The 57,671-nt window shown below is 67.1% G+C and carries 51 protein-coding genes and 2 tRNA genes (2 of these 53 running past the window's edge); 23 read left to right on the plus strand and 30 right to left on the minus strand.

What is annotated here, in order from left to right:
• Both C5O27_RS04475 and pknB read left to right on the plus strand, forming a co-directional pair.
• On the plus strand, positions 1 to 684 hold the 3' portion of the coding sequence (locus C5O27_RS04475; protein ID WP_127962025.1) for a protein kinase domain-containing protein. 681 nt of this gene lie to the left of the window's left edge; only the last 684 of its 1,365 coding nucleotides appear in the window; its start codon lies off the left edge, out of view; it ends in the stop codon at positions 682 to 684.
• A 69-nt stretch (positions 685 to 753) separates the two neighbouring features.
• Positions 754 to 2,703, plus strand: coding sequence for a Stk1 family PASTA domain-containing Ser/Thr kinase (pknB, locus tag C5O27_RS04480; RefSeq protein WP_006361195.1), 1,950 nt, complete (start codon positions 754 to 756; stop codon positions 2,701 to 2,703).
• Between the two features lie 73 nt (positions 2,704 to 2,776).
• Here the strand turns inward: pknB and C5O27_RS04485 are convergent, their stop codons facing one another.
• Positions 2,777 to 3,436, minus strand: coding sequence for an aminodeoxychorismate/anthranilate synthase component II (locus C5O27_RS04485; protein ID WP_006361194.1), 660 nt, complete (start codon positions 3,434 to 3,436; stop codon positions 2,777 to 2,779).
• A gap of 160 nt (positions 3,437 to 3,596) precedes the next feature.
• Between C5O27_RS04485 and crgA the strand changes: the two genes are divergently transcribed.
• Entirely contained in the window at positions 3,597 to 3,887 is a 291-nt protein-coding gene (gene crgA / locus C5O27_RS04490; protein WP_006361193.1) for a cell division protein CrgA, read from the plus strand.
• Between the two features lie 117 nt (positions 3,888 to 4,004).
• The gene (locus C5O27_RS04495; protein ID WP_035753877.1) at positions 4,005 to 4,511 is read left to right on the plus strand and encodes a PH domain-containing protein; all 507 of its coding nucleotides are present in this window, start codon (positions 4,005 to 4,007) and stop codon (positions 4,509 to 4,511) included.
• Positions 4,512 to 4,538: 27 nt separating this feature from the next.
• Here C5O27_RS04495 and C5O27_RS04500 read toward each other — a convergent pair whose 3' ends face one another.
• Together C5O27_RS04500 and C5O27_RS04505 are read right to left on the minus strand one after the other, a co-directional pair.
• Positions 4,539 to 5,255, minus strand: a complete 717-nt coding sequence (locus C5O27_RS04500; protein ID WP_035753878.1) for a rhomboid family intramembrane serine protease — start codon at positions 5,253 to 5,255, stop codon at positions 4,539 to 4,541.
• A gap of 215 nt (positions 5,256 to 5,470) precedes the next feature.
• Positions 5,471 to 5,992 (minus strand): peptidylprolyl isomerase, encoded by a 522-nt coding sequence (locus C5O27_RS04505; protein ID WP_005200422.1) that lies wholly within the window; start codon positions 5,990 to 5,992, stop codon positions 5,471 to 5,473.
• Positions 5,993 to 6,116: 124 nt separating this feature from the next.
• On the opposite strand from C5O27_RS04505, the gene C5O27_RS04510 reads away from it, so the two are divergent.
• The 3 genes from C5O27_RS04510 (at position 6,117) to C5O27_RS04520 (ending at position 13,150) form a co-directional block, all read left to right on the plus strand.
• Positions 6,117 to 6,296: a hypothetical protein gene (locus C5O27_RS04510; RefSeq protein WP_035754030.1), complete on the plus strand. Its 180-nt coding sequence runs from the start codon at positions 6,117 to 6,119 to the stop codon at positions 6,294 to 6,296.
• Positions 6,297 to 6,352: 56 nt separating this feature from the next.
• The gene (locus C5O27_RS22910; protein ID WP_244216588.1) at positions 6,353 to 7,357 is read left to right on the plus strand and encodes a DUF4190 domain-containing protein; all 1,005 of its coding nucleotides are present in this window, start codon (positions 6,353 to 6,355) and stop codon (positions 7,355 to 7,357) included.
• Between the two features lie 306 nt (positions 7,358 to 7,663).
• A complete protein-coding gene (locus C5O27_RS04520) occupies positions 7,664 to 13,150 on the plus strand; it encodes an ATP-binding protein (protein ID WP_127962026.1) in 5,487 nt (1,828 codons plus the stop codon).
• A 67-nt stretch (positions 13,151 to 13,217) separates the two neighbouring features.
• Here the strand turns inward: C5O27_RS04520 and rpsR are convergent, their stop codons facing one another.
• Genes rpsR through rpmB form a run of 4 tightly spaced genes read right to left on the minus strand, consistent with a single transcriptional unit; the run spans position 13,218 to position 14,200 of the window.
• Positions 13,218 to 13,472, minus strand: a complete 255-nt coding sequence (rpsR, locus tag C5O27_RS04525; protein WP_006361186.1) for a 30S ribosomal protein S18 — start codon at positions 13,470 to 13,472, stop codon at positions 13,218 to 13,220.
• Between the two features lie 22 nt (positions 13,473 to 13,494).
• The gene (rpsN, locus tag C5O27_RS04530; protein ID WP_127962027.1) at positions 13,495 to 13,800 is read right to left on the minus strand and encodes a 30S ribosomal protein S14; all 306 of its coding nucleotides are present in this window, start codon (positions 13,798 to 13,800) and stop codon (positions 13,495 to 13,497) included.
• Positions 13,800 to 13,964, minus strand: a complete 165-nt coding sequence (rpmG, locus tag C5O27_RS04535; protein WP_005200413.1) for a 50S ribosomal protein L33 — start codon at positions 13,962 to 13,964, stop codon at positions 13,800 to 13,802. The genes rpsN and rpmG overlap by 1 nt, the downstream gene beginning before the upstream one ends.
• Positions 13,964 to 14,200, minus strand: coding sequence for a 50S ribosomal protein L28 (gene rpmB, locus C5O27_RS04540; protein ID WP_035753882.1), 237 nt, complete (start codon positions 14,198 to 14,200; stop codon positions 13,964 to 13,966). The genes rpmG and rpmB overlap by 1 nt, the downstream gene beginning before the upstream one ends.
• A gap of 94 nt (positions 14,201 to 14,294) precedes the next feature.
• Here rpmB and mrf point away from each other — a divergent pair, with 94 nt between their 5' ends.
• Genes mrf through C5O27_RS04560 form a run of 4 tightly spaced genes read left to right on the plus strand, consistent with a single transcriptional unit; the run spans position 14,295 to position 17,532 of the window.
• Entirely contained in the window at positions 14,295 to 15,674 is a 1,380-nt protein-coding gene (mrf, locus tag C5O27_RS04545; RefSeq protein WP_127962028.1) for a ribosome hibernation factor-recruiting GTPase MRF, read from the plus strand.
• 31 nt (positions 15,675 to 15,705) lie between these two features.
• Entirely contained in the window at positions 15,706 to 15,954 is a 249-nt protein-coding gene (locus tag C5O27_RS04550) for a hypothetical protein (protein ID WP_006361183.1), read from the plus strand.
• A complete protein-coding gene (locus tag C5O27_RS04555; protein WP_127962029.1) occupies positions 15,944 to 16,777 on the plus strand; it encodes an SDR family NAD(P)-dependent oxidoreductase in 834 nt (277 codons plus the stop codon). Before C5O27_RS04550 ends, C5O27_RS04555 begins: the two co-directional genes overlap by 11 nt.
• Before the next feature lie 35 nt (positions 16,778 to 16,812).
• Positions 16,813 to 17,532, plus strand: a complete 720-nt coding sequence (locus C5O27_RS04560) for a type 1 glutamine amidotransferase domain-containing protein (RefSeq protein WP_035753885.1) — start codon at positions 16,813 to 16,815, stop codon at positions 17,530 to 17,532.
• A gap of 6 nt (positions 17,533 to 17,538) precedes the next feature.
• Here C5O27_RS04560 and C5O27_RS04565 read toward each other — a convergent pair whose 3' ends face one another.
• The gene (locus C5O27_RS04565) at positions 17,539 to 18,108 is read right to left on the minus strand and encodes a TetR/AcrR family transcriptional regulator (protein WP_127962030.1); all 570 of its coding nucleotides are present in this window, start codon (positions 18,106 to 18,108) and stop codon (positions 17,539 to 17,541) included.
• 76 nt (positions 18,109 to 18,184) lie between these two features.
• Between C5O27_RS04565 and C5O27_RS04570 the strand changes: the two genes are divergently transcribed.
• Positions 18,185 to 18,751, plus strand: coding sequence for a dihydrofolate reductase family protein (locus tag C5O27_RS04570; RefSeq protein WP_127962031.1), 567 nt, complete (start codon positions 18,185 to 18,187; stop codon positions 18,749 to 18,751).
• 68 nt (positions 18,752 to 18,819) lie between these two features.
• Here C5O27_RS04570 and C5O27_RS04575 read toward each other — a convergent pair.
• The 9 genes from C5O27_RS04575 to dnaA form a co-directional block, all read right to left on the minus strand.
• Positions 18,820 to 18,895: transfer RNA gene (locus tag C5O27_RS04575), tRNA-Ala, on the minus strand.
• Between the two features lie 59 nt (positions 18,896 to 18,954).
• Positions 18,955 to 19,028, minus strand: a tRNA-Ile gene (locus tag C5O27_RS04580).
• 67 nt (positions 19,029 to 19,095) lie between these two features.
• Entirely contained in the window at positions 19,096 to 20,013 is a 918-nt protein-coding gene (locus tag C5O27_RS04585) for a DUF3566 domain-containing protein (protein WP_127962032.1), read from the minus strand.
• Positions 20,014 to 20,116: 103 nt separating this feature from the next.
• A complete protein-coding gene (gene gyrA, locus C5O27_RS04590) occupies positions 20,117 to 22,606 on the minus strand; it encodes a DNA gyrase subunit A (RefSeq protein ID WP_127962033.1) in 2,490 nt (829 codons plus the stop codon).
• A 44-nt stretch (positions 22,607 to 22,650) separates the two neighbouring features.
• Positions 22,651 to 24,714 (minus strand): DNA topoisomerase (ATP-hydrolyzing) subunit B, encoded by a 2,064-nt coding sequence (gyrB, locus tag C5O27_RS04595; protein ID WP_035753888.1) that lies wholly within the window; start codon positions 24,712 to 24,714, stop codon positions 22,651 to 22,653.
• Positions 24,715 to 25,059: 345 nt separating this feature from the next.
• Positions 25,060 to 25,647 (minus strand): DUF721 family protein, encoded by a 588-nt coding sequence (locus C5O27_RS04600; RefSeq protein WP_006361174.1) that lies wholly within the window; start codon positions 25,645 to 25,647, stop codon positions 25,060 to 25,062.
• Entirely contained in the window at positions 25,640 to 26,854 is a 1,215-nt protein-coding gene (gene recF, locus C5O27_RS04605) for a DNA replication/repair protein RecF (RefSeq protein WP_127962034.1), read from the minus strand. Before recF ends, C5O27_RS04600 begins: the two co-directional genes overlap by 8 nt.
• A gap of 37 nt (positions 26,855 to 26,891) precedes the next feature.
• Positions 26,892 to 28,061 (minus strand): DNA polymerase III subunit beta, encoded by a 1,170-nt coding sequence (gene dnaN, locus C5O27_RS04610; protein ID WP_006361172.1) that lies wholly within the window; start codon positions 28,059 to 28,061, stop codon positions 26,892 to 26,894.
• A gap of 789 nt (positions 28,062 to 28,850) precedes the next feature.
• Complete coding sequence (gene dnaA / locus C5O27_RS04615; RefSeq protein WP_006361171.1) at positions 28,851 to 30,383, minus strand: chromosomal replication initiator protein DnaA; 1,533 nt, start codon at positions 30,381 to 30,383, stop codon at positions 28,851 to 28,853.
• A gap of 515 nt (positions 30,384 to 30,898) precedes the next feature.
• Between dnaA and rpmH the strand changes: the two genes are divergently transcribed.
• The 9 genes from rpmH (at position 30,899) to C5O27_RS04660 (ending at position 39,038) form a co-directional block, all read left to right on the plus strand.
• Positions 30,899 to 31,042 (plus strand): 50S ribosomal protein L34, encoded by a 144-nt coding sequence (gene rpmH, locus C5O27_RS04620; protein WP_005200386.1) that lies wholly within the window; start codon positions 30,899 to 30,901, stop codon positions 31,040 to 31,042.
• Positions 31,043 to 31,085: 43 nt separating this feature from the next.
• Positions 31,086 to 31,517, plus strand: a complete 432-nt coding sequence (rnpA, locus tag C5O27_RS04625; protein WP_035754031.1) for a ribonuclease P protein component — start codon at positions 31,086 to 31,088, stop codon at positions 31,515 to 31,517.
• Entirely contained in the window at positions 31,514 to 31,993 is a 480-nt protein-coding gene (yidD, locus tag C5O27_RS04630) for a membrane protein insertion efficiency factor YidD (protein WP_042378125.1), read from the plus strand. The genes rnpA and yidD overlap by 4 nt, the downstream gene beginning before the upstream one ends.
• 28 nt (positions 31,994 to 32,021) lie before the next feature.
• Complete coding sequence (gene yidC, locus C5O27_RS04635; RefSeq protein WP_006361168.1) at positions 32,022 to 33,212, plus strand: membrane protein insertase YidC; 1,191 nt, start codon at positions 32,022 to 32,024, stop codon at positions 33,210 to 33,212.
• Positions 33,213 to 33,253: 41 nt separating this feature from the next.
• Positions 33,254 to 33,889 carry a Jag family protein gene (locus C5O27_RS04640; protein WP_127962035.1) on the plus strand — a complete coding sequence of 212 codons (636 nt, stop codon included), beginning with the start codon at positions 33,254 to 33,256 and terminating at the stop codon, positions 33,887 to 33,889.
• A 1,186-nt stretch (positions 33,890 to 35,075) separates the two neighbouring features.
• Positions 35,076 to 35,777, plus strand: a complete 702-nt coding sequence (gene rsmG / locus C5O27_RS04645) for a 16S rRNA (guanine(527)-N(7))-methyltransferase RsmG (RefSeq protein WP_042378121.1) — start codon at positions 35,076 to 35,078, stop codon at positions 35,775 to 35,777.
• Between the two features lie 225 nt (positions 35,778 to 36,002).
• Complete coding sequence (locus C5O27_RS04650) at positions 36,003 to 36,959, plus strand: ParA family protein (RefSeq protein ID WP_127962036.1); 957 nt, start codon at positions 36,003 to 36,005, stop codon at positions 36,957 to 36,959.
• 34 nt (positions 36,960 to 36,993) lie between these two features.
• Complete coding sequence (locus C5O27_RS04655; protein ID WP_127962037.1) at positions 36,994 to 38,031, plus strand: ParB/RepB/Spo0J family partition protein; 1,038 nt, start codon at positions 36,994 to 36,996, stop codon at positions 38,029 to 38,031.
• Positions 38,032 to 38,177: 146 nt separating this feature from the next.
• Positions 38,178 to 39,038 carry a hypothetical protein gene (locus C5O27_RS04660; RefSeq protein ID WP_127962038.1) on the plus strand — a complete coding sequence of 287 codons (861 nt, stop codon included), beginning with the start codon at positions 38,178 to 38,180 and terminating at the stop codon, positions 39,036 to 39,038.
• On the opposite strand, the gene C5O27_RS04665 is transcribed toward C5O27_RS04660, so the two are convergent.
• The 9 genes from C5O27_RS04665 to C5O27_RS04705 all read right to left on the minus strand — a co-directional run bounded on the left by C5O27_RS04665 (position 38,983) and on the right by C5O27_RS04705 (position 46,577).
• A complete protein-coding gene (locus C5O27_RS04665) occupies positions 38,983 to 40,116 on the minus strand; it encodes an N-acetylmuramoyl-L-alanine amidase (RefSeq protein WP_127962039.1) in 1,134 nt (377 codons plus the stop codon). The genes C5O27_RS04660 and C5O27_RS04665 overlap by 56 nt on opposite strands.
• A gap of 271 nt (positions 40,117 to 40,387) precedes the next feature.
• On the minus strand, positions 40,388 to 40,726 hold the full coding sequence (trxA, locus tag C5O27_RS04670) for a thioredoxin (protein WP_006361161.1): 339 nt from the start codon (positions 40,724 to 40,726) through the stop codon (positions 40,388 to 40,390).
• Between the two features lie 56 nt (positions 40,727 to 40,782).
• Positions 40,783 to 41,790, minus strand: coding sequence for a thioredoxin-disulfide reductase (gene trxB / locus C5O27_RS04675; RefSeq protein ID WP_127962040.1), 1,008 nt, complete (start codon positions 41,788 to 41,790; stop codon positions 40,783 to 40,785).
• Positions 41,791 to 41,933: 143 nt separating this feature from the next.
• Positions 41,934 to 42,731, minus strand: coding sequence for a hypothetical protein (locus C5O27_RS04680; protein ID WP_127962041.1), 798 nt, complete (start codon positions 42,729 to 42,731; stop codon positions 41,934 to 41,936).
• A gap of 156 nt (positions 42,732 to 42,887) precedes the next feature.
• Positions 42,888 to 43,463: an RNA polymerase sigma factor SigM gene (gene sigM / locus C5O27_RS04685; RefSeq protein WP_127962042.1), complete on the minus strand. Its 576-nt coding sequence runs from the start codon at positions 43,461 to 43,463 to the stop codon at positions 42,888 to 42,890.
• A 96-nt stretch (positions 43,464 to 43,559) separates the two neighbouring features.
• The gene (locus C5O27_RS04690; RefSeq protein WP_127962043.1) at positions 43,560 to 43,916 is read right to left on the minus strand and encodes an SH3-like domain-containing protein; all 357 of its coding nucleotides are present in this window, start codon (positions 43,914 to 43,916) and stop codon (positions 43,560 to 43,562) included.
• Between the two features lie 5 nt (positions 43,917 to 43,921).
• On the minus strand, positions 43,922 to 44,632 hold the full coding sequence (gene scnC, locus C5O27_RS04695; protein WP_127962044.1) for a thiocyanate hydrolase subunit gamma: 711 nt from the start codon (positions 44,630 to 44,632) through the stop codon (positions 43,922 to 43,924).
• Positions 44,633 to 44,648: 16 nt separating this feature from the next.
• Positions 44,649 to 45,491, minus strand: coding sequence for an SH3-like domain-containing protein (locus tag C5O27_RS04700; RefSeq protein ID WP_075862905.1), 843 nt, complete (start codon positions 45,489 to 45,491; stop codon positions 44,649 to 44,651).
• 279 nt (positions 45,492 to 45,770) lie between these two features.
• Positions 45,771 to 46,577, minus strand: a complete 807-nt coding sequence (locus C5O27_RS04705; protein ID WP_035753900.1) for a TetR/AcrR family transcriptional regulator — start codon at positions 46,575 to 46,577, stop codon at positions 45,771 to 45,773.
• Between the two features lie 112 nt (positions 46,578 to 46,689).
• On the opposite strand from C5O27_RS04705, the gene C5O27_RS04710 reads away from it, so the two are divergent.
• Entirely contained in the window at positions 46,690 to 47,640 is a 951-nt protein-coding gene (locus C5O27_RS04710) for a sterol desaturase family protein (RefSeq protein ID WP_075862906.1), read from the plus strand.
• Here C5O27_RS04710 and C5O27_RS04715 read toward each other — a convergent pair.
• Genes C5O27_RS04715 through C5O27_RS04725 form a run of 3 tightly spaced genes read right to left on the minus strand, consistent with a single transcriptional unit; the run spans position 47,624 to position 55,528 of the window.
• Positions 47,624 to 51,583 carry a murein biosynthesis integral membrane protein MurJ gene (locus tag C5O27_RS04715; RefSeq protein ID WP_244216590.1) on the minus strand — a complete coding sequence of 1,320 codons (3,960 nt, stop codon included), beginning with the start codon at positions 51,581 to 51,583 and terminating at the stop codon, positions 47,624 to 47,626. The two genes, C5O27_RS04710 and C5O27_RS04715, sit on opposite strands and share 17 nt — an antisense overlap.
• A 17-nt stretch (positions 51,584 to 51,600) precedes the next feature.
• Positions 51,601 to 54,438, minus strand: a complete 2,838-nt coding sequence (locus C5O27_RS04720) for a DUF6049 family protein (RefSeq protein WP_425269597.1) — start codon at positions 54,436 to 54,438, stop codon at positions 51,601 to 51,603.
• Positions 54,329 to 55,528 carry an NUDIX hydrolase gene (locus C5O27_RS04725; RefSeq protein WP_127962046.1) on the minus strand — a complete coding sequence of 400 codons (1,200 nt, stop codon included), beginning with the start codon at positions 55,526 to 55,528 and terminating at the stop codon, positions 54,329 to 54,331. Before C5O27_RS04725 ends, C5O27_RS04720 begins: the two co-directional genes overlap by 110 nt.
• 227 nt (positions 55,529 to 55,755) lie before the next feature.
• Between C5O27_RS04725 and C5O27_RS04730 the strand changes: the two genes are divergently transcribed.
• Positions 55,756 to 57,198 (plus strand): CCA tRNA nucleotidyltransferase, encoded by a 1,443-nt coding sequence (locus tag C5O27_RS04730; RefSeq protein WP_006361147.1) that lies wholly within the window; start codon positions 55,756 to 55,758, stop codon positions 57,196 to 57,198.
• Positions 57,199 to 57,220: 22 nt separating this feature from the next.
• On the opposite strand, the gene C5O27_RS04735 is transcribed toward C5O27_RS04730, so the two are convergent.
• A protein-coding gene (locus C5O27_RS04735) for a diacylglycerol/lipid kinase family protein (RefSeq protein WP_127962047.1) crosses the window boundary here: on the minus strand, positions 57,221 to 57,671 show its 3' end. It continues 476 nt past the right edge of the window; 451 of the gene's 927 nt are visible here — the last part of the coding sequence; its start codon lies off the right edge, out of view — the gene reads right to left on this strand; its stop codon occupies positions 57,221 to 57,223.

Raw genomic sequence — 57,671 nt, forward strand, 5'->3', positions numbered from 1 at the left:
ATGAAGCACATCCGCGAGTCGCCGCCGCCGCTGCCGTCCAACCTGCCGTCGGGTGTCCGCGAGCTCATCGAGATCACGATGGCCAAGGACCCGCGTCAGCGGTACGCCAACGGAGGCGAGTTCGCCGACGCGGTGGCCGCTGTCCGCGCCGGTCACCGGCCCCCGCGCCCGGGAGCGATCGCCGGCGCCGCAGCAGGTGCTGCCGGTGCGGCGGCGCTGGGCAACACCGTCGCGACCCGCGCCACGACGGCGCCGGGAACCGCATCGCGTCCCGTGACCCCTCGTCCGACGTCCCGCACCCCGGTCGCGCCGCCGCCGGACAACAGTTGGACCACCGGACAGAAGGTTCTCGCCGGCGTGGCCGCCGCACTGCTGGTCGGTGCGATCGGCCTGATCGGTTTCTACCTGGTCAGCAGCGGTGGGAGCGATGCCACCCCGACTGCACCGTCGACCTCGTCGGCGGTCACCCGGACCACCACCGTGGTCCCGACCCAGGAACCCGACGAGACCACGACCACGCGACGTCCGACCCGCACGACCACGAGCGAGGAGACGACGACCACCAGCGAGCAGACGACGGAGACCACCGCGCCCGGTCCGCCGACGACCACCGACGACACGACGGACACCGGTGCCGCCACCGGCACCCCGTGCTTCCCCGGCGTGCCGTTCCCCCTGTGTTAGGTCACCGCGCCATGCTGATACCACCCCCGACGACCCGCTGAGCCGAGATCCCAGGCTGACCCGAGGCAGATGACGACACCACACCACCTCTCCGACCGCTACGAACTCGGCGAAACGCTGGGTTTCGGTGGCATGTCCGAGGTGCACTATGCCCGCGACCTGGTGTTGCACCGGGACGTGGCGATCAAGGTGTTGCGCGCCGACCTCGCGCGCGATCCGTCGTTCTACCTGCGCTTCCGGCGTGAGGCCCAGAACGCGGCGAAGCTGAACCACCCGACGATCGTCCAGGTCTTCGACACCGGCGAGGCCGAGACCGAGGACGGTCCGCTGCCGTTCATCGTCATGGAGTACGTCGACGGCGACACCCTGCGAGACGTGTTGCGCGCCAACGGTCCGATCGCGCCGCGGCAGGCGATGACGTGGATGGCCGATGTCGCCGCCGCGATGGACTTCTCGCACCGCAACGGCATCGTGCACCGAGACATGAAGCCGGCGAACGTGATGATCGACAAGTCCGGCGCGGTGAAGGTGATGGACTTCGGCATCGCGCGCGCGATGAGCGACTCCACGTCGACGATGACGCAGACCTCCGCCGTCATGGGCACCGCCCAGTACCTGTCGCCCGAGCAGGCCCGCGGCATCAAGGTCGACCCGCGCAGCGACATCTACTCGATGGGCTGCGTGCTGTTCGAGCTGCTCACCGGGGAGCCGCCGTTCACCGGTGATTCGCCGGTCGCGGTCGCCCACCAGCACGTGCACGAGGACCCGCCGTGGCCGTCGCATGTGCGTCCCGACATCCCGCGCGAGCTCGACTCGATCGTGCTCAAGGCGATGAGCAAGAACAAGGACAACCGGTACCAGTCGGCCGCCGATCTGCGCGCCGACCTGATCCGGGTGCTCGCCGGCGGCAAGCCGTCGGCACCGATGCTGCTCACCGACGAGGAACGCACCGAGTTCATCGACACCGGCCCCCGACGCCCCGTCCGGTCGGAAACGACCGGACCGCGGCGCGCCATCCCCGCCCGTGCCGGTGGGAGCCACCGACGCGACGCCGACTACCGGTCCGACTCCGACGACGATCCGCCGCGTCGGCGGTCCCGCCGGCTGATGGCCGGCGCGATCGCCGCGGTCGTGCTGCTGGTCGGAACGCTCTTCCTGTGGTCTCCGTGGAGTTCGGGCTCCGATCCCGACGTCAGCGTGCCCGCGGTCGCCGGACTGAGTTCCGAGGATGCGCAGTCGGCCCTCGAACGAGCCGGTTTCGAGGTGCGTGTCCTCGAGGAACCCAGCCTCGACGTCGGGCCGGGTCTCGCAACCCGCTCGACGCCCGGCGAGGGTGTGCTGGCGGCCGAGGGCTCCGAGGTCGCGCTGTACATCTCGACCGGTCCGCAACGGCACCGGATACCGTCCGACCTGGTCGGCAAGACTCCGGCCGAAGCCCTGGATGCCCTCAAGGTGCTCGGGTTCACCAACGTCAAGACCGAACGTGTGGATTCGACCGTCGACATGAAGGACAAGGTCGTGTCGACCGCGCCGAAGATCGGCACCGAGGTGCCCGTCAACGGACCGGTGGTCCTCAACGTGGGCAACGGCCCCAGGGAGATCACGGTCCGCGACGTCATCGGCATGCCGGCCGACCGCGCCCGCGCGGTCCTCGAAGAGCTCGGCATGACGGTCGACGAGGTGGCGGTCGACTCCGACCAGCGCGCAGGCGAGGTCCTCTCCACCTCTCCCGGTCCCGGTTCGACGGCCGAGCAGGGCAGCACGGTGCAGATCTCGGTGTCTCGGGGCAACCTGTTCACCGTCCCGAGCCTGCGCGGTAAGACACCCGCCGAGGCCCAGGCATCCCTGGAACAGGCCGGCTGGGAACGGTCGACGCTGACGCGTCAGACGCGGAACGTGCCGCTGAACAGTCCCGACAACGGACGGGTCGTCGGACAGGAACCGCCGGCGGGCTCGAAGGCGCGCAAGAGCGGCGCGGTCACGATCATCATCGGCCAGGCCAGCCTGCTGCCGAACTAGAGCGGCCGCCGGCTCCCCGGGGTGCGAGCGAAGCGCCGCGCTCCTCGCACCTCAGACACCAGTGGATCGGCGCTCAGCCGACCGCGCCGGCCATCTCCGCTTCGAGCGCCGCGACGCGCGCCTCGTCGATCTCGATGCCGCACGTCTTGAGCCAGTTGGCGAGCATCCGGTGCCCGCCCTGGGTCAGGACGCTCTCCGGGTGGAACTGGACGCCGTGGATCGGCAGCTCGCGGTGGGCCATCGCCATGACGATGCCCGACTCGGTGCGTCCGGTGACGACGAGTTCGTCCGGGATGGTCTCGGGCAGCACCGTCAGCGAGTGGTAGCGGGTCGCGGTGAACGGATCCGGCAGGCCCGCGAGCACACCCTTGTCGTCGTGGAAGACCAGCGACGTCTTGCCGTGCAGGAGTTCCGGTGCGCGGTCGACGGTTCCGCCGAACGCGGCACCGATCGCCTGATGACCCAGGCAGACACCCAGCAGCGGGAGTGCCTCGGCGGCGGCCACCTCGACCATCGGCATCGTCGCGCCCGCGCGCTGCGGGGTTCCGGGTCCGGGGCTGAGCAGCACCCCGTCGAATCCCGAGACCGCCTCACGCAGATGTTCGGCATCGAACGGGGTGAGCCGGGGGTCGTCGTTGCGCCACACGACGGCCTCGACGCCGAGCTGACCCAGGTATTGGACCAGGTTGTAGACGAAGCTGTCGTAGTTGTCGATGACCAGGATGCGACTCACGCAGAAAAGGCTACCGCCGAAAGCGGGTACCTCGGTCAGCGACCTGGTGAGATACCGTAGAAGTCGAGTGTTTCCGAACCCGGACCGATCGTCCACACGACGTTCGGACTCCCGGGCACGCGTACGACCGCTGCTGCGGTACAGCACAACAGAGGATGTCATGCCGAAGTCAAAAGTCCGGAAGAAGACCGACTACACGATCAACGCCGCGAGTAGGACTCCGGTCAAGGTCAAGGCCGGAGCTTCCAGCACCATCTACGTGAGCGTGATGCTCGGCCTGATGCTCCTCGGGCTCGCCTGGCTCGTCGTCTACTACCTCGCCGCCACCCCGACCGCGTACGGCGCCGAGGGTCAGGTCCTCCACTGGATGGCCGAGCTCAACTCCTGGAACTTCCTCATCGGGTTCTCCCTCATGGTGGCCGGCCTGTTGATGACCATGCGGTGGCGCTGATCCGATTCACGATCATTTTCGCGTGTCACGCTCTGAGCTGCGAAAACACATGTGTGTAAGTTATCCACACTGTGGAAATAACATGTGTGTAAGTAGTCCCCACTGTGAGTAACTCCTGTGGATAACTCTGCCGACCCATCCACGCACGCATGGTCGACGCCGGTCGGTGCGGGTATCGCGGGCTGCATCGGCGGCGTGATTCTGCTCGGCGGCGCGGTCGTGGTGTCCAACGACCCCGCCGGATCAGTGCTCATGGGGATCGCCGGCGTGCTGCTGGTCGCGCTGGGCGTCTACACGCTTCTGGTCCGGCCGCGGCTCGAACTCTCCGCGGGACGCCCGGCGACGCTGACCGTGCGCGGTCTGACCGGACGACGCAGCTACACACCCGACCGCGTCGAACGCATCCGCCTGCTGTCGATGCGCCGCGTCGGGCGCCGGGTGGGACAGCTCGAGATCGACGTCCTGGACGACGACGCCGACACCTTTCGTCGGGATGACGGATCCGCGGGACCGCGCGCCGACACCCGGCTGCTCGTCTTCAGCCGCTGGGATCTCGGTACCGACCTCATGTCGGTGGTCGACGCACTCCGCGCAGCGGGATTCCACGTCGACGATGACCGCTGACCGGGCCGGCTCTCGACGCCTGGCCCGTCAGCGGATGTAGGTCAGTCCGTCGTAGGTGATCCCGCCGGCGACCCCCAGGCCGAGCGCGACGACGGCCAGCGCGGCGAGCGCGATCCAGCCGACCCGGCTGGCCGCCTCCGGGGTCCGACGCCTCTCCGGCAGGACCATTCCCGGGAGATAGACGATGGCGGCGGTGGCCGCGGCGCCGAAGGCGAGTCCACCGAGGTGCCCGAGGACCGAGATCCCGGGCAGCGAGAACGACAGCACCACGTTGAACCCGATGATCAACAGGACGGGCACCGGCGAGACGCGGGCCTTGAGGATGACCACCAGCATCGCGCCCATCAGGCCGTAGATGGCGCCCGAGGCGCCTGCGGTGAGGGCGCGATCGTTCTCGAAGAGCATGACGGCGGCACTGCCGCCCAACAGTGCGATCAGATAGACCGCGAGGTAGCGGGACATTCCCAGCGCGAGCTCGAGGTCGCGGCCCAGGATGTAGAGCGAGAGCATGTTGACGGCCACGTGCATCACGCTGAAGTGCAGGAAGCCGGACGTCAGCAGGCGCCAGTACTCACCGGCGGCGACGTCGCTCTTGAGGAGATCTCCGGAGCTGAATATGGTGGCGGCCCCGGGGTCGCCGAAGCTGCCCGCCTGAACGGCGCACAGCAGGAAGATCAGGATGTTGATCCCGATCAGGGTGTAGGTGACGTACGGCTTGCCCGCGGACAGGCGAGTGGTCGCCATCCGTCGCACTCCGCGGTCACCGAAGGCCGGCGTCTGTTGGAAGCCCCTCTGAACGCCACTGTCCCGAAGACATTCGAGACAGTGCTGGCCGACCGACGCCGGTCGAAGGCAGTCCGGACACGCCGGCCGCCCGCACCGGCTGCAGGACAGGCCGGTGGGGCGGTCGGGATGCCGGTAACACACCGCCCGTTGCGGGACGGTGTGTTCCGGAGAAGTCAGTTGACCTCGATCTTCTCGATGACGACGGCGTCGAGCGGACGATCCTGACGATCGGTCGACGTGGTCGCGATGGCGTCGACGACCTGCTGCGACTCGGGGTCGGTGACCTCGCCGAAGATGCTGTGGCGACGGTTGAGGTGCGGGGTCGGGCCGACGGTGATGAAGAACTGCGAGCCGTTGGTGCCCGGGCCGGCGTTGGCCATGGCCAGCAGGTACGGACGGTCGAACTGAAGCTCGGGGTGGAACTCGTCACCGAACTGGTAGCCGGGACCGCCCATGCCGGTGCCGGTCGGGTCGCCGCCCTGGATCATGAAGCCGGCGATCACACGGTGGAAGACCGAGCCGTCGTAGAACGGGCCGGAGTTGCCGCCGGATGCGTTCGGCTTGCTGTAATCCTTGCTTCCGTCGGCCAGGCCGACGAAGTTCTCGACGGTCTTGGGCGCGTGGTTCGGGAACAGGTCGACCTTGATGGCGCCGCGGTTGGTGTGGATGACTGCGGAGGTTTTCTGAGTGGTCACCCCTCCATCCAACCACTTGTGCAGTTTTCAATGGTCAAGACGTGGCTCTCGACCGCACATGCGCGCGCAGGGTCACATCGCCGGAGGTGGCATCGGCGGGGGCCGGGCTGGCACTCTGGTCGACATGCCGAAGAACTACCTCGTCGCCGCGTTGGCTGTGCTCGCAGCGGCGCTCACCGCCGGTGTCGGCGCTGTCATCCTGCGTCGTGCACGCCAGGATCCGCCACCGGTCTCGCCGACCGTTCCCCGCGTCGAAGAGGTCCGTGAGGCCCTCGCGGAGAGCACAGAATCACAGGCCTCGTGACGACACCGCCGACGGTCGATCCGGGCGCCGGCGGCATCCACAGGTAATTTGAACACGTGACCTCAGACGACGAGCGCTCTCCGAACACGCCCACTTCCCTCGGTGGCGCGTCCGAGCGGGCACGCGAGCTGTGGTCGATGTCCGACGACGCGAAGCCCCGCGACCCCGAACCCGCCCGGCCCGGTCCGACCGGCCCCGGTTCTTCGGGCCCGGCTCCCACCGGTGGATCCCACGGCACCGCGCCCTGGGAGCGCGTACCGAGTGCGCCGATCAGCGCTCCCTCCCCGCCCGGCGGTCCCCGTCCGCCCGGTCCGGGCGGCCCCGGTCAGCCCGCCGGCCCCCGTCCGCAGCCTCCCCCGCGTCCGGCCGGCGCCTACACGACCGGCCCACGTCCGCGACCGGTTCCCGGCAGTTCGCCGGGCAACCCCGGACCGATGAATCCCGCCGGTCGCCCCCCGGCCGGACACCGCCCACCGCCGGGTACCAATCCTGTTGCGTCACAAGGGAATCTGCCACAGGGCAATCCGACGCAGAGGACCGGCGTTCCGGGACCCGACGCCGTCGGTGCCCGTCCGGGACCGGCACCGTCGCGGCCGGAACCTCCCCGGTCACGCCCTGCTGCGCTCGACGACGAGACCCGACGTTCCGACGCGGCCGACGCCACCATGTTCGTCAAGCCGCCGGCCGCTTCGGCAGCCCCCGCCAAGCAACACGACGACGAGACGCCCGGCTCCGACGACCACACGGTCTTCACACCCGTGTCCCAGGCCTACTCTGCAGACAACAACTCAGCATTCGAGGACGATCCGGAGGACAACGTGGCTCCCCAGTCCGGCCCACGCCTCAATCGCCTGGCCGTGTGGGCCCTGATTCTCTCGGGGCTCGGCATCACGTTCCCCATCGGACTCGTGCTCGGCTACCGCGCCCGTGGCCAGATCAGACGCACCCGGGGACAGTCCGGTCTGCCGTTCGCCGACGTCGCGATCTGGCTGGGCTGGGCCTACCTCGGCGTGTTGGTGTTCGGCCTGCTGATCTACAGCTGGATTCTCTTCGCCGCCTGACCCGCACCCGGCCGGTGCCGCAACCTTCATGACCCCGGTCACAGTCGGTACGGCACCGAATTCGCCGATCGGAGATCGCAGATCGGCACCGAATCGCAATCTGTTTCGGTAGGAAGATCTGATAGCCGAAAAGGGTCTCCACCCAGCACGTTCCCGGTCCAGGTGAGCCGCTGGGTCGCGACGACCCGATGCCGACGCGCGTGAACGTACTCGCGCGTAATGGCTTCGGTCCGCAACTATCGATCTGTTGAACCACCTCGCGTGTGCCGAACACATCCTCGGCACGACGAACCGAAGGAGTCGGTGATGTTCTCCCGAATCGCCATCGTCAACCGTGGCGAGGCCGCAATGCGCCTCATCCATGCCGTCCGTGGCCTGTCCGCCGAGACGGGGCAGCCGATCGAGGTCATTGCCCTGCACACCGATGTCGATGCCGCCGCCACGTTCGTGCGCGAGGCCGACATCGCGTACGACCTCGGTCCGGCGGCGTCGCGCCCGTACCTGAACATGAAGGTGCTCGAGCGCGCCCTCCTCGAGACCGGCGCCGACGCGGCGTGGGTCGGCTGGGGCTTCGTCGCCGAGGACCCGGTCTTCGCCGAACTCTGCGAGCGGATCGGCGTCACCTTCGTCGGCCCGTCGCCCGACGCGATGCGCAAGCTCGGCGACAAGATCGGCGCCAAGCTGATCGCCGAGGAGGTCGGCGTGCCGGTCGCTCCGTGGAGCCGCGGTGCCGTCGACACCATCGACGACGCGCTCGCCGCAGCCGCCGACATCAGCTACCCGCTGATGCTGAAGGCCACCGCCGGTGGTGGCGGACGCGGTATTCGCGTGGTCAACAACGACGAGGAACTGCGCGACGCCTACGAGCGCACCCGTGACGAGGCCGCCCGGGCCTTCGGCAGCGGCGTCGTCTTCCTGGAGCGCCTGGTCACCGGTGCGCGCCACGTCGAGGTGCAGGTCGTCGCCGACGGTCAGGGCACCGCATGGGCGCTCGGCGTCCGCGACTGCTCGGTCCAGCGTCGTAACCAGAAGGTCGTCGAGGAGTCGGCGTCGCCCGTTCTCGGTGAGGAGCAGGTCGCCGAGCTGAAGGCTTCCGCCGAGCGCCTCGCCGTCGCCGTCGGTTACCGCGGTGCCGCCACGGTCGAGTTCCTCTACCACCCGGGCGAGAAGCTCTTCGCGTTCCTCGAGGTCAACACCCGCCTCCAGGTCGAGCACCCGATCACCGAGATCACCAACGGCTTCGACCTCGTGCGTGCCCAGCTGCACGTCGCCTCGGGCGGCAAGCTCGAGGGCGAGCCGCCGACCGAGCGCGGCCACGCCATCGAGGCCCGTCTCAACGCCGAGGATCCCGACCGCGACTTCGCTCCGGCGCCGGGACGCATCAACCTCCTCGAACTACCGGCCGGCCCTGGTATCCGCGTCGACACCGGCGTCAGCGAGGGCGACACCATCCCCGCCGACTTCGACTCGATGATCGCCAAGATCATCGCCTACGGCCGCGACCGCGACGAGGCACTCGGACGCCTCCGCCGCGCTGTGCGCGAGACGCGCGTGATCATCGCCGGCGGCTCGACCAACAAGTCCTTCGTGCTCGAGTTGCTCGACCAGCCCGAGGTCATCGACGGCAGCGCCGACACCGGCTGGATCGACCGGGTCCGTGCCGAGGGCGGCCTGGTCGCCAACCAGCATTCGGCGATCGCGCTCACCGCGGCGGCCATCGACGCCTACGAGGAAGAGGAGAAGGTCGAGCAGCAGCGCCTGATGTCGACCGCCTCGGGCGGCCGCCCGCAGGTCCAGCACGAGAGCGGCCGTCCCCTCGACCTGAAGCTGCGCGGCGCCAATTACCGCGTCCGCGTCGCCCGCATCGGCGCACACCGCTTCCGTGTGAGCATCGAGGCCGGCACCGAGACCCGCACCGCCGACGTCGAGCTCGAGCGCTTCGACGAACATGCCGCCCAGCTGGTGGTCAACCGTGAACGGTTCCGTCTCGTCACCGACACCCACGGACCCGTCCACCTCGTCGACGTCGACGGCATCACCCACCGCGTCAGCCGGGACGAGGGCGGCGTCGTCCGCTCGCCGGCACCCGCACTCGTGGTCGCCACTCCGCTGCAGGTCGGCGACGAGGTCGAGGCGGGCGCACCCGTGCTGGTCCTCGAATCGATGAAGATGGAGACCGTGCTGCGCGCACCGGTCCGCTCACGGCTCAAGGAGAGCCTGGTGTCGGTCGGCACCCAGGTCGAGACCGGCGCGACGCTGCTGCGTCTCGAGCCGCTGACCGAGGACGACGGCGACGAGGCCCCGGAGGAGGTCGCGGGCGTCGATCTCGACCTGCCCACCGAACCCGAGGTCGAGGCGCACGAGCGCACCACCCGCACCCAGGAGGACCTGCGTGCGCAGCTCCTCGGCTTCGACGTCGACTCGAACGAGGCCACCCGTCTGCTCGACGACTACCTCGCCGTGCGCCGTGCGGTGATGGCCAGCGGTCGCCGGCCTCTCGCCGACGAGCTCGAACTCATCACCGTGTTCGCCGACCTCGCCGAGCTGAGCCAGAACCGCCCGTCGAGCGACGAGCTCGGCGTCGAGCACGTGCACAGTGCCCGCGAGAACTTCCACACCTACCTGCAGAGCCTCGACGTGGAGCGCGACGGGCTCCCCGCCGCCTTCCACGACCAGCTCAGCCGGGCGCTGCGTCACTACGGCGTCACCGAGCTCGACCGGACCCCGGAGCTGGAAGCCGCGGTCTTCCGCATCTTCCTGGCCCTGCAGAACCCGGCCGGATCGGTCACCGTCATCACCACCCTGCTGCGGGAATGGCTGCAGGAGCCGACGCCGCGCGACGAACTGCGCGACGACGTGGGCCCCGCCCTCGACCGACTGATCGCCGCCACCCAGATGCGCTACCCGGCCATCGCCGACCTCGCCCGCGGTGTCGTCTACGCCTGGTATGGCCAGCCGCTGCTGCTCCGCGACCGTGCCCGCGTGTACAGCAACGTCCGCAAGCAGCTGCGCTACCTCGACGAGAACCCGAACGCCGCGGACCGCGACGAGCGAGTCGACAACATGGTGCGCAGCACCGAGCCACTCGTCCGCCTCCTCGGTCAGCGCATCGAACGCGGCACCACCGACAACCAGGTGATGCTCGAGGTCCTGACCCGTCGCTACTACGGCAACAAGGGTCTCTCCGACATCCGCAACCACGAGGCCGGTGGCACCACCTTCGTCGTCGCCGACCGTGACAGCGGCAGTCTGATGTCCGCGGCCGTCGGTTTCGCGGGCCTGCCGGCAGCGCTGAACGGTCTCGGCGAACTCGCCCGTGGCGCCGCCGCGGTCGACGCCGACATCTACCTCAGCTGGGAGCAGCAGCCGAGCGGCTTCGACGCCCTCGCCGAGACCCTGCACGAGACCATCTCGAACGCCGCACTCCCACCGCAGGTCCACCGGGTCACCATCACAGTGGCCGGCCGCGGCGACGCGCGAATGCATCATCACGTCACCTTCCGTCAGTCCGCGACCGGCATGGCGGAGGAACGCCTCATCCGCGGTCTGCACCCGCACATCGCGCAGCGGATGCGGATGGAGCGGCTGCGGAAGTTCGACCTCACCCGACTCCCGTCGGCCGACGACGAAGAGGTGTACCTCTTCCGTTGTGTCGCACGGGAAAACCCGTCCGACGAGCGACTCATCGCCTTCGCCCAGGTCCGCGACCTCACCGCGGTCCGAGAGCCCGGCGGACGTCTGCTGACGCTTCCCACCGCCGAGGCGACACTCGCCTCGTGTGCCGACTCGATCCGCCGCGCCCAGCGCGGGGCGGCCCGGCCGTCGAGCACCAACCGGATCGTCCTCTACGTCTGGCCGCCGATCGACGACGACGCGTCGATCCTCGACACGATCGCCGATCACATCAGCGGAGTCACACGCGGAATCGGCCTGGAAGAGGTCCAGGTGATCGCCCGTCGCCGCAATCCCGACTCCGGCGAGCTGACCAAGGTCTCGGTGCACTTCTCGCTCACCGCGACCGGCGAGTTCGAGGTGAAGGTCACCGCACCGACCGACGCGCCCATCGAGCCCGTCGACGAGTACCGCCAGAAGGTCAAGCGCGCCGCGGCACGCAACACCGTCTACCCGTACGAGCTGGCCGAGATCCTCGGTGACTTCACCGAATACGACCTCGACGCCGAGCATCGCCTGGTCCCGGTCGACCGGCCCAAGGGTCGTAACACCGCGGCGATGGTCGCCGGTGTCGTGACCACCCCGACCGAGAAGTTCCCGGAGGGCGTCACCCGCGTGGTCCTGCTCGGTGATCCGACGAAATCGCTTGGCGCACTGTCGGAACCGGAGTGCAGCCGCGTCATCGCCGCGCTCGATCTCGCCGAGCAGATGCAGGTGCCGCTCGAGTGGTACGCACTGTCCTCGGGCGCCCGCATCTCGATGGACTCCGGTACCGAGAACATGGACTGGGTCGCGCGTGCACTGAAGCGCGTCGTCGAGTACACCCAGGACGGCGGCGAGATCAACATCGTCGTGGCGGGTATCAACGTCGGTGCGCAGCCGTATTGGAACGCCGAGGCAACGATGCTCATGCACACCAAGGGCATCCTGGTGATGACCCCCGATTCGGCGATGGTCCTCACCGGCAAGCAGTCGCTGGACTTCTCCGGCGGCGTCTCGGCCGAGGACAACTTCGGCATCGGCGGCTTCGACCGTGTCATGGGCCCGAACGGCCAGGCACAGTACTGGGCGCCGAATCTCGGTGCGGCCCGCGACGTCCTGATGTCCCACTACGAGCACACGTACGTGCTGCCGGGCGAGGGCACCCCGCGCCGGGCGGACACGGCCGATCCGTCGGACCGCGACGTCTCGGACTACCCGCACGTCCTCGCGGGCAGCGACTTCACCACGGTGGGTCAGATCTTCTCGCGCGAGCACAACCCGGATCGCAAGAAGCCCTTCGACATCCGCACCGTCATACGCGCCGTCGCCGACCAGGACCACGTCGTCCTGGAACGCTGGGCGGGCATGGCCGACGCCGAGACGGCCGTCGTGTGCGACGTCCACCTGGGCGGCATCCCGGTGTGCATGCTGGGCATCGAGTCGCGTGAGGTCGCGCGTCGTGGCTACAAGCCGACCGACGGTCCGGACACCTATACCGCGGGCACGCTGTTCCCGCAGTCGTCGAAGAAGGCCGCCCGGGCGATCAACGTGGCCAGCGGGAATCGTCCGCTCGTCGTGCTCGCGAACCTGTCCGGCTTCGACGGTTCGCCGGAGTCGATGCGCAAGCTGCAGCTCGAGTACGGCGCCGAGATCGGTCGCGCGATCGTCAACTTCCGCGGCCCGATCGTGTTCTGCGTGATCTCGCGCTACCACGGCGGTGCGTTCGTGGTGTTCTCGAAGGCTCTGAACCCGAACATGACCGTGCTGGCCATCGACGGTTCGTTTGCCTCCGTGCTCGGTGGCGCGCCCGCCGCCGCAGTGGTGTTCGCCGGTGAGGTCGCCAAGCGCGTCGCCGCCGATCCGCGCGTCCGCGAGCTGGAGACGAGCGTCGCCGAGTCCTTCGGCACCGATCGCTCGAGCCTGAACGCCGAGCTCGCCGACATCCGGCAGTCGGTCCGTGCGGAGAAGATCAGCGAGATCGCCGCCGAGTTCGACAAGGTGCACAGCATCCAGCGCGCCGTCGAGGTCGGTTCGGTCGACGCCGTCATCCGCGCCGAGGAGCTGCGCCCGCGGATCATCGGTGCGATCGAGAACTCCCCGGCCTGGGGCAAGAAGGACTCGCACGCCGTGAGTTCTTGACACACAACGCAATTCGCCGCCCCCGGTTCGAATCCGAACCGGGGGCGGCGTTGTGCTGTGTCGGCACCTAGCGCGAGTTGTACGGCAGTAACGCCATCTCCCGGGCGTTGCGGATCGCGGTGGCGACCTGGCGCTGTTGCTGTGGTGTGAGGCCGGTCAGCCGTCGACTCCGGATCCGTCCCTTGTCACTGAGGAACTGTCGGAGAAGTTGAACGTCTTTGTAGTCCACCGGGTTCCGGCCGTCGGTCCGGATGCCGAGCGCGGACAGCTGATTCTTCTTGCGGGCCGGACGTTCGTCGTCGCGGCGTGGTCTGCGTTTCATGAACGCCTCCTGTTCGGGTCTTTCACCAGCTGGATCTGTGGATGCCGGGCAGCTCACCGCGATGCGCGAGTTCGCGGAACCGCACCCGCGACAACCCGGCCTTGCCGATGTAGCCGCGGGGCCGGCCGTCGATGGCGTCCCGGTTGCGCAGGCGCGTCGGGCTGGCGTCGCGTGGCAGGGCGTGCAGGCGACGCTGGGCCTCCGCCCGTTCGGCGCCGGTGGAGTCGGGTGCGACGATGGTCCGCTTGAGTTCCGCGCGGAGGTCGGCGTATCGGGCCACCACCTCGCGACGCTGTTCGTTGCGGACGATCTTGGACTTCTTCGCCATCAGCGGTCCTCCTTGAAGTCGACGTGGGCGCGGATGACCGGGTCGTACTTGCGGAGCACCATGCGATCCGGATCGTTGCGGCGGTTCTTCCGGGTGACGTAGGTGTAACCGGTGCCGGCCGTGGACCGGAGCTTGACGATGGGTCGGATCTCATTGCGCGCCATCAGATCTTCTCCCCTCGTGCACGCATGGTGCGCAGCACGGATTCGATCCCGTACCGGTCGATGGTCGAGATCCCCTTCGCACTGACCCGAAGGGTGATGTACCGCCCCTCGCTGGGTACGAAGTACCGCTTGCGCTGGATGTTCGGGTCCCAGCGACGAGACGTGCGTCGATGGGAATGCGAGACCTGCTTACCGAAGCCCGGTTCGCGCCCGGTGACTTGGCATCGTCGTGACATGCCGTCCTCCTTATTGACAATTATTGGCATTAGCGTCGTCGACACGTTACCGTCGACCAGACCTAAATGGAAATGATTCTCAATAGTCTGGAGTGTGGACGTGGCCGACCTGAATCCCGAGGACGGGCAGATGCGATTCCTCCCTGCCGACAACCGAACGCCCGTCATCCTGGTGACCGGCCTGGACCGACCCACATCTCGCCGGATCGGAGACGCGTTGACGTCCGATCCCGGCACGGTGCAGGTCCACCACGACCTCAGCGGAGTCGGGGACGGGCGCGTGATCCGGACCCTGACCTGGCGCGAATCCGACGGCCGCCGCCGTGAGGGGGTCACGGTGATCGAACTCGCTCACGGTTGTGTGTCGTGCACGCTGCGCGAGGATCTGCTGCCCCTGCTCAGACGGCTTCACCGGCGATCGTCGGTTCGACGCATCGTCCTCACCCTCGACCCGATCCTGGAACCGGAACGGATCGCGTGGTCCATCGAGCATGTGGTCGTCGACGACGAGCCCGACACGCCCGCGGCACCGGCGGCCCACGACGTGCGGGTTGAATCGACGATTGTCTCTGTCGCAGAGGAACTCTGGCTGCACCATGCGACGGGCGATCTCGGGTTGTGCGAGGTGTTGCCCGTACCGCCCGACGACGAGCGCACCCTCGCACAGGTCGCGGTGGGTCAGGTGGCCTTCGCCGACGCCCTCGTCGTCGTCGGCAGCGATCCCGCGGCCCGGGACGCCTGGGAGTCCGCTCGCCTCATGGCGGTCCTCAAGCGGTTGTCACCGAGGGCGCCGATGATGTTCGAGTTGCCGGAGCGGCCGCTCACTCCCCTGCTCGTCGAGCAGCTGGTCGCCGCGATCCCGCCTTCGTCGCGGCGCGGGCGCATCGACGGGCCGCACGACCCGCTCCTGGTCGACCAGCCTTCCCTCGATCCCGACTGCGGTGTCACCTGGATGGAGTTCCACACCGACCGGCCCCTGCACCCGGGCCGCCTGCACGATGCGATCGACTCACTGTTCGACGGAGTGGTCTGCGCACGAGGACGCCTGTGGGTCGCGACCCAGCCGGACGAGGCGCTGTGGCTGGAGTCGGCCGGCGGCGGGCTACGCGTCGCGCCGGGTGGTCGGTGGCTCGCCGCGATGGACGACGACGAGCTCGCCCGGGTCTCACCCGAACGGAGAGCACTCGGGGCCTTGCGTTGGGACGACACGTTCGGGGATCGCCACTCTTCGCTGGTGGTGCTCGTCCACCGCGGCGACCCCGACGAGATCGACGAAGCGCTGCGTGCCGCCTGCCTGAACGAGGTGGAACTGGCCGCGGGACAGGATTTCTGGGACACCTTGGACGATCCGTTCGGCCGGTTTCACGCGGACCCGTGCGACGACGTCGACGTCGAGGCGCCGATGGTCGACGCCCCGGCCGCCGACCGCCGATCCGGCAACGGGCGAACCGAGGACCACCACGACGACCGGTGACGTTTCGCCGATCCTCAGGCATGGTGGAGGGATGGCCGACAACGAGCAGCCCGAGTGGACGACGACCGAGGACGACCTGAAGATCGACCCCGACATGCCCGAGCAGCCCGCGGAGCGTGATGGTCCGGACTCGGTGCTGCCCACGTCCGGCGACGCCCCCGTCGGTGAGACCAAGCGCATCGAGGAGGAGAGGGCTGCTTACGACGCGGCGCCGGCCGACACCGATGCTCCGAAGGATCACGCGGTCGGCGGATCGGAGGGCACGGCAGATGGCCAGTGAGAAGCGGACCATCGTCCTCACCGGTGCCAGCGACGGCATCGGTGCCATCGCGGCCCGCGCGCTGTCCGGACCGTCGACGAATCTGATCCTCGTCGGCCGGTCCCCGCAGAAACTCGCGCCCATCGCGGCCGAGACCGGCGCGACGTCGTTCACCGCCGACTTCGCCGACCTCGCCCAGGTGCGTGATCTGGCCGCGCAGATCTCCGGCAGCGTCGAGTCCATCGACGTCCTGATGAACAACGCGGGCGGCACCTTCGATCACAAGGACCGCACGGCGGACGGCCACGAGCCGAACTTCCAGATCAATCATCTCGCTCCGTTCCTGCTGACCCACCTGCTGCGCGACCGGCTGGCCGCGGCCGGCTCGTCACTGGTCCTGAACACGGCGAGCGTCGGCAATCTGGCCGGCAGCGTCGACTTCGACGATCTCGACTTCGAGAAGCGCCGAGCGCTGGCCCTCCGCCCCTACGGCACGGCGAAGTTGATGAACATCCAGTTCACCCGCGGCATCTCACAGCGGTGGTCCGACGACAAGATCTATTCCGCCGCAGTACATCCCGGTCCCGCCGCGACGAGCTTCGGACGCGACTCCCGGTTCGTCGGACTCGCCTATCGCTCACCGATCACCCGATTGGTGACCATCACTCCCGAGCAGGGCGCCGCACCGCTGATCGCCCTCGCCGAACGCGGTGCGGATCCGTCGGTCAACGGCGTGTACTTCAGCCGGCACAAGCCGAACGGGCTCGAGAACCGGCAGGCACACGACCAGAAGCTCATCGACGGACTGTGGGAGAAGTCAGCGGAACTCACCGGGCTCAACTGACCCGCCCCGGGTCACCCCAACCGAAGGAGCGCAAGATGACGCACAACATCCTCTTCGTCATGACCGGCGCCGACGCATGGACGCTGAACGACGGATCGAGTCACAAGACCGGCTTCTGGGCCGAGGAGGCGGTGGCACCACTCGAGGTGTTCCGGGAGGCCGGATACCCGGTGACCGTCGCGACCCCGGGCGGCGTGCGTCCCCCGGTCGACGAGGGCAGCCTCAGTCCGGATGCGGTCGGATCCGTGGAACGGGCCGAAGAGATCCGGAACGTGCTCGACACCGCCCCCGAACTGCAGAAACCGATCGCCCTGACCGACGTGAACGTCGCGGACTACGACGCGGTGTTCGTACCCGGCGGGCACGGGCCGATGGAGGACCTCGCGGTGGACGCTGACGCGGGTGCGCTCCTCATCGCCGCCGACCAGGCCAAGAAAACCATCGGCATCGTGTGCCACGGACCCGCGATCCTGTTGGCCGCCAAGGGCGAGGACGGCGTGAACGTGTTCTCCGGTCGTACGGTGACCTGCTTCGGCAACGCCGAGGAGCAGCAGGCCGGACTCGCCGACAAGGCGCCCTGGCTACTCGAGAACCGGCTCACCCATGAGGGTTTCAAGGTCACGCTCGGCCTGCCGTGGACGGTGCACACCCAGGCCGACGGCAACCTGCTGACCGGACAGAACCCGGCGTCGTCGGAGAAGCTGGCCCGCGAGGTCTTGCACCGCGTGAAGAAGGTCGCGGAGGAATCCGCGTAGCGGCCTCTAGGCCGGGAGCAGTCCGTCGACCAGCGCGTCGACGATGTCGTCGAGCGATTCCTCGGGCATCAGCGGTCCGGTCAGCCGGTCGAGGACCAGGCCGTCGACGGCGTAGTGGAAGAGCGCGATCTCGCGAGCGGACCCGGGCAGGCCCGCCTGCTCGTTGAACGCCACGTCGCCGGCGAAGCCCGTTCGACGCCATTCCCCGATGATCTCGGCGACCTCGGGTCGGCGGATGCCCTCGAGTCGAAATTCGATGAGGGCGATCGTCACCTCCCGGTTGGCGAGGAGTCGTTCGACGATGTTGCGAAGATACTCCGCGAACAGCTTCTGACTGGGCGACTGGCCTGCCCGTGCGGCGATGAACTCGTCGCTGGGCGCCAGTCGCTCACCGATGCGCTCCACGAGCCCCTGGAGCAACGCTGCGCGGTTGCGGAAGTAGTTCGTCGTCGTGCCCTGCGGAACGCCCGCCTCCCGGTCCACGGCGCGATGGGTGAGTCCGCGTGCGCCCGCTGTCGCGAGCACCGTCAGTCCTGCGTCGGCGAGGGCGCGGCGTCGTTCGTCGTTTCGGGCCATAGCGAAAACGATAGCGCCGACCACTACAGCTGCTGTACATTCCTAACCACTACATCTGAAGTGATTGGAGTGAGCATTGCGAGAACTCGTGTACTACGTGGCGGTGAGCCTCGACGGGTACATCGCGGGGCCGAACGGCGAGTTCGACGCCTTTCTCGTCGAGGGCGACCACATGGTCGGCATCAACGAGCGCTTCGCCGACACGATCCCGACCGACTACGCGGCGGCCCTCGGGATCGACCAGAGCGGCGGCGGCTTCGACACCGTCCTCATGGGCGCCGACACCTACGCGGTCGGCCTGCCGGTGGCGCCGAGTCCCTACCGGCATCTCGACCAGTACGTGTTCACCCACCGAAAGCCGGAACCGGTCGACGGCGTGACGTTCACCGACCGCGATCCCGTGGAACTCGTGCGGGAGCTGAAGTCCCGGAGCGGCAAGGACATCTGGCTCTGCGGGGGCGGGTCGCTGGCGACGCAGTTGATCGGCGAGATCGATCGCCTGGTGCTCAAACGGCAACCGCTGCTGTTCGGGGACGGGATCTCGCTGTTCGCGCCCGGAACGTACGCACCGGGACGGTTCGAACGGGTCAGCAACCGGGAGTTCGAGACCGGGGTGTCGTTCACCGAGTATGTCCGCGCCTGAGTGCGGAGAATATGCCCGAGAAGCAAAACGCACCACCGGGGTCCGGTGGTGCGTTGCGGTTCTTGCAGTGGTGGAGCCTAGGAGATTCGAACTCCTGACATCTGCCTTGCAAAGGCAGCGCTCTACCAACTGAGCTAAGGCCCCGTGCCGACCGGAATCGGTCGACGGGATGCGAATTGGGAGTCCGAAAACTTCCGTCGCAGTGGGCCTAGGAGGACTTGAACCTCCGACCTCTTCGTTATCAGCGAAGCGCTCTAACCGCCTGAGCTATAGGCCCTTGAACCGAGAAGTGAGGTTACCCGACGGATCCCCCACCAACCAAAACAGCTGGTGAGAGGCTCGATTCAGTCGAGATCCGCGAGCGTCACCTCGGCACCGCCGACGAGGTCGGCACAGATGTTGTAGATGTAGCTGCCGACCGTCGCGATCGCCGTCAACAGGATGGCGTTCACGGCCCCCAGAAGAGCCGCCACGCCGAAAACGGTACCCGCCCCGATGACATCCCCCGCGGTGCTCGATTCGTCCGCCACGAGCGTTCCGAAGCTGTTGTTCACCTGATCCCAGATGCCCATGCCGTCGAAGATCAGGTACAGCACCGCGACCGCGATCATCCAGATGAAGAATCCGACGAACGACAGCACCGCGGCGATCTTGAACGTCGCCCACGGATCGATCCGACGCAGCTGCACCGCGGCGCGCAGAGCCGAACCCGCCCCGACCTGACGCGGTGCCGACCGGGGCGCGACCTTCGACGGTGCCGCGGCCGGCGGCGCCTCCGGAGGACGCTTCAGATCGGCCGTGTGGTGGATCTGATCGAGATCCGGCAGATCGTGTCCGGGCAGGTTCTCCCGGTCGATGGTGCTAGTCGGCGACTCGACGAAACCGGGCTCCTCGGTCGCGACGGCGGAGCCCGGCCGACGCGGACTGTCGAGCTTGGTGACGGGAGCCTGCTGACCGCTCATGCTGGCCGCGGCCGTGCCGCTGTTGGTCACGATGCCCCGCGGCGGCGGGCCGCCCCGAGATTCCGGCGGCAGGCCGCCCCGAGACTCCGGCGGCAGGCCGCCGGGGTTGTCCTGCGCGTTCGGGCGCGAGTCGTCCTCACGCCCGAACGCCTCGGTCGGCGCGGAACCGGACGATTCCTCGACCGGTCCGCGCTGCCACGGCGGCACCAGCCCACCGGTCGGTGTCCCCGTTCCGGGACCGGACGGGTTCCCGGACGGGCGCCCGTTCTGCTCCTGGCTCGGCTCGTTCGGTGTGCTCACAGGCAATCCCTCACTCTGGCGTCACTGCCGATGGACATCGACGCGTCGGGTCACTTTCTACCGCCACCGACTGGTCGGCTGCACGTGTTCTCAACCCTAACGCCTACTCCGAGGCGTCCGTCTCCTCCGGCTCGTCGGCGTTGCGGGCGATCGCGATGACGGTGGTGCCCTCGTCGAGGTTCATCAGACGCACACCCTTGGTCTGGCGTCCCGCCTTGCGGACCTGCGTGGCCGCGGTGCGGATGACACCGCCGCCCGAGGTGATCGCGTACAGCTCCGAGTCGTCGTCGACGATGAGCGCGCCGATGAGTTCACCGCGCCGGCGATCGTGGGCGATGGTGAGCACGCCCTTGCCGCCGCGACCCTGGACCGGGTAGTCGTCCATGCCGGTGCGCTTGGCGTAGCCACCCGACGTCGCGACGAGCAGGTAGGTGTCCTCGCGAACCACGTTGAGCGACAACAGGGTGTCGTCGGCGTTGAACCGCATGCCCTGTACACCCGAGGTCTGCCGGCCCATGGGGCGCAGGGTCTCGTCGTCGGCGTGGAACCGGATCGACTGGCCCTTCTGCGACACCAGCAGCAGATCATCGTCTTTGCTGCACAGCTGGGCGCCGACGAGTTCGTCCTCGCCGCGCAGGTTGATCGCGGCGATACCGCCGGAGCGGTTGGAGTCGAAGTCGACGAGCTTGGACTTCTTCACCAGACCGTTGCGGGTGGCGAGTACCAGGTACGGGGCGTCCTCGTAGGTCTTGAGCTGGATGACCTGGGCGATGCGCTCCTCCGGCTGGAAGGCCAGGAGGTTGGCGACGTGCTGGCCACGCGCGGTGCGATTGGCCTCGGGCAGCTCGTAGGCCTTCGCCCGGTAGACCCGACCCTTGGTGGTGAAGAACAGGATCCAGTCGTGGGTCGAGCAGACGAAGAAGTGCTTGACGATGTCGTCCTGCTTGAGGCCCGCGCCCTGCACGCCCTTGCCGCCACGACGCTGACTGCGGTAGAGGTCGGTCTTGGTGCGCTTGGCGTAGCCGGTCTCGGTGATCGTGACCACGACGTCCTCGCGGGCGATCAGATCCTCGTCGCTGACGTCGCCGTCGGCCGCGATGATCTTGGTACGACGCGCGTCGCCGTACTTCTCCACGACCTCCTTGAGCTCGTCACGCACGATGGCGCGCTGACGCTCCGGCTTGTCGAGGATGTCCTTGTAATCGGCGATCTCGAGCTCGATCTCGGCCAGTTCGTCGACGATCTTCTGGCGTTCCAACGCCGACAGACGACGCAGCTGCATCGCCAGGATGGCGTCGGCCTGGATCTCGTCGATGTCGAGCAGCTCGATGAGGCCCGTGCGCGCGGTGTCGGTGTTGGCCGACCGGCGGATCAACGCGATCACTTCGTCAAGTGCGTCCAGGGCTTTCACCAGACCGCGCAGAATGTGCGCGCGTTCCTCGGCCTTGCGCAACCGGTACCGGGTGCGGCGCACGATGACGTCGATCTGATGCGCCACGTAGTAGCGGATCATCTGATCGAGACGCAGGGTGCGGGGCACGCCGTCGACGATGGACAGCATGTTGGCGCCGAAGCTGGTCTGGAGCTGGCTGTGCTTGTACAGGTTGTTCAGCACGACCTTGGCGACCGCGTCACGACGCAGCGTGACCACGATGCGCATGCCGACGCGGTCCGAGGACTGGTCCTCGATCCGGCTGATGCCCTTGAGCTTTCCTTCGTTGACCTGCTCGGCGATCGACTGGATCAAGTTGTCCGGGTTGACCTGGTAGGGCAACTCGGTGACCACCAGTGTGGTGGTTCCCTTGTTCTCCTCGATGTCGACGACGCTGCGCATGCGGATGCTGCCGCGGCCGGTGGTGTAGGCGTCCTTGATGCCCTGGCTACCGACGATCAGTGCAGCCGTGGGGAAGTCGGGTCCCTTGATGCATTCCATGCAGGCGGCGAGAGTCGTCTCGTCGTCGGCGTCGTGGTGCTCGAGCGCCCAGAACACCGCATCCGCAACCTCGTTGAGATTGTGCGGCGGCATGTTGGTGGCCATACCGACGGCGATACCGCCGGAGCCGTTGATCAGCAGGTTCGGGATCCGGGCCGGCAGTACCGTCGGTTCCTGGGTCTTGCCGTCGTAGTTCGGCGTGAAATCGACTGTCTCCTCGCCGATGTCACGGAGCATCTCCATCGCGAGCGGCGTGAGGCGGGCCTCCGTGTAACGCATGGCGGCCGCGCCGTCGTTACCGCGTGAACCGAAGTTGCCCTGTCCGTCGATGAGCGGGTAGCGCATCGACCACGGCTGTGCGAGGCGCACCAGGGCGTCGTAGATCGCGGTGTCGCCGTGGGGATGGTAGTTACCCATCGTTTCCGCAACGGGTTTCGCCGACTTGACGTAGCTGCGGTCGGGACGGAAACCGGCATCGAAGGATGCGTAGAGCAGGCGGCGGTGCACCGGCTTGAGACCGTCGCGCACCTCGGGGAGGGCGCGGCCCACGATCACGCTCATCGCGTAATCGATGTAGCTCTTCTGCATCTCCTGGCCGAGATCGACAGGTTCGATCCGGTCGCCTTCACCGTCGGCAGGCGGCAGGGTGGTGTCAGTCATTGTGTGTTCTTTCTCCGATCACTGCGAATCCATTCGATCCGTGATCAGACATCAAGGAAGCGAACGTCTTTCGCGTTACGGGCGATGAAGCTTCGACGTGCGGCGACGTCCTCACCCATGAGGATGGAGAACAGTTCGTCGGCGGCCGCGGCGTCGTCGAGCGTCACCTGACGCAGGACGCGCACCGCCGGGTCCATGGTGGTCTCCCACAGTTCCTTGGCGTTCATCTCGCCGAGACCCTTGTAGCGCTGGATACCGTCGTCGGTGTTGATCTTCTTGCCGGCGGCACGTCCCGCCTCGAGGAGACCGTCACGTTCGCGGTCGGAGTAGGCGAACTCCGGAGCCGACTTCTGCCACTTCAGCTTGTACAGCGGCGGCTGCGCCAGGAAGACGTGACCGTGCTCGATGAGCGGTCGCATGAAGCGGAACAGCAGCGTCAACAGCAGCGTCGAGATGTGCTGGCCGTCCACGTCGGCGTCGGCCATCAGCACGATCTTGTGATACCGCAATTTGGCGATGTCGAACTCGTCGTGGATGCCGGTACCGAAGGCCGTGATGATCGACTGGACCTCGGCGTTCTTGAGAACTCGGTCGATACGGGCCTTCTCGACGTTGATGATCTTGCCGCGCAGCGGAAGGATCGCCTGATACATCGAGTCGCGGCCGGACTTGGCGCTACCGCCGGCCGAGTCGCCCTCCACGATGTAGACCTCACACTTGGTGGGGTCGTTGCTGCGGCAGTCGGCGAGCTTGCCGGGGAGGCCGCCGATGTCGGTTGCGGTCTTGCGGCGCACCATCTCTCGCGCACGACGCGCGGCCATGCGGGCCTGGGCGGAGTCGGCGGCCTTCTTGATGATGATCTTGGCCTCGGCGGGGTTCGCCTCGAACCAGTGACCGAGGTGCTCGTTGCAGGTGCGCTGGACGAAGCCCTTGATCTCGGTGTTGCCGAGCTTGGTCTTGGTCTGGCCCTCGAACTGCGGGTCGGAGACCTTCGCCGAGATGACGGCGGCGAGACCCTCGCGGATGTCGTCGCCGGTGAGCTTGCCGTCCTTCTCCTTGATGAGCTTCTTCTCGAGGGCGTACTTGTTGACCGTGCTGGTCAGCGCCGCGCGGAAGCCCTCTTCGTGCGTGCCGCCCTCATGGGTGTTGATCGTGTTGGCGAAGGTGTGGACCGACTCCGAGTAACCCGCGTTCCACTGCATCGCGATCTCGACCTCGTGTCCCTCGCCCTTGGCGCTGAACCCGATGACCGTGTTGTGGATCGACTGCTTCGTGCGGTTGAGGTGCTTGATGTAGTCGACGAGCCCGTCCGGGTAGTGGTACGTCCGGGTCTTCGGCTTGGCTGCGGCCTGGGCCTTCTCGGTCTCCGACAGGACGACCTCGGCGACATCGGTCGTGGGTGCGTCCTCGTCGCCGTTGGGATCGCCGGGCGGCTCGACGGCCTGGGGGCGCTGATCGGTCAGCGTGATGGTCAGACCCTTGTTGAGGAAGGCCATCTCCTGCAGACGACGCGCCACGGTTTCGGCGTTGAATCTGGTGGTCTCGGTGAAGATGTCGGGATCCGGCCAGAACCGCACCGTCGTACCGGTCTTGCGAGTGGCATCGCCCTGCTCCAGGGCACCCGGCTTGGCGTAGGAATAGGTCTGTGTCCAGTTGTGACCGTCGCGCGCGATCTCCAGCTCGACCTTGGTCGAGAGGGCATTCACCACGGAGATGCCGACGCCGTGCAGACCACCGGACACCGCATAGGAATCCGAGTCGAACTTGCCACCGGCGTGCAGCTGGGTCATGACGACCTCGACGGTGGGCACACCGGTCCGATGCTTCTCCACCGGGATGCCACGACCGTCGTCGACGACCTGGACTCCGCCGTCCTCGAGGAGGGTCACGTCGACGCGGCTCGCGAAGCCGGCCATCGCCTCGTCGACCGAGTTGTCGACGACCTCCCAGATCAGGTGGTGCAGGCCGCGTTCACCGGTGGAACCGATGTACATGCCGGGCCGTTTGCGGACGGCTTCCAGACCTTCGAGGATGTTGATCGAGTCCGCGCCGTACTCCGACGGCTTCTTCTTGCTCTTCTTGGGTCCGGTGTCGTTGGTGTCGGCCACGAGGTGCGTCCGCTCCTGTTCTGCTCATCGGCGGATCCCAGGTACCCGAGATCCGTCGTCGATCTACTCGACCAGGGGGCGGGCAGGTCGATGCGCACACAGGTATGCCCGGGACTTCCCGGGTTGCCTGAAGGCGGCGGTCGTTCTGCCGTTTGGTGGTCCCCTGTCGGGACAACACCTCACAGTGTACTGCCTGACTTGCCCAGGAACGTGCATCCGGGGCCGCTAACAGGCCCTCAGATCGATTTTCTTGGGACTAGCCCGGTTCGATCGTGGCTTGGGGAGGAAAGTCGGCTCACGGGGCACATCGACTAGTAATGTGCGGACGAGTCTGCTAAGCCCGGCCTAGCCGTAGGTGTCCCGCGGGCCTCTCCCCCGCACATGACGTTCGCCTTTACGCCACGACGGACCCTTGGGGCCGCTGATGCGCAGGGACTTCACCACGCCGTCTCCGACGGCCGCCGCGATCTTCGCCAGGATCTGCGACTGCACGTACCGCAGCTGCGTGGCCCATGCCGTGGACTCGGCCTGGACGTGAAGTACGTTGTCCCGCAGCTCAATCGGCTTCGCGTGTGCGGCGATGTCGGCTCCCACGATCTGGTCCCACATGCCGAACAGGGTGCCTTCGCCGATCTTCTCCTGCCAGCCGCGGTCCTTCGCCAGGCCGCCGACGAGGCGACCGAAGGGCTGCGGGTCCCGCGCATCGGGACCCGACCCCGACCATCGCTTACGTGTCTGGGCGCCCCGCGGTGTGCGGCGCACGGGTGACGCGCGACCGCGTCCCACCGACTTCCCGGCCGCCCGCGCCGCGGCGCGGGCCTCCTCCAGAGCCTTCCGGGCACGTTCGTATCCGCCGAGTTCGCCCGGTTCGATCGGCCGGTTCGACGGCTCCCCGGCTGCGTCGGGACGCGACGAAGGTGCTTCGTCACTCATCGGAGACCCCGCTCACCGGTTCCCCGACGCGTTCGGGCGGTGAATCCGACTCGTCTCCGACGACCGTCGACCGGCGACCGTCTGCGTCCTCGACGACGTCGACGAGGATCCGACGGCCACCGATCTCGCCCGGGATGTCGTCGGCGACCGCTGCGGTGATCAGCAACTGCTCGGCGCCGGCGGTGAACTCCACCAGTTTCTCTCGACGCTTGGCGTCGAGTTCGGCGAAGACGTCGTCGAGCATGATGACCGGTTCGATCCCTTCGGCGCGCGTCAGTTCGACGGATCCCAGCCGCAGAGCGAGTGCGAGCGACCACGATTCACCGTGGGAGGCAAAGCCTTTCGCTACGTCGGTGCCGAGCACGATGTCGATGTCGTCACGGTGCGGACCGACCAGGCACATACCGCGATCGATCTCCTTGTCGCGCAAGTCGCTCAGACGAGCGGCGAGGATCTCGCTGATCGACTCGGCCGTGGCCGTCTCGACTTCGACGCCGCCGGCGGGCCGATAGCGCAGGGTCGCGGGCCGCGAATGCGGCGCGATCGACGCGTAGGAGCGGGTGAAATGTGGTTCCAGCTCGGCCAGGACCTGCAGCCGTGCCGCGGTCACCTGTCCGCCCAGATCGGCGAGCTGACCGTCCCATACATCGAGCGTGCTGATGACCGACTCGGCCTGGTCGCCGCCGCGCCGCAGCGCCGCGGCCGCCGTCTTGAGCAGCGCCGACCGCTGTCGCAGCACCCGGTCGTAGTCGGCGCGAGCGGCCACCCACCGTGGACCGCGCTGGGCGACGAGTTCGTCGATGAAACGTCGCCGGTCGCCGGGATCCCCCCGGACGAGCGAGAGATCCTCGGGAGCGAACAGCACGGTCCGCAGGATCCCGAGCAGATCGCGGGATCGTCGGGCGGGACTGCGGTTGATCGACGCCTTGTTGGCACCTTCGGCGTTGATGCGCAGTTCCGCGGTCAGCTCCCGGCCCTCGTTCTCGACGGTGGCGGTGACCAGGGCCGACGCGGATCCGGAATGGACCAGCGGAGCATCGGAACTCACCCGGTGCGACCGCAGGGTCGCCAGGTAGAACAGCGCCTCGAGCAGGTTGGTCTTGCCGAAGCCGTTCCGGCCGGTGAAGACCGTCGGGCCGGGCCGCAGATCGAGGTCGACGGCCTGCCACGAGCGGAAATCCCTCAGGTGCAGCTCACGTACGAACACGGTCGGTTGCGGTGATCGGCTGGGTGCGCGGCGCGGGTCAGCCCGGCAGGCGGACCGGCATCAGCAGGTAGCTGAACGCGCTCTCGGGGGCCACGTAGGCGCCGGACTCGTCGGCGACCGGATCCTCGCCGCTGGCCGGACGCAGGACCGCCGGACGGCTCGGGGTGGTGAAACCGAAGTCGACGCTGTCGGCGTTGATCGCCGACAGACCGTCCTGCAGGTAGCCAGGGTTGAAGGCGATGGTCAGCGGCTCGCCGTGGAACGACACGGGCAGCTCTTCCTCGGCCTTGCCCGCCTCGTCGCCACCGGCGGTGAGGAGCACGGATCCCTCGGTGAACTCCATCCGGACCTGCGCACCGCGCTCGGCGACCAGAGCGACGCGGCGGATCGCCTCGATCAGCGGAGCGCTGTCGATGGTCGCGACCGCGGTGTGGCTGGCCGGCAGCAGCTGGCGGAACTTCGGGAACTCCGCGTCGAGCAGGCGGGTGGTGGTCTTCTTGGTCTCGCCGAGGATGCCCAGGATGCCGTCGGATCCGATGGCCGCACCGCTGCCGAAGGCCAGCGAGACGACGCCGGTGCCCTCGGCGCCCGCGGTCTTGGCGCTTTCGGAGAGCGTCTTGGCCGGGACCAGAACCGCCCCCTTGGTGTCGGGGTCCGAAGGCTCCCACTGCAATTCGCGCACAGCAAGGCGGAAACGGTCGGTGGCCGCGAGGACCACGGAGTTGCCCTCGATCTCGACGCGCACGCCGGTCAGCATCGGCAGGGTGTCGTCCTTGCCGGCGGCGACGGCGACCTGGGAGATCGCCTCGGCGAACAGCTGTGAGGGGATCGTGCCGGTGATGGCCGGGACGTCGGGCAGCTGCGGGTAGTCCTCGACCGGCATCGTCGGCAGGGAGAATTTGGCGCTACCGCAGGTGATCGCAACGCGGGAGCCGTCAAGGGTCACGTCGACGGGCTTGTTGGGCAGGGCCTTGGTGATGTCGGCCAGCAGGCGACCGGAGACCAGCACCTGGCCGGGCTCGGCCACCTCGGCACCCAGGTTCTCCTGGGCCGAGACCTCGTAGTCGAATCCCGAGACGGTCAGACCGGTCTCGCCGACGTTGAGCACCACACAGCCCAGAACCGGTACCGGCGGACGAGAGGGCAGGCTTCGAGCAACCCAGGCGACGGAATCAGCGAACTCGTCACGTGCGACACGGAACTTCATGCTGGGAGATTGCCCTTCTCTCTCGTGCGGATCGTCGGCATGCCGGAGCCGAAACGACGGCATGGTCGATCACGTCCCACATCCGGGAATCCCACTGTAGAACGCGACCGCCGATGCCGGGATGGTTGGGGCCAACTCAGTCCATCCGGGAGGACGGGCCTGCAGGGCCCGCGGATGGGTGTTTGTGCACAGTCCTTCTTACAAAAGATTTCTCTTTAGAGAGGGATCCATCTCAGTAATAGGAACTGTGGAATCTGTGGACAACTGTTACATCGGGCCAGTCGGACGGGGTGCGCGGGTGTGCATGACCGGTGGAGCGTCGTTGAGTCGAATCCCAAGAGTTTGTGGACAAAACTTGTTGTTCGCGCGGCGTCCACCGTCGGTGCACAGGTCTTGCTTTGTTATCCCACGCCGGTCCACAGCCTCCGGAGACAAAAGTTGTCATTCGGAGATGGCCGAACCGAGTGTGCGAGAACACAGAAGATCGACGCGTCAGTCTCGACCCGGGGAACAGAGTTGTGGTTCGGGCGGGCCGGATCCGACGGGATACGACGCCACCCTCACTCTTCGTTCAGGGCGCTGCGCCGCCCCTCGTTCTCCGTTGCGGGCGCCGCGACGCCTTTCACCGCTGCCTGAGGTGCGAGGAGCGCAGCGACGAGCCACGAAGGCCTGGTGAGACGACGCCGCTGACGTTGGCCCCTCCGGGAGCACCCAGATCGACCCCTGACACACGAAACACGCCTCCCGTGCGGGGCACGAGAGGCGCGTGGAGGTAGAGGAGGAGGACTGTCAGCCCACCGCACGCTGCTTGATGCGGGCGGTCAGCTCCTGGACGTGGTCGTACACCTTGCGGCGCTCGGCCATCTCCTTGCGGATCTTGCGTTCGGCGTACATGACCGTGGTGTGGTCGCGGTCGAATGTCTCGCCGATCTTCGGCAGCGACAGGTCGGTCAGCTCGCGGCACAGGTACATCGAGATCTGACGTGCCTGGGCGATGGACCGGGTTTTACCGGGTCCGCGCAGCTCCTCGACCGAGATGTCGAAGTACTCGGCGGTGATCGCGAGGATGCTGGCGGCGCTGACCTCGAGGGTGCCCGAGTTGGGCAGCAGCGCCTGCAGCACGACGTCGGCAAGCGACTTGTCGAGGGCGGCGTCGTTGAGTGAGGCGAACGCCGTCACGCGGATCAGCGCACCTTCGAGCTCCCGGATGTTGCGCTCGATCTTCGACGCGATCAGCTCGAGGACGTCGTCGGGCACGGCGATGTTGTCCATCTGCGCCTTCTTGCGCAGGATGGCGATGCGGGTCTCCAGATCCGGCGGCTGGACGTCGGTGATCAGTCCCCACTCGAATCGCGTACGGAGCCGATCTTCAAGTGTTGCAAGCTGTTTCGGCGGGCGATCGGACGAGATGACGATCTGCTTGCTCGCGTTGTGAAGCGTGTTGAAAGTGTGGAAGAACTCTTCCTGGATACCCTCTTTACCCACGAGGAACTGGATGTCGTCGACCAGCAGCACGTCGACGTCGCGGTAGCGACGCTTGAACGCCACGCGCCGGTCGTCGCGCAACGAGTTGATGAAGTCGTTGGTGAATTCCTCGGTCGAGACGTACTTGACGCGCATCCCGGGGAACAGGCGCTGGGCGTAGTGCCCGGCCGCGTGGAGCAGATGGGTCTTGCCCAGTCCCGACTCTCCCCAGATGAACAGCGGGTTGTATGCCCGTGCCGGAGCCTCGGACACCGCGACCGCCGACGCGTGCGCGAAGCGGTTCGACGCACCGATGACGAAAGTGTCAAAGGTGTACTTGGGGTTCAGGTTTGCGCCCGACGGCGACGGCGTACTGGTCGGCCGCTCGGCGAAATACGAGGCCCAGTCGCCCGACGGCCGGCCGGTGTCGCCACCCGGCGCGGGTCCGGCGCCCGGGGTCGCCGGGAAGCCGGCACCGATCGCCGCGCCCGGGACCGCGGAGTAGTCGACCGGCGCCGCGCCGTTGACCACGCGGGGTTCGGGCGCGGCCGGCTCGGGCATCGGCTCGTCGTTGCGGGGTGTCTGGATTCGGACGCCGAGATCGACCGGCTCGTTCAGGTGACGGCTCAGCACGGAACGGATCGTCTCGCGCAGATTCCGCTCGATCTGTTCCTGGACCAGAGCGGTCGGCACGGTGAGGAGGGCGAAACCCTCGGTCAGGGTGAGGGGTCGGACCAGTGACAGCCACGCCTTCTGCTGGCGGGTCAGTGGTTCGTGGTCACGTGCGGCTTCGTCGTCGTTGAGTTCGGCGACGACCTGTTGCCACACCTCACCGAATGTGTCGCGGTCTGAAGTCACGGGGCTGGCCTCCTGACCCGGAAAACTACCAGCGTTGACGCGGGCCGGGGCACCCCACGTCATCGACCGCATCGCTCCACAGAGTTATCCACACCTGTGTACAACGGTGATGACGAACTTGGGACTTTGGTCGGTAACCTCGGATCCCGGCGACACTTCATTGGTGTCCGGCGGGGGTTCGTGGCCGACGCTCTGACAGAACCTAACAGAGGTGTCGGCGGGCTACAAAGCGATCGGGACAATTGACTCGTTCAGACTGATTGTCGCGATCCGCGTGCTCCAGAACACACCTGGTGAGAGACTGTTCTGCTGCCCCGACGACCGCGTTTGATTTGAGCGCGCGCTGTCAGTAGTCTCGACTGGTCATCCAGGTTGCGGATTTGCGCGGCGTTTTGTCATGTTCGCCGAGTTCATCACCGACAAGAGTTCGGCACCGTCCTGGATCAACGACCAACGACAACATGTGGGTCACGTGCGGGTAACCGGCGTGCTCACAGGGAGCACAAGGAGTCACCGTGGCCAAGGGCAAGCGTACTTTCCAGCCGAACAACCGTCGTCGTTCGCGCGTGCACGGCTTCCGTCTGCGTATGCGGACCCGCGCCGGCCGTGCGATCGTCAGCAGCCGCCGTAACAAGGGCCGCGCGAAGCTCACCGCCTGATCGTCGGCTACCCACCGGATCCTCCGGGTCCGGTCAGCTGATGATGACTGCGTCTTCTCATCGGATCTCTCGTGGATCCGACTTCTCACGCACCCTGAAGTCCGGTGCGCGGGTGAATGCTCGTGACTTCGTCGTACACCTGGCACCGGTCGGCCCACAGTGGCCGGATCCGACCGGGTTACGCCGCGACGTCGCCATGACAGGTGGACCCTGGCTCGGCCTTGTCGTGAGTAAGTCGGTGGGCAACGCCGTGGTCCGCCATGCCGTCGCACGACGGCTGCGGGCCGCGTTCGCGGCTACGCGGCATCTCTGTCCGGCCGTCGAGACATACGTGGTGATCCGCGCTCGACGCGGCGCCGCGGACAGGACCAGTGAAGAACTGGCGGATCAACTGCGATCGGCTTTGACCAGCCGGCGGGTCATCGAGATGACGCCCACCGCAGGCACACCGACCGGGGCGGGTGTCGGACGATGATCGACGCCGAGCTGAATGACCGTGGATCGGCCCCCTCCCCCACCCCGTCATCGTCGACTCCGAACACTCGGACCGACTCGCCCGCGGACGCGGACGATCAGCTCACCGTCATCGCCCGGATGCGCCGGGTAGCCCATCTGCTCCCCCGCCGCACGGTCATCTTTCTCATCGAGCTCTACCGGACCTGGGTATCGCCGCTGCGGCTGCCCACGTGCCGGTTCGAACCGACCTGCTCGGGTTATGCAGTGGAGGCCCTCGAACGTCACGGCTTCCTGTACGGCTCTCTGCTGGCGACGGTCCGGCTCCTCAAGTGCGGTCCGTGGCACAAGCCCGGATACGACCCGGTTCCCGACAAAGGTCCCCGCGAACTGTGGAGCGATCTCTGCGGCCGGATCCGTGAACTCTCCGGCGGGCCGCAGTCGGCCCACGATGGCCGGACCCATCAGCCACCGTCCCGGCGGAACGATTCCACCTAGAGAACAACAAGTAAGGGGTACCTGACCCGTGCTCGACTTCATCTACTACCCGGTGTCCGGGATCATGTGGGTGTGGCATTGGCTCTTCAGCTACGTCACGCCCGCCAGTCCCGGTGGCGACGGCATCGCCTGGGCATTGTCCGTGGTGTTCCTCGTCTTCACCCTGCGTGCAATTCTCTACAAGCCCTTCGTGAAGCAGATTCGCACCACGAAGAAGATGCAGGAAATCAACCCGCAGCTCCAGGCGATTCGGAAGAAGTACGCCAAGGACCGGGTCAAGATGACCGAAGAGATGCAGAAGCTCCAAAAGGAGCACGGGTTCAACCCCATGCTCGGCTGTCTGCCGATGCTGCTGCAGATCCCGGTGTTCATCGGTCTGTTCCACGTGCTGCGTTCGTTCAACCGTATGGGCACCGGCATGGGGCAGCTCGGCATGAGCGCCGCCGAGACCCGGTCGCAGGGCAACTACGTATTCAGCGCGGAGCAGGTGCAGAACTTCCTCGACGCGCGCCTGTTCGGCGTCCCGTTGTCGTCGTATCTCGTCGAACCGTCGACCGAGTTCCAGGCCTTCGTCGAGCCGGGTGCCCCGATCGACTTCACCCGCCCGCAGATTGCTTACGTCGTGGTGCCGATGATGATCGTCGCTTCGATCGCCACCCACATGAACTCGCGCGCCTCGGTGCAGCGTCAGCCCGAGGCTGCACTGGAGAATCCGCAGACGCGGATGATGAACAACCTCGCGCTCTACATCTTCCCCATCGGCATCCTGGTCACCGGTCCGTTCTTCCCCGTCGCGATCCTCCTCTACTGGATGAGCAACAACATCTGGACCTACGGCCAGCAGCACCTGGTCTTCGGCAAGATCGCCAAGGAAGAGGAAGAGGCCAAGCTCCTCAAGCAGGAGAAGCTGAAGGCGAATGCCCCCAAGCCGGGTGTGCGTCCGGACCGCCAGAAGAAACGCAATGCAGCCGCAGACGAATCCGGCAACTCGGAGACGACAGCGGTGTCCATGACCAAGGCGGGTGCGACCGACGACGCGGATGCGACGAGCGACTCCTCCCCCAGCGGCGCCACGGACTCCGGGCCGGGCGCGAAGCCGAAGCCGGGACAGAAACCGACGCGCTCGAACGCCGGCGCCGGTCCGGGTTCCAAGAAGCAACCCCCCAACCGGGGCGGGAAGTCCACCGCCAAGAGCGGTAAGAAACGCGGCAAGCGATGACCGCACAAGACTTGTTCGAAGCACACAGTTAGGTGAACGAGATGACAGCAGAGACTGCAACTCAAACCGGAACCGAGACCGAGGCGCAGGACGACGCCAAGGCCACGACCGAAGACCAGACCGAGTCCACCGGTGCGGACACCGCTGCCGACACCGACGTCACCGACGAGTTCGCCGAGGACTTCGACGATGACGAGGACGATGACGAGGACGACGAAGATCGCCTCGTCGAAGAGGGCGAGATCGCGGGCGACTACCTCGAGCAGCTGCTCGACGTCCTCGACTTCGACGGAGACATCGACCTCGATGTCGACGGTGATCGTGCCGTCGTCAGCATCGACGGCGGTGACGACCTGACGAAGCTCGTCGGCCGTAAGGGTGAGGTTCTCGACGCCCTGCAGGAACTGACCCGTCTCGCGGTCCAGCAGGCGACCGGTGAGCGCAGCCGGCTGATGCTCGACATCGCCCGGTGGCGTGCCGACCGTCGTGACCGTCTGGCCCGTCTCGGCCGCGAGGTCGCCGAGCGCGTCCTCAAGTCGGGCGAGCGCGAGGCGCTGGATCCGATGACTCCGTTCGAGCGCAAGATCGTCCACGATGCGGTCGCCGCCGTCGACGGTGTCGTGAGCGAGAGCGAGGGCGCCGAGCCCAAGCGTCGCGTGGTGGTCCTCCCCGAGTAGTAGTCGCCCGGACTACCAAGTTGCACTCAGGCCCCGACCGTCGGTCGGGGCCTGAGTCGTTTCCGGGCTCCCCTCCCCTTCAAGGTTCCCGACGCTCGAATGGCTGCGAGAAGTTACAGGGGTGTTGTTTCACGTGAAACGTCGGTCTTTGGGGCCTTCGTCAGTTCTCGCGTGAGGGGACGTTGTGGGTTCTCGTGCGCGGCGAGGAGCCGTCGATTCGACGCCCTCCGGCCAACTATGCAACGGATCTCCGCGACCTCAGTCATCGGGGTTGATTTGTCACGTGTCGTTTCGTTTGGATTGGCTCATTGCGGCCCGATGGGCCTCCGCGAATCCGTCTGCATCCCTTGGCGGCCATCCGTTCGCGGGTCGATGCAATCGAAGTGCGATGCTGATTGTGGAGTGTCCCCCACAGAGACTCTCACCGGTCCCCTTCATAGGAGGCTGAGGTTCTAGTGAGTGCGCCGGTCTGGTTGCGGGCCGGTGAGTGCTGGCAGGCTTGCATGACGGTAGATGTCGCCCTTCGTGGCGGGCAGCGACATGACTCGCGTCATCTGTCGCCGATCTGGTTTCACGTGAAACGGGGCGCTGCTGAGGTCCGCGTGAACCAGTGCGGTGTACGCGGCGTCGCTCGGCCCGAAGTCGAGAAGCGTGCCTGGGTCCCCGCCACCGAAATGAAAGCCTCGTTCTGCCGGCACCGATGCATCCAACCCTTTCGCGACCGATTGAGATCTCGTCGGCGTCCGAGCTGCGAAGCGTCGTCCATCGTGAGGGGCACTTGAGAGGTACGAAGCACACAGGGTTGAGTTGGTGCGCAGGCCCGCGTTGCGAGTTGACTGCTCCCCTCCCCCCCAGAAGCCGCCGTGCCGTGATGACGCGTAGCGGTGAGCATCCGACAGTGCTTCCCCGGGCGCCTCTCTCGTCGACCGGATCCGGCTGTGGCACGACAAGCAATTGAGCTAGAACTGGGCGTTTGGATTCGGCGTCGTGACCAAAGACTCGCCCGCTGAGCCTTGGATCGGTCGGTCCTCACCGGCCAGACGACTATGAGTTCAGCGGTCCGTCGAATAACACCAATGTGGTTTCACGTGAAACATGTGCCTCCGGGCTCCATGTGCACCGACCGTGAGTCCCGCCAGGTTCCACGTGAAACACTGTCATAGGACCAACTAGAAACGGAGGCGCAGTGTCGTCAGACGCTCAACCCGATGACCATCCCGACCTTGATGCACTGCAGACCCCGCCGGCGTCGGCGGACGCGGTGTTCGGTGAACGTAAGGAACTGGCGGAGGGTTACTGGCGAATACTGGCCACCGATGGCATCGACCACGGCCTGATGGGACCCCGAGAGGTTCCTCGTCTGTGGGATCGGCACATCCTCAACTGTGCAGTCATCGGCGAACTGATCGAGAAGAACGAGATCGTGTTCGACGTCGGGAGCGGTGCGGGCCTACCCGGTTTACCGCTCGCCATCGCACGGCCGGATGTGTCCATCACTCTGATCGAGCCGCTGCTTCGTCGTAGTACCTTCCTTGAGCGAGCAGTCCAGACCCTCGGCCTCGAGAACGTGGCAGTCGTCCGCGGCCGTGCGGAGGAGAAGGCGGTCCGCGCGGGCGTAGGTCTTGCGGACGTGGTGACGTCCAGGGCTGTCGCACCGCTTGAGCGGCTCGCCAAATGGTCCGCTCCCCTTGTTCGTGGGGGCGGACGGATGATCGCGATCAAGGGATCGTCTGCGGCCGAGGAGATCGAGCGGGATCGCGCGGTCGTCGGGAGGACCGGAATCAGTGACCTCCGGGTAATCACGTGCGGGGCCATACTCGAGACCCCGACGACTGTCGTGGTGGGGACGAAGGCAGAGCGGGCCGCGAGAAAGCAGCGACGGCGATGAGCATCGCCTGGATCATCCGCGGTAGTGCGGCCGATTGTGCCGACGGTGTCACACAGAGGGAGTTCTGAATTGGTATGGAGTCCGCGTAAGGCGCAGAATAGAAAGCGTCCTGGCAGTGCGACTCAGCGCGCTGCCGTTGACGATTCTGCATCAGTTGGAACCGGGGCGACGTCCCCTGGACCCGACAACTCGAACGCCTACCAAGTAGGTCAAAGGAGTGCCCGCGTGGTCGAGCAAGACCCGAACGTTTCACGTGAAACGCCACCCGCTGGAGCCCCGCACGTCGCGGGCGAACCATACGCCGACACCCCGATCGCCATGGCTGCGGAGCGCGCGAGTCAGGTCCTGACACCTGGCGGTGCCGGCCAACTCCCCCGCCCGCAGCGCACCCGCATCATGACGGTCGCGAACCAGAAGGGTGGCGTCGGCAAGACGACCACTGCGGTGAACCTGGCTGCCGGTCTGGCTCTGCGTGGACTTCGCGTGCTCGTCGTTGATCTCGACCCGCAGGGCAACGCGAGCACGGCCCTGGGTATCGACCATCGCGCCGAGGACATCGCCTCCGTCTATGAACTCCTCCTCGGAGAGGTGACGCTCAAGGAGGCCATCCAGGAATCGCCGAGCCAGCAGGGTCTCTTCTGCGTCCCCGCGACACTCGATCTGGCCGGTGCCGAGATTGAACTCGTGTCCCTGGTCGCGCGCGAGAACAGGCTCCGCAACGCCCTCTCCGACGAGGTGCTTGCCGAGTATCAGCTCGACTACGTCTTCATTGACTGCCCGCCGTCACTCGGCCTGCTGACCGTCAACGCGATGGTCGCCGCCCGTGAGGTCCTCATCCCGATCCAATGCGAGTACTACGCACTCGAGGGCGTGGGACAGCTTCTCCGGAACATCGAGCTCGTTCAGGCGCACCTCAACCGCGAACTGCACGTGTCGACGATCGTCCTCACGATGTACGACGGTCGGACCAAGCTGGCGGACCAAGTGGCCGAAGAAGTCCGTCGCCACTTCGGCGACAAGGTGCTCGGCACGATCATCCCCCGCAGTGTGAAGGTGTCCGAGGCACCCGGTTACGGGATGACGATCATCGAATACGATCCCGGTTCACGCGGCGCGATGAGTTACTTGGATGCGGCGCGCGAACTGGCTCTCCGCGGCGCAGCGGAAAGCGCTCAGGCATGACGACACAGATCCGGTTCCGAGTGGAGGTAGAGGCATGAGTCAACGGGACACCGCGCAGCGACGAGGCGGACTGGGTCGTGGACTGGCCGCACTCATTCCGACCGGTCCCACCGAGGACCAGTCGAGCGCTCCCAGACTGGGCAACGCCGCTGCCGACGTCGTCATCGGGAAGGGCCCGTCGCCTGCCGTCGACGGCCATTCCTCCCCTGCCGGCGCCTCAGCGGTCGATGTATTGAGCCGCGAAGAGGCCGGCGCCGTCTACCGGGAGATCCCGCCCAAGGAGATTCAGCCGAACCCGAACCAGCCCCGGACGGTCTTCGACGACGAGCAGATGTCCGAGCTGGTCCACTCGATCCGCGAGTTCGGTTTGATGCAGCCGATCGTCGTACGGCGCCTGAAGGAGCCGACGGCTGACGGTGTCGCTTACCAGATCGTCATGGGTGAGCGCCGGTGGCGGGCGAGCCAAGAGGTCGGTCTCGAGGCCATTCCGGCCATCGTCCGCGAGACCGCTGATGGCGACATGCTGCGCGATGCACTGCTCGAGAACATCCACCGCGCTCAGCTGAATCCGTTGGAAGAGGCGGCCGCCTACCAACAGCTTCTCGAAGAGTTCGGTGTCACCCACGAGCAACTCGCAGCCAAGCTCGGCCGCTCACGCCCGCTCATCAGCAATATGATCCGCTTGCTGAAGCTGCCCATCCCGGTCCAGCGTCGCGTCGCGGCGGGCGTCCTGTCCGCTGGGCATGCGCGCGCCCTCCTCTCCCTCGAAACAGGAAGCGACGCACAGGAGGCTCTCGCCGCGCGAATAGTCGCCGAGGGCCTGTCGGTTCGCGCGACCGAGGAAGCTGTCACTCTCGCCAACCGCGGGGACGGACCTGAGGCGAAGCCGGTCGCGCCCAAGCGCAAGCCGATGCAGATGCCTGGACTCCAGGACCTCGCCGAGAGATTGTCCGACAGCCTGGACACCAGGGTTACAGTCAGTCTAGGGAAGCGGAAAGGGAAGATTGTCGTGGAGTTCGGATCGGTTGATGACTTGGAACGCATCGTTCAGTTCATCGACCCGAAGAAGTGAACTCCACCGCGATTTTCTCGGTACCAGCGGATGCGGAAGTAATGTCACAGTGACGATTGACGGATCAGGCGACGACTTGGATTTCGAAATGGGCTGCAGCCCAATACTTTTCGTAGATTCACGTCTTCGGTTCGGAGCTAGGTGACATGAGTGTGTCGATTGTGCGGCTGGAACTCGGATCTTTCGAGTCGCTCCCCCATCACACCCGGCGATGTGTCTTCTGGGAAGTCGAACCGACTACCAACGGTGAGTCCTACGAGAGCGAGTTTGACAAGGAGGCCTGGATCTCCGGGCTGTTGCTCGAGTGGGGCGCGTGCGGACAGGTCGCGATCGAATCAACGACCAACTCCGTCATCGGTACGGCGTTCTACGCACCGCCGAACAGGGTGCCTCGCTCGCAACACTTCCCCACTTCCCCGGTCAGTCACGATGCCGTACTACTCACCAGCATCCGAACCGAGCCGGGCCACGAGGAAGTCGCGACGATTCTGCTCGACGCAGTCCTCGGTGATCTGATTCGCCGCGGTGTCCGCGCGGTCGAATCCTTCGGACTGGTTCGCAACGGTGCCGGCGGCGCCGAGTTCGGCTCGGCGCTCGGTGCCACACCGTCCGGATCTTCGGAGACGGGTGGGGCCGTCGCCGGTGGAGGTGTCGCCGATCTCGATTTCTGGACGGATGAAGCGATCATCGAAGTCGCGCGGGAGATTCTCGAGGACTCACAGGCGGACTTGTGCACCACGTGCATGATCGATGCGTCGTTCCTCAAGAACTCCGGATTCGACGTCGTCTCATCGCACCAGCGCTTTCCGCGGTTCCGTCTGGAGCTCGACCAAGGACTCGGCTGGAAGTTCGAGGTGGAGAGTGCCCTGGAGAAGCTCGTGGTGATGGCCGAGATCGATCTCATCGGACGGCAGCGCACAGCTGTCCCGGTGGGATCCGGTCGGGGGCGCGTCAGCGCGAAGCGTTCTCCGCAGCCAGGAGGTCCGCGAAAGTGTAAGTGCCCGTAGGACGATCGTCCTGATCGAGCAGGTACAACCGTTTCACGGCCACCAGGATGGCATCGGCGATGACATTGCGCCAATCCGAATTGGCAAGGACGGCGGCATCATCCGGATTGGTGATGTAACCGACGTCGATGAGGGCGACCGGCATCCGGGTGAGCCGCAGGACATCCCATGTGCGCTCGTGCGTCCGACAATCGGCAAGCGGTGTGCGAGCGGCGATCTCGCGCTGGATGAACCCGGCGAGATTGCGACCGATCGTCGAGAAAGAGTTCTGGTTGTTGCCGAAGTAGAACGACGCGACGCCGTTGGCCTGCACGTTGCGGTAATGACCGCAACGAAGCGAGATCATCAGGTCGGCGTCCATGAGGTTCGCGACTCGGGCGCGTTCGTTGTCACCCGGCCGGCCCCGACCATCGTGAGACAGGAAGGTCTGCATCCCGGCGGCGGCCATGCGGCCCTCGAGACGCGCTCCCAGATCCCAGAGCAGATCGGATTCGCGTTCGGCGAGGTCACCGGTTGACAGCGGATGAAGCCCGCCGGAACCTGGATCGATGAGGATCCGCTTGCCCGACAGCTGCGGACCGGAGCGTCGAACCTGCTCCTCCTGGCGGATCGCATACGGCGAACCGCCGGTCACACGAGTGCCGAGACGCTCGAGAGATCGTAGAGTCGCCGGACCGCAGATCCCGTCAGACGCCAGACCGTATTCACTCTGGTACAGGCAGACAGCGTTGTGGGTATTGAGCCCGAAGATTCCGTCGACGAGCGAGGTGTAGTAGCCGAGGTTCTGGAGTCGATGCTGCAGGGTCGCGACGTCGTCGCCGACCATGGGTGCCGACAGCTGGTACGAGAGCACACGGGCACCGAGACGATACGAGGCCTCGCGAAGAACCCGGTAGGTCGCGGGTCCGACGATTCCGTCGACGATCAGACCGCGCTGCTGCTGGAACGCCCGAAGTGCCCGGTCACAGGCTTCGTCGAAAACAGGTTCCCCACCCTCGGGCAACAGACCGAGCCCGACCAGGATGGCGCGGATCTCGGCCACCGCCGAGCCGTGATCCCCAAGTCGGAACAATGGCATGTCGTCACCCCTCGTACGAATCGCGGCAGGGTGACGCCCTGCCGGCGAGATCTGGCGGACCACATCACTGCGGCACCGGTCAGCATCAGCCTGCATTCTCTCAGCTGAAGTTCACTACACCAAACTGGAACAGGTCCAGCGGCGTCGTTGTCGGCTCGTGTCCCTCATGGTCGGGGACCCGGGCCGAGACTACCAACGACGAGAGCCCGCGGGCCCACGACAACGTCGTTCACCCGTCGGAGTCTCGCCGCGGATCAGAAGAAAATGCAGGTCAGGCCGACTGGCCGACCACCGAATCGAGCTCGCGGAGCAGTGCCGCCTTGCCCTTGGCCCCCACGATTGTCTTCACCGGCTGACCCTTGTCGAACAGGATCATGGTCGGGATCGACATGATCTGGAAGTCGCGCGCGGTGGCCGGGCTCTCATCGACGTCCAGCTTGGCGATGGTGAGCTTGTCGCCGTGGTCGCGCGCGATCTCCTCGAGAACCGGGGCGACCATGCGGCACGGGCCGCACCAGGTCGCCCAGAAGTCGACCAGAACCGGCTTGTCGGCACCGAGAACGGTGTCCTTGAAAGTGGTGTCGTTGACGACGACCGTGTTTGCACCCATGGTGATGTCCTCCTCAGATGGACTCAGAGAATGAAGTTGGAAAGGAAAAGTTCAGGTCAGGCGGGTGCCTGAACAGCTTCGACGTCGGCAACGGACTCGGCGTCGACGGTGTGCGCGGGCGCTTCACCCTGTTCGGCGAGCCAGCGCTCTGCGTCGATGGCAGCCGAACAGCCACTACCGGCTGCCGTGATGGCCTGACGGTAGGTGTGGTCGACCAGGTCGCCACAGGCGAAGACACCGGGCAACGAGGTGTAGGTGGTGCGACCCTGAACGAGGACGTAGCCCTCGTCGTCGAGGTCGACCTGTCCGCGGACCAGTTCGCTGCGCGGGTCGTGGCCGATCGCGACGAACATGCCGGTGACGTCGAGGTTGCTCACCTCTCCGTTGCGGGTGTCCTCGATCTCGAGGCCACTCACCGAGCCGTCGCCGATGACCGACCGAACGGCGGCGTTGGTGACGAACCGGATCTTGTCGTTGTCGCGGGCGCGCTCGAGCATGATCTTCGAGGCGCGGAACTCGTCGCGGCGATGGACCAGCGTGACGGTGCGGGCGAACTTCGTGAGGAAGGTCGCTTCCTCCATCGCGGAGTCGCCGCCGCCGATGACGGCGATGTCCTGGTCCTTGAAGAAGAAGCCGTCGCAGGTCGCGCATGCGGAGACACCGCGACCGAGGAGCTCCTGCTCTCCCTTGATACCGAGGTACCGAGCTGCTGCGCCCATCGCGAGGATGACCGCGCGTGCGCGGAACACCTCACCGCCGACCTCGACCTCCTTGATGTCGCCCGCGAGGCGAACCGTGTCGACGTCCTCCATGCGCAGGTCGGCGCCGAATCGGATCGCCTGCTCGCGCATCTCGTCCATCAGGGCAGGGCCCTGGATGCCGGTCTGGAAGCCGGGGAAGTTCTCGACCTCGGTGGTCGTCATCAGCGCGCCACCGAACTGGGTGCCCTCGAAGACGATCGGCGCTAGCTCGGCGCGCGCGGCGTAGATCGCCGCGGTGTACCCGGCAGGACCAGATCCGATGATGATCACGTCGTGGATCTGCTGGGTCTCTGGCTGGCTCATCCGTCCTCCGTGCTGTGGGGTATGCGAGATCCCGGAGTTCTCGTCGGGATCACGGCTGCTTCAACACAAGGGTAAGCGCAGATGTTCCCGGTCAAGTCCATGCGTCCGGCGTGGTGACGCAGGTCTCGGCTCTGTAGAGGGGATCAGGCGCCGATGGTCCCCCTGGCCAGGAGCGCGGGATTGCCGGTGTCGCACTCGAGACCGACGATCAGGGCGTCGAACCGGCCGGCGATCCCCGTCGACAGCAGGATGGCGGCAGCGGGGTCGCCGTGGAAGATGATCCGCCCGGAGCCCACGATGACGACCGTCGCGGGGACGAGATGAGCCGCGGTACAGCGCCGGAGCGCCGCGACCGAACCGAACGGTGCACCGTCGGTACGGCCGAGGACTGCGATGGCCGACGCGGAACCCGCCGGGTCCAGGGTCTGGGTCGGTCCGGGTTGAGCCTGCATCGGCGACCGGGCGTCGTCGGATGACGAGGACATCAGGCTCAGCACGCCGATCGAGCCGAGAGCGACCACCACGATCGCCGCCGCCGCGGCCAGCACGACCGGGAGGGTCCTCCACCGGCGGGATCGTTCGCGCCGTGCGGCGAGATCCACCGGGGCGTCTTGGCCGGGACCGGGCCGCACAGGACCGGGAGTTGCCGCACCATCGATCGCGGACGATCCGGCGAGAGCGGCCAGTGTGGCCTGGACGTCGGCGCGGACATGATCCGGAACCGTATGCGGGGTGGGGGCCGACGTGCGCAGCTGACTCGTCGTCCGGGCCAGGGCTGCCAGGATCTCCTGCGCGGCAGCGTCATCGGCGATCCGTGCGCGGACGTGGGCGGCAGCGCGTTCGGACAGAACCCCGGCGTGGAGATCGGCCAGCGTCTCCGCCGAATACGGCGGCTCGGGCAGATCGCCGGACTCGGTGTCGTCAGGTCCCCGCGGGGTCATGGTGTCAGTCTTCCATTCCGAAGGTCGGGCGTCGGTGTCTTGGTGGCTGCATTTCGCTGGTCGTTGTCCGTTGGTCGTCGAATACTTGGACGCACGACGCGCGGTTCCGGTTCCGCCCCGACCGAATCCGACGGAAACCCGTTGGCAGGCATTGGCTTACGCATCTTCGGCAGTCCGGAGATGGCCGAGGACCTGAGCGAGTTTGAGGCGCCCCCGCGCGCATCGGCTCTTGATCGTCCCCTCGGCGACGCCGAGCAACGACGCCGCTTCGGCGACCGAATAGCCCTCTAGGTCGACCGCGACGATGGCCTGTCGTTGCCCTTCGGGCAGCGTGTGCAGCGCCCGACCGATGGAGACGGACAGATCGACCGCGGCGATGTCGTCTGTCGTGTCCGCAATCGACATCACGTCCCATTCGGGCAGGGGGACGGTCCGGCGGGCGTTGTTGCGTCGAATCCGGTCCAGGCACGCATTGACGACGATCCGGTGCAGCCAGCTGGTGACCCTCGCGGCGGAGCGGAAATCCGCCGCGGTTCGATGCGCGGCAAGCAGTGCGTCCTGCAACCCGTCGGCAGCATCCTCGGGGTTCTGGCTGGTCCGAATGGCGACCGACCACAGGTAGTCGAGGTGACGGTTGACGAGAACGGAGAACGCGCCCGGGTCGCCGGCGACGTGAGCGCCCAGCAACTGCTCATCGGTGCGCAGGTCAACTGCGTCGTTCCCCCCGGCCATGCGCTGAGAGTAATGGAGAAGTCATCGCACGACGCTGCGATGAGGCGGTTGTCTACAGGGTTGCTTCGACTGTGGACAACTGCGTTGCCCCCGCCCTCAGGCCTCCAGCCGTGACCGGACCGCGGCCATCCGTTCGGCGAGTTCGCGCTCGTCGATCACCCCGCGGTCGAGCAGTGTGTGGGCGAGGGCGACGAGCTGATTCTCCGGATAGGGAAGGTCGGCATACGTGGTCGCCGCCAGCCGGTCCTCTTCATCGCGTCGTTCGACCGGGCCAGGGGCACAGGTGGTGCCGGAGGCCTGATCGAGTGCGTCACAGAGCCCGTCCAGGCTGGACTTCCACGGCGGAATCGCGTTCTCCACACCGTATTTCGACGCCATTCGGGGCCATACCTGGCCGCGTCCGACGATGTCGACGAGAGGCGGATAGACGCGGGGACGATGCGGAGTCGACATTCGTGTCAGCCCTCCATCGGGTGAATTGCGGGACGGATCGACGTGACACGGTTGGTTGTCACTCCGGGTTTGGGCAGGGCGACCCCGATGACACAGTCGCGGGTGATGATCTCGGCGAGCTGGTCGTGGTTCCAGTCCTCGGTCCCGGCCGGACGCTGCGGCATCACCATGAAGCGGTGCTTCTGGTTGGAGTCCTGCACGTTGACGCTGACGCCCTCGGGCAGTTCGAGGCCGAACTCGGCGAGGACCTGGCGCGGCCAGCGGACCATCCGACGGCGGTAGTTCGGTGTCCGGTACCACTCGGGTGAATTGCCCAGGATCGGACGGGGGTAACACGAACACAGCGCGCACACGATCACGTTGTGCACGGTAGGGGTATCCGCCAAGATCTCGAATGCCGTGAAGTCACTGGGTGTTCCGAAACCCGTGGGTTCCAGCCAGTCCACCCCGACCTCCTTGCTCGCGGTCATCGGCTCCTTCATCGCAAGCTCTTTGAAGTCCGGTTCGAGCCAGGCCCGTGCGACGAGCGCCGCCGCGGGTGTGGGGCCGATCTGTTCGGCGAACTCGGTGAAACGTCGATGTTCGTCCGCGGTGAAGATCCCCTTCTCGATGCACAGTTCGCGCAGGGCGATCTCGAGGACCTCGAAGTCGGTGATCTCGTCGACCATCGGCGCGACGGTCCGCTCGTGGTCGTGGTCGTGGGCGTCGTTGCTCATGATTGCGTGTCCTGTCCTAGCCGCCGGCTGGTGCCAGCCAACGTTCCGGGATCTCGGTCTGCAAGGTGTCGCCTGTCGGCCCGCCGTAGCCGTGCCACAGGTCGGCCATCGGGAACTGCACGACGTAGAACCATTCGGTCTTGGCGTCGTCCATCGCGAAGGTCTCGTCTTCTGCCGCCGGGCTCTCATAGGCGATCTTGACGATCTTTCCGGTGGCGCCACGGCAGTATTCGGGTGTGCGCGTGTAGAAGATGACCGGCATCTCCCGGACGAGGACTTCGTCACCCAACGCGAATCGCGGCTCGCCCGCCTGACCGGCATATACCTGGGGGTCACCTTTGCCGACGGCCCGCTTGTGATGTTCGTTGCGGACGACCCCGGAACCGTCGCCTTCACCGCGTGGCTTGGCCTCGGGGGCCTTGCCACCTGTTCCGTTCGCGTAGCGCTCCTGGATCTCGACCATCCGCTCGGTGAGCTCGCCCAGCTTGATGTGGTGCTTCTCGATGAGGACCCGCGCAACGGCGATTATCCACCGACCGTAATACGGCAGTCCGAGATACTGGGCGCGCCCGACATCGACATTGCCGATACGTCGACGTTCCTCCGACAACCAGATTCCTCGCCAGGCGAGGACCTCACACATGACGTAGGTCATATGCTCCCATGTCTCGTACTCTTTGCCCTCGAGGAACATCGGTGAGTCTGGCTCACCACCGACGTCGTGAACGGGTTTCCAATATGCGGCGATCCGGGCGTGGTCGAGCATGTCCGGGTACGGGGCATCAATCAATTCTGGATACGAAGAGTGAAGTCGCGCAACAAGATGCAGTTGTTCCGCACGTTCCTTGGCAGTGCTCACTCGGCACCTCCGGGGGGCCTGATCGGCAACAGCGAACATTGCTGAATGTACTCTTCGACACTCTGGATCGGGCTCGATTCGTGCCCGATCAGAAAGTCGATTCCCTGTAATTCTTGAAATACATTGATGTAATGAATACCGGGAACCGGAGAATTCGACGATCAACGTCTAGAATGCCAGATATCGGCATTCCCGCGAATTGTCCGAAAAGTGCTTTTTGGGGCTGGGTGCGGACTCTGCCGGAGTGGCCGTCGCGGTAGGCAACGCAGCGGTCGGGGGTCAGGTCACCAGCCGGGCATGCGACGCGATGAGCAGGTCGACGGAGACGTCGAGGATGTCGTCGATGTCGTTGCCGCTGTTGAGGTCACCGCTGTTGAGGTCACGGTCGGGCGGGTCGTGGGACGGCGGCGTCGGTTCATCCCCGGGCGCCTCCCCCGCGATGTACCAGTCGACGAGCAGCTGCGTGACGGCACCAACCAGGGCGACGGAGGTCAAACGCTGCCCGCGTGAAGGCGTCATGGTCCCGCGGGCCAAGTTCAATATCAGCTCAGCCCATCCGTGGATGGCGTGCATGCGGACGCGCTCGAGCTTGCCGGAGACCCCGACCACTTCGACGAGCATCACGCGGGCACGCCGACGGTCCTGCGCCAAGCACGACATGAAGGCACCCAGGGTGGCCCGCGCCGCCGACGGAACATGCTCGGCGGCAATGCCTTTCATCTCCGGAGAAGATGTCCCGTGCTCGCTGTCGGAACGATTGGGGTCCGATCGGATGGCGGTGGTTCGGTCTTCCGGTCCCGAGGTGAGAAACTCCGCCGCGGCGGCTACGGTCGCAGAGCGGACGAAGTCGACGCAGTCGAGGTAGACCGCTTCGAGCAGCTCGGCGCGGTCGCCGAAGGACTCGTAGAAGTAGCGCTGGGTCAGGCCGGCAAGAGCACAGATGTTCTTGACCGATGCCGTTGCGTAGCCGTCGGTTCCGAAGATCTCCAGGCCGGCCTCGATCAGTGCGGCGCGGCGTCGGGCGCGGCGCTCCTCGGGATCGGCCCCGCCGTAGCGGCGACCGGCCGTCGATGACGAGACCGACACCGCTCTCCTCCTTCTTCACCACCAGGCCCTTTACAGCCTCGCTTCTGACACGTTACCTTGTCAGAAGCAACTGACATGCTGACGTGTCAGATGGTGGGCGAAGGGGTACACCGTGTTGGAGTTCTTACCGGAACCGATGCGCGAGCCGACGGTTCTCGCGATCCCGTTCTTCGTGACGATGCTGGCGATCGAATGGTTCGCCGCCGCCAAGCTCGAACACGACCCCGAGAACGGCCTCGATGGCGAGGGCGGACCGCTGCCGGGCGCGTATGAGACGCGGGACGCGCGCGCGAGTGTCCTCATGGGGCTCGTCTCCATCGGCACCAGCGCCTTCTGGAAACTTCTCGGGCTGCTGGCCTACACCGCCCTGTTCACGTATGTCGCTCCGTGGCATCTGCCGATGGACCAGTGGTACTCGTGGGTCATCGCCTTCGTGGCGGTGGACTTCATCTACTACTGGGTGCATCGGGTGTCGCACCGCGTGCGCATCGTGTGGGCGACGCACCAGGCCCATCACTCCAGCGAGTACTTCAACTTCGCGACCGCGCTGCGCCAGAAGTGGAACATCAGTGCGGCGATCGTGATGTGGCTACCGCTCCCCCTGCTCGGCGTGCCGCCGGCTCTCGTCTTCTTCGCGTACTCGCTGAACCTCATCTACCAGTTCTGGATTCACACCGAGCACATCGACAGGATGTGGCGACCGTTCGAGTACGTGTTCAACACCCCGTCGCACCATCGCGTCCATCACGGGCGCGATCCCGAGTATCTCGATCGGAACTACGGTGGCGTCTTCATCATCTGGGACCGGATGTTCGGATCGTTCACGCCGGAGGTACGACGCCCGCGCTACGGTCTCACCAAACCGGTTGACACGTACAACATCTGGCGACTCGAGACGCACGAGTACGTGGCGATCGCCCGCGATGTGAGATCGACGTCGAGCTGGCGGGCTCGTCTGGGCTACATCTTCGGACCGCCCGGGTGGACGCCGAAGACGGGCGAGCCCGCTGCCGAACCGGTGGCGTCAGGCGTCGAGAACGAGTCGGTCAGCCCGCCATCGTGACGCGGCCGACCTCGGCCTGGTAGCCGCCCGCCGCAGGTGGCAGCGTGGTGATCCACACCATCACGTAGCGGCTGGCTTGCGGAGACGCGATCCGGATGGTCGTGGTGTTCTGATCGACACGACCCGCGGCCACCGGGGTGGTCCGGGCGAAGGCGGGCTTCGCGTTCGGCGAGGTGCGGATCTCGACGTCGAAACCCGGGGTCGGGGTCTCGATGGTCACCGACTTCACGGCGCGCTCGTCCCCGAGGTCGAACATCAGCCCCAGGCCCGGCTTCAGACCGCCGAACTCGGGACGGCCCCGATAGTTGTCGGTCTGCCACGGCGGCGCGGCACCGGTGATCACATTGCCGACATTGGCCGAGTTGTCCGGCGGCTGCGACGAGAAGTCGGCCACGGTCACCGACCGGAGCGCGATGTCCTGCGCCGGCGGGGCCTCGGTGGGTGCATTCGCCCCGGGGGCCGGTTCGCCCGGCGGTGCCGGCTCGGTGGTGGTCAGGATCGAGTCGATGTCACTCGAGCCGTCACCGCTCCCGAAGACGTTGGTGGCTCCGACGATCAGCGCGATGACCACGAAGATCGCGAGCAGGCCTGCGCCGATCAGCAGTGCCAGGTTCTTGCGTCCCGGCTTGTGCTCGGCGCTGCCGACCCGCGGCGCCACCGAGACCGGCGGCGGCGCGTCGGCGTCGGTGATGGCGGGCAGCATGTCGGTGTTGAGGTCAACGACCGTTGCCTGGTCGAGGACATGCTGGACCGTCGCCGCGGTCCGGATCCCGCGGGTGCCGTCGAGCGCACGCGCTGCGACGGCCGAGATCTCGAACGGGATGTCGGGCTTGGCCGCCCTCGGTTCAAGCGGCTGACCGTTCTCACCCGGTGCGGCCACCGGGATTCCGCCGATCGGTTCGGTGACGTCCTCGGTGGTGACGAGTCGCGAGCCGTTCTCGGGATCGAGGGTCCACCGGTTGAGCAGGAGGGCGTAGAGCACCGCGCCGAGTCCGCGCACGTCGGAGGCCTTGTCGTCTCCGGCGAGTGTGCCCGGGAAGGCGAGAACCGCGTTGCCGTCGTGGCTGATCCGGATGCGGTCGGGATGGTCGATCGACAGTGCGCCGCCCGAACGGTGGGCGATCTCGGCGGCCGCGGCCAGCGAGCGCACGGCACGAGCGGCACCGATCGGGGACGGCTCGGACCGGGCGACGTCGGCGAGCGACGAGCCGGGCACCCACTCGGCGACCACGATGCCGCCGGAGGAGCCGCGCACGACGTCGAGCACCCGGGCCACGCCGTCGGAGGTGATCTGTCCGAGGCGCAGGGTCCGCGAGAGGACCGCCTGGGGTCCCTGGTCGGTCGCCTTGATCGCCTGTCCGCGCTCGAGCGGCGGGGCGAGCTGGTCCGCGTCGACGAAGGTCAGTGCCACCTCGCGGTCGAGGTTGATGTCCTGGGCGCGCCAGAACTGCAGACCGCGGGTGCCGCCGTGCTGTTCGAGGAGTCGGTATCGGCCGCCGGCGACCGCCGCGCCCGGGATCAGGCGCGGGCCGCGTCGACGGGCGACCTCCGGAGCGGGGGCAGCGGCCGCCGCATCCGGGGTCGGGGCGTGAGCGGGTGTGGAGGGAGTCTGGGGTCCGGCGGAATGGGGTTCGGCGGAATGGGATTCGCCGGGGCCGGATTCGACGGGCGACCCGGTGGGCGCAGTCGTGTCGATCTCGCTGTCACTCACGCGACGGACTCCTTTCCTCCGGTATCTGATGTCGCGCGGAACCGGTGCACGCTCTGGGATGGGACGTACATCCCGGCCGGCGCCGATCGCGCCGCCGGAGTGCACAGAGTAGGACTGCCACGTCGCGGTACCCCTGTCGAAGCGGCGCAGCACTTGTACCTGACCAGAGTACGGGAGCGATTCGTCGGCAGAGACGCGCGGAAACTGAACTGTGATCGCCGGGGACTGTTCGCGTTCGGGCTCTGCGGGCGGCGCGAGGGCCGGGACGAACCGGCCGAGGAGACGACGCACCGAGTTGCCGATCGCGACCACGTCCGGCACCCGCGCGGCGGCCAGACCCGCGTAGGTCACCGACAGCACGACGACCGCAGTGAGGACGAGGTAGAGCACCGAGCCGACCTTGCCGAGCCAGCCGATCATGTGATCGAGGCCGGACACCTTGGCGACTGCCCACACGACCGCCGAGACGCTGAGGGAGACCGCGAAGGTCACCAGCGTGGTGCGGGCGACGTTCGTCAGTCGTGCGCCGCGCAGGCGGCTGCGGAGCAGATAGTGGCCGACGATGGCGCCGACCAGGTAGCCCAGCCCATTGGACAGGGCGAGCCACCGCACGACGTTCGACGGGTCGTCGAACAGGACGGGGCCCATGTACGACGACGTCACCTTGACCACGGTGATGCCGAGCGCGATGAAGGTCGGGGTCCAGGCGTCCTCACGGGCGTAGAAGACGCGTAGCTGGACGAGTGTCATCGAGTACGGGATCAGCGTGAACGCACCCCAGGCGAGCACTGAACCCAGCTGGGAGGCGTCGGCGGCGTCGAACCGGCCGAAGTTGAACACCGCGATGGCGATGGCCGGCCCGAAGAAGGTCATGAACGCCACGACGGGAACCAGCGCGACCATCGTCAGTCGGGTGGCCAGCGACAGATCGTCGACCACGGCTTTCGTGTCGTCGGCGGCCGCGTTGCGCGACAGTCGCGGCATGATCGCGGTCAGGATGGTCACGCCGAGCACGCCGTAGGGCAGCTGCAGCAACTGCCAGTGGGTGAAGTAGATGCTGACGCCGGACTCCTCGGCGGAGGCGGCGATGCGGTACGTCGCGATGAGACCGACCTGCAGCAGGGCGACGTAGGCGACGATCGCCAGCGCCATGTTGCCGAACTGGCGCAGCCGGGCGTCGATGCCCCATTCCAGCTTCAGATGCACCCCGGCCTTACGCAGGAACGGCACCAGGACCATGGCCTGCAGCACCACGCCGAGAGTGCAGCCGATACCCAGGACGAGCAGCTTCGGATCGCTCATCCGGACCGGGTTGAGAGTGATCTCGCCGGGCACCAGGGCGTACAGCACGAGGGTCGTGATCTGGACGACGTTGTTCAGCACCGGAGCCCAAGCGCCCGGTTTGAACAGGCCGCGCAGGTTGAGCACGGCGATGAATAGTGCGGAGAGCCCGTAGAACAGGATCTCCGGCAGCAACAGGTACGCGAGGTGGGTGGACAGGTCCCGGTTGACCTGTCCGTCACCGAGATTCAGGTAGGTCAGCAGTGGCGCCGCGATGACGGCCAGGACCGTCGCCGAGCCGAGCACCACCACGGTGATCGTGAAGATGCGGTTGAGGAACCCCTGACCACCGTCTTCGTCTTCGGCCTCCGCGCGCGCGAGGAGCGGGATGACGATGGCCGTGAGCACGGCGCCCAGCACGACCTCGGCGATCATGTTCGGCAGCACGTCGGCGGCCTGGAACGCCGAGGCGATGCCCGAACCGAGCATCGCCAGGATCAGAACGGTGCGCAGGAAGCCGGTGATGCGACTGAAGAGGGTCGCGATGGCGATCGAGCCACTGGTCCGCAGGATGCTCGAGTCGGAGTCGCGCGCCAGACCGGTCGACGACGAGTCGTCGCCGGCGGTCACCGTCTTCGACGACCCGGTGTTGACGGCGTCGGTCTCACCGCTGTGTCGTTCGTGGTAGCCGGCCGCGTCCAGACGGCCGGGCCGGGCCGGCGGGGCGTCGACTCGGAGACCGCCGGCGACGGGTCCCTGGGCATGCCGGGCGCCGGGAGCAGGAGGCGGCGGGACCGGCCGGCCGGGCCGCGGTGGTGGCGGCACGGGGCCGGAGCCGGGCGGGATCCGGCGGGGTGCAGCGCGATCCGGACGCTGGGGAGGCACCGCACCGGGTGTCCCCGGCCGCGGTTCGCGCGGCACATCGTTCCAGTTCACGTGGTGTTTCGCCATCCTCGTTCAGTGCTCGATCAGGGGTCGTGCGGGTGGTCTTCCGGCTCATCTCCGGGTGGCCGACCTTCGCCTTGCAGGGTACGGCGTCGCTCCTGATACCCGCTTCCCGCCAGCATCCGCTCGAGTTCGTCGGGTTCGGGACGGTCGGCGTCGGCGGGGTCGGGCTGACCGCGGAACCGGTGCCACAGCCTGCGTGCGGTCAGCAGCACGAGCGCCACGCCGGCGACGATGGTGATGTAGAACAGCGGCTTGCCGTAGGCGTTGGTGTGTACCTGCAGGGTGATCGGCTGACCGAGGGGTACACCGGTGACCGTGGCCAGCCGGATGTCGATGGTGATGGCCTCGGAGGTCTCACCGCGTGTGGGGAGCTGGATCTGCCGGGTTCCGCGGGCGGGGATCTCGATCACCCCGAGATCGCCGATCTCGATGCCCTCGGGCGCGGAGGTGGTCAGGCGGGCCCGCACCGGCAGGGCGAGGTCGTTGCGGACCGCGAGCAGGACCGGGCTGCGTTCGGAGGCCAGGGTGTACCGGCCGCCGGGGTCGAGGATCGTCACGGACTGACCGAGGCGGTGCAGGGTCGACGCCACGGCGTCGATGCGCTCCTCCTGCAGCCGTCGCAGATGCGTGTAGACCGCGGATCCCTCCACATCAGGGGACCTGATGGCACGCAGCTGGTCCTCGCGCAGCGGCGACATGTACCGCTCCGGGGTGGCCGCGACATCGGCCGAACGGACCAGCGCGCCCTCGAACTGCCAGCTGTCCTCGACGTTTCGACGGATGGCGGCGGTCGCCTGCGACGTGAGGACGGATCCGACGCGACCGACGGGTCCCACCCCGGGCGGGTTGGTCAGGCGGCCGGTGGCGTCGGCGGTGTTCAGTTCCTGCACCAGGGACGCGAGGGGTGTCGGCGTCGCGGCACCGGACTCGAGCAGCAGGCGCGCGGTCGCGAAGAGTGCATCCGAATCCGCGACCGTCGGGGACCAGTAGGTCGGGGGCACGAGGAACGCCGAGCGACCCGCCACCGGGATCCGGGGGTTCGAACCGTCGGCCGGATCCGGTTGCGGCGCGACGATCGCCGGGTAGGCCAGCGCGGCGATCGCACTCTGGCGTCGACTCCCCGTCGACTCGTCGGTGAGGTCGACCTGCTGCGATTCCGGGGTGAGGGCCGGGGTGCTCGGTGCGGTGCCGATCGCCGCGAGTGACGCCGTGATGGGTGCGTCGAAGGTCTGGGCGGTGAGGCGTCCGACGCGGTAGCGGCCGGTGTCGTCGCGGCGGCCGGTGGGGACGACCGAGTTCGACGCGAGCGCGGTCGAGGTCACCGCGGCCTCGGCCAGGGCGTCGGCACCGGCGTCGTCGACGGCGCCGATCGCGGGCACGGACAGGCCTCGCACGCTGCGTACGCCCAGGATCGCGTCGACGATGTCGGCGGGTTTACGGAGTGCCGCCTCGGTGAGTCCGGAGTTGCCGATCCGGGCGAGCGACGTCAGGTCGGCCTGCGCGAACGGCAACGCCACCACGCACATCCGGCTCGCGGTCCACCGCAGGTCGTCGAGCCAGCGGCCGGCGATCTCGGATCCGTTGCCGGGCCGGGCGGCCGAGGTCGGGTCGGCCGGGTTCGTCGACACCTCATAGCCGAGGGACATCGCGCGGACGGTGACGACGAGGTCGGGGTCGATGGCCAGGCACATGCTCTCGGCGAGCTTCTCGGAGCCGGGCACCGCAACCGGGGCCGGTTCGGCCGGGCTCTCTGCCGGGGGTTCGGAGGACGGTGGTCCGGACTGCTCGCGCGGCGGTGCCCCGACAACCTTCTGCAAGGCCTTGAGCAGTTCGTTCAACCGGCCGCCGGTGTCGAGCGACCGTGCCATGTCCTCATTGATGAGCCGGACGGGCTCGGTGCTGCCGCCGAGGACGCCGGGCGCGAGCTGCGGCGGCGCGGCCATCGGCCACAGCATCGTCATCCGGGCCGGGCTGGCCAGATCAGCCGAGACCGAACCGTCGGGCCCGAGCCCGGGCACCGACGGGGAACCCGTCTCGTCGGCGGTCGGGTCGACGTAGTCGCGGGCACGGATCTCGTCGGGCGGCAGCGACAGCACGGGTAGCAGCATGCGCGAACCGGCGACCTGGGCCGGGTTGCCGTAGTCGGGGGTGCCGTTGACGTTGACCTGCATCGGATAGACGCCGGTCGCGGAGATCCCGAGTCCCTGGCCGTCGGGTCCGGAACCGGCGGACAGCGCCATCGACATCCGGAAGCCGACGCTCTCCCCCGGCGCGAGGGACTCGCTGAGCGCCTCGAACGGACCGGCGACGGCCACCGCGGGATCGTCGTCGGCGAGCTGGGTGCGGAGTCCCGAGGCCGACCCGACGGCATCACCGCGTTCGAGGCGGATCGACAGGTTGCTGATCGAGCGGTCGCCGATGTTGTCGACACGACCGCTCACCGTCACCACCGGCCGGCTGGTGGTGGTGACGATCGACGGCGACATCGAGTCGATGACGATGCGTGCGAACCGCGGCGACGACTGCTGGGCGGGATTCGCCCCGGTGGCACTCGTCTCGGGTACGGCGGAGGCCGGTGCGGCGACACCCGGCAGCAGCAGTAGTGCGACGACCCCCAGCACCGCGGCCAACGCGATCACGACCTGCACCCGCGGATCGATGATCCCGCCGCGACGATCATGGCGTCGCTCGGATCGGCGGAGAGAAGGACGAGAGAACGGACCGGACCGGACAGGCAACAGCCGCGGCTCAGCCATCGCCGGCCGCGGGCCGTCGGGGACGGCGTCGTCGCCGGCGCGGACGAGCCGGGGGCGGGGGCTCGTTGCGGCGCTGATTGCGCGCTGCGGCGGCTTTCTCATAGGCGTTGGGTTCGGTGCGAATGCTGTCGGCCTCGGACTGGGCGAGTCGGGTCGGGTCGGCGGCGAGATCGGCGATCACGCCGCGGGCCATCCGGGCGAGTCGCCGCTCGTCAGAGTACGTGAGGCGACGCGGCAACTCGTGCAACGGCACCCAGGCCACCTCGCTGACTTCGTAGTCGGCGTCGGACAATTCGCCGCCGACACAACGCAGGAGGTAGTGGTGCACGGTCTTGTGGATGCGACGACCCTCGCTCACGAACCAGTAGTCGATCTTGCCCAGCGGCGCGACGACCGTGCCCAGGATTCCGGTCTCCTCCTCGACCTCACGGATCGCGGTCTGCTCGGCGGTCTCGCCGGTTTCGATGTGGCCCTTGGGCAGCGACCACATCATCCGGCCGCGACGATCCACCCGGCCGATCAGCGCGGCGGACAGCTCGTCGATCGGCAGACCGAGGTCGGAGACGACGAGTCCGCCGGCCGACGTCTCCCGCACGGTCCGGAGCTTCTCGGTGTTGGTGCGATCGTCGGACCGGTCGGCGGTGCGATCCGCCCGTGAGGAGCGGCGGCGGCCCTTACCGGCCTTGCCCGTCGTCGTCTGGGTCAGGCCCTTGGTGGTGATGGTCGCCGTGACCGTGGCCATGTCGGAAGGCTTCGGCGGCGTGACCTTCGGGCGGGCTCGGTCGGGGTCGACGGGGAGCCTCTCCACCGACTCGGCCTCGACGGGGTCGGGGCAGGCGGGATCGGCGGTGCGGGCGCGGACGAGGTCGTTCGGGGTGGGCCGGCCGGTCGACGGCGCCGGCGACGTGGCCGGGTTGTGCTGCTTGTGGGAGCCCGGTTTGTGGCCGTTCTGTTTGGGGCCGTTCTGCTTGGAACCGGACTGTTTGTGACCGGCGGCGGCGTGACCACCGTTGTTGTGCGCCGCGGTCGTTCCGCGACCCTCGCCCTTGCGGCGGCCTCGACGCCGGCGACCGCGCCGGGTGCGACGCCCCTGGCCGGCGGGATTCTGACCTGCATGTCCGCCACCGTCCCCATGCGAACCCGACGAGACGTCGCTGACGTCTGAAGGGTTGGTCGAGGAATCGGTGGACACTCCACGATGCTAGCGGCTGGTCACCTGCAGTTTGCCCGGACGCCTCGTAGTGCGGGGAGGATGTCGACACCGGCCACGGAACGGGCGGACACGGTGTACGACGGATATCGACAGGTGGCCACGACTCGGCCCGTGGTCCGGCCTCCTCCACGGCGTCGAAGCCGCGGGCGACGACGGTAGGGTGGCAAGCCGTGAATGACTCTTCTCCGTCGGATGTACGGCCGTCGGTGTCGGATCCGGACCGCAAGACGCGGCTGCTGGCTGCAGCGGCGATAGCGCTCCGGGAGCTCGACGACGTCCTGGCTCCCCTCGGGGAGTTGTTCGCGGCGGCTGGTCACGAGTTGTACCTGGTCGGTGGCTCGGTGCGAGACGCCGTGCTGGGCCGGCTGGGAAACGACCTGGATTTCACCACCGACGCTCGTCCCGAGCAGGTGTCCCGCCTCCTCAAGGGATGGGCCGACGCCTTCTGGGATGTCGGCATCGAGTTCGGCACGGTCGGCATCCGCAAGGGTGAGCACCAGATCGAGATCACCACCTTCCGTGCCGACAGCTACGACCAGGTCAGCCGGAATCCCGAGGTCACCTTCGGCGAGACCCTCGACGACGACCTGATCCGCCGTGACTTCACCGTCAACGCGATGGCCGTACGTATCGGTGCGACGGGCGCCGAGGACTTCTGTGATCCGCTCGACGGTATGTCCGCGTTGCTGGCCGGGATGATCGACACCCCGGCCACACCGGAACAGTCCTTCGGCGACGATCCGTTGCGCATGCTGCGCGCCGTCCGTTTCATCTCGCAGCTCGGATTCGGGCTCGCGCCACGCGTGTGGCAGGCCATCACCGAGATGAACGGTGAGATCGACCGCATCACCGCCGAACGGGTCCGCGCCGAGCTGGACAAGCTCATCTGCGGGGAGTTCCCCCTGGACGCGATCGACGCGATGGTCGAAACCGGTCTGGCCGAACGGGTGATGCCCGAGATCCCCGGGATGAAGCTCACCATCGACGAGCACCACCAGCACAAGGACGTCTACCAGCACTCACTCACCGTGCTGAAGCAGGCGATCGACCTCGAGGAGGGCGATCCCGACCTCGTCCTGCGCTGGGCGGCACTGCTGCACGACATCGGCAAGCCCGCGACCCGGCGCCACGAACCCGGCGGCGGTGTCAGCTTCCACCACCACGAGGTGGTCGGTGCCAAGATGGTGCGCAAGCGGATGCGGGCGCTGAAGTATCCGAAGGCCGTCGTCTCCGACGTCGCGGACCTGGTGTTCCTGCACCTGCGGTTCCACGGCTACGGCGACGGTGCCTGGACCGACTCGGCCGTACGGCGCTACGTCAACGACGCCGGTCCCCTGCTGGACCGTCTCAACAAGCTGGTGCGTGCCGACTGCACGACGCGGAACAAGCGACGCGCCCGCCGGCTACAGCAGAACTACGACAACCTCGAACAGCGGATCGCAGCCCTGAAGGAGGCCGAGGACCTGGAGAAGGTCCGCCCCGACCTCGACGGCAACGCGATCATGGAGATGCTCGGTGTCCCGCCCGGACCGATCGTCGGCCAGGCCTGGCGGTATCTGAAAGAACTCCGGCTGGACCGCGGACCGCTCAGCCACGAGGAGGCCGAACAGGCGCTCGGGGAGTGGTGGGCAGCGCGAGGGGAGAAGTAGGCGCGGGGAGGAGCAGTACCCGTCAGCTCGGCGTCGGTGCCGGCGTCGGCGGCGTGAAGACCTCGATCGCGTGCGGGACAGCCTCGAACACCGCGGGCAGTTCACCGACGAGATCACCGTCGACGGACACCAGCGCGGGCGGGTCGCAGTAGAGCTCGACCTCGCCCCCGCGCATCGTCTGCACCAGCGGATGGTCGACGTGCGTGCCGGCGAACACCTTCGGGAAGACGCGGGCAAGCGTCGGCCGGGCGAACCGCGGCGGAATCTTCGCGAGCGTGACGTCGAGCTGCCCGTCGGACACCGATGCCTTCGGGGTGATCTTCATGCCGCCGCCGTAGGAGGTGGTGTTCCCGATCGCGGCGAGGATGAGGTCGGCCTCGACGGTGTCGTCGTCGACGCGGACCTGGTAGTGCCGTGACCGCAGGGCGATGAGCTCGAACAATGCGGCGATCGTGTACCGCGACTGTCCCCGG

The sequence above is a fragment of the Gordonia alkanivorans genome (assembly GCF_004011905.1).
Classification (GTDB): domain Bacteria; phylum Actinomycetota; class Actinomycetes; order Mycobacteriales; family Mycobacteriaceae; genus Gordonia; species Gordonia alkanivorans.

Coding starts and splice junctions, on each gene's coding strand:
- pknB (WP_006361195.1), top strand. CDS start 754: ATGACGACACCACACCACCTCTCCGACCGCTACGAACTCGGCGAAACG.
- crgA (WP_006361193.1), top strand. CDS start 3,597: ATGCCGAAGTCAAAAGTCCGGAAGAAGACCGACTACACGATCAACGCC.
- C5O27_RS04500 (WP_035753878.1), bottom strand. CDS start 5,255: ATGGCGACCACTCGCCTGTCCGCGGGCAAGCCGTACGTCACCTACACC.
- C5O27_RS04510 (WP_035754030.1), top strand. CDS start 6,117: ATGCCGAAGAACTACCTCGTCGCCGCGTTGGCTGTGCTCGCAGCGGCG.
- C5O27_RS04520 (WP_127962026.1), top strand. CDS start 7,664: ATGTTCTCCCGAATCGCCATCGTCAACCGTGGCGAGGCCGCAATGCGC.
- rpsR (WP_006361186.1), bottom strand. CDS start 13,472: ATGAAACGCAGACCACGCCGCGACGACGAACGTCCGGCCCGCAAGAAG.
- rpsN (WP_127962027.1), bottom strand. CDS start 13,800: ATGGCGAAGAAGTCCAAGATCGTCCGCAACGAACAGCGTCGCGAGGTG.
- rpmG (WP_005200413.1), bottom strand. CDS start 13,964: ATGGCGCGCAATGAGATCCGACCCATCGTCAAGCTCCGGTCCACGGCC.
- rpmB (WP_035753882.1), bottom strand. CDS start 14,200: ATGTCACGACGATGCCAAGTCACCGGGCGCGAACCGGGCTTCGGTAAG.
- C5O27_RS04550 (WP_006361183.1), top strand. CDS start 15,706: ATGGCCGACAACGAGCAGCCCGAGTGGACGACGACCGAGGACGACCTG.
- C5O27_RS04555 (WP_127962029.1), top strand. CDS start 15,944: ATGGCCAGTGAGAAGCGGACCATCGTCCTCACCGGTGCCAGCGACGGC.
- C5O27_RS04560 (WP_035753885.1), top strand. CDS start 16,813: ATGACGCACAACATCCTCTTCGTCATGACCGGCGCCGACGCATGGACG.
- C5O27_RS04565 (WP_127962030.1), bottom strand. CDS start 18,108: ATGGCCCGAAACGACGAACGACGCCGCGCCCTCGCCGACGCAGGACTG.
- gyrA (WP_127962033.1), bottom strand. CDS start 22,606: ATGACTGACACCACCCTGCCGCCTGCCGACGGTGAAGGCGACCGGATC.
- C5O27_RS04600 (WP_006361174.1), bottom strand. CDS start 25,647: ATGAGTGACGAAGCACCTTCGTCGCGTCCCGACGCAGCCGGGGAGCCG.
- dnaN (WP_006361172.1), bottom strand. CDS start 28,061: ATGAAGTTCCGTGTCGCACGTGACGAGTTCGCTGATTCCGTCGCCTGG.
- rnpA (WP_035754031.1), top strand. CDS start 31,086: ATGACTGCGTCTTCTCATCGGATCTCTCGTGGATCCGACTTCTCACGC.
- yidD (WP_042378125.1), top strand. CDS start 31,514: ATGATCGACGCCGAGCTGAATGACCGTGGATCGGCCCCCTCCCCCACC.
- C5O27_RS04640 (WP_127962035.1), top strand. CDS start 33,254: ATGACAGCAGAGACTGCAACTCAAACCGGAACCGAGACCGAGGCGCAG.
- C5O27_RS04655 (WP_127962037.1), top strand. CDS start 36,994: ATGAGTCAACGGGACACCGCGCAGCGACGAGGCGGACTGGGTCGTGGA.
- C5O27_RS04660 (WP_127962038.1), top strand. CDS start 38,178: ATGAGTGTGTCGATTGTGCGGCTGGAACTCGGATCTTTCGAGTCGCTC.
- C5O27_RS04665 (WP_127962039.1), bottom strand. CDS start 40,116: ATGCCATTGTTCCGACTTGGGGATCACGGCTCGGCGGTGGCCGAGATC.
- trxA (WP_006361161.1), bottom strand. CDS start 40,726: ATGGGTGCAAACACGGTCGTCGTCAACGACACCACTTTCAAGGACACC.
- trxB (WP_127962040.1), bottom strand. CDS start 41,790: ATGAGCCAGCCAGAGACCCAGCAGATCCACGACGTGATCATCATCGGA.
- C5O27_RS04680 (WP_127962041.1), bottom strand. CDS start 42,731: ATGACCCCGCGGGGACCTGACGACACCGAGTCCGGCGATCTGCCCGAG.
- sigM (WP_127962042.1), bottom strand. CDS start 43,463: ATGGCCGGGGGGAACGACGCAGTTGACCTGCGCACCGATGAGCAGTTG.
- C5O27_RS04690 (WP_127962043.1), bottom strand. CDS start 43,916: ATGTCGACTCCGCATCGTCCCCGCGTCTATCCGCCTCTCGTCGACATC.
- scnC (WP_127962044.1), bottom strand. CDS start 44,632: ATGAGCAACGACGCCCACGACCACGACCACGAGCGGACCGTCGCGCCG.
- C5O27_RS04715 (WP_244216590.1), bottom strand. CDS start 51,583: ATGGCGAAACACCACGTGAACTGGAACGATGTGCCGCGCGAACCGCGG.
- C5O27_RS04720 (WP_425269597.1), bottom strand. CDS start 54,438: ATGAGAAAGCCGCCGCAGCGCGCAATCAGCGCCGCAACGAGCCCCCGC.